Genomic DNA, 57,147 nt, shown 5'->3' on the forward strand with positions numbered 1-57,147 from the left:
CCGACGCACAAGGCGTCGAACCCCCTCAAAGATTGTCCGGCGGCGACCTACTCTCCCACACCCTCCCGAGTGCAGTACCATCGGCGCAGAGAAGCTTAACTTCCGGGTTCGGAATGTAACCGGGTGTTTCCTTCCCGCCATAACCGCCGTAACCCTACGAAACAGCCGCTTGCTGTCTCAGAATCACATAATGGACGCGAGCAACAACTTAGAAAAGTCTGCTTTGTGGTCAAGTCCTCGGCCTATTAGTACCGGTCAGCTCCACACGTTACCGCGCTTCCACCTCCGGCCTATCAACCCGGTCGTCTACCGGGAGCCTTACCCCCTCACAGGGTGGGAGACCTCATCTCAAGGCAAGCTTCCCGCTTAGATGCTTTCAGCGGTTATCCCTCCCGAACGTAGCCAACCAGCCGTGCACCTGGCGGTACAACTGGCACACCAGAGGTTCGTCCGTCCCGGTCCTCTCGTACTAGGGACAGCCCCTTTCAAGTCTCCTGCGCGCGCAGCGGATAGGGACCGAACTGTCTCGCGACGTTCTAAACCCAGCTCGCGTACCGCTTTAATGGGCGAACAGCCCAACCCTTGGGACCTACTCCAGCCCCAGGATGCGACGAGCCGACATCGAGGTGCCAAACCATCCCGTCGATATGGACTCTTGGGGAAGATCAGCCTGTTATCCCCGGGGTACCTTTTAGCCGTTGAGCGACACCGCTTCCACACGCCGATGCCGGATCACTAGTCCCAGCTTTCGCTCCTGCTCGACCCGTCAGTCTCACAGTCAAGCTCCCTTGTGCACTTACACTCAACACCTGATTGCCAACCAGGCTGAGGGAACCTTTGGGCGCCTCCGTTACCCTTTGGGAGGCAACCGCCCCAGTTAAACTACCCACCAGACACTGTCCCCGATCCGGATCACGGACCAGAGTTAGACATCCAAAACGACCAGAGTGGTATTTCACCAATGACTCCACCCGAACTAGCGTCCGAGCTTCCCAGTCTCCCACCTATCCTACACAAGCCGTTCCAAACACCAATGTCAAGCTGTAGTGAAGGTCCCGGGGTCTTTCCGTCCTGCTGCGCGAAACGAGCATCTTTACTCGTACTGCAATTTCACCGGGTCTGCGGTTGAGACAGCGGGGAAGTCGTTACGCCATTCGTGCAGGTCGGAACTTACCCGACAAGGAATTTCGCTACCTTAGGATGGTTATAGTTACCACCGCCGTTTACCGGCGCTTAAGTTCTCACCTTCGCCAGCCGAAGCTGACTAAGCGGTCCCCTTAACGTTCCGGCACCGGGCAGGCGTCAGTCCGTATACATCGTCTTACGACTTCGCACGGACCTGTGTTTTTAGTAAACAGTCGCTTCCCCCTGGCCACTGCGACCCCCACCAGCTCCGAGTGCAAAACCCATCACCAGCAGAGGTCCCCCTTCTCCCGAAGTTACGGGGGCAATTTGCCGAGTTCCTTAACCACAGTTCACCCGATCGCCTTAGTATTCTCTACCTGACCACCTGAGTCGGTTTAGGGTACGGGCCGCCACAACACTCGCTAGAGGCTTTTCTCGGCAGCATAGGATCATCCACTTCACCACAATCGGCTCGGCATCACATCTCAGGATATATGCGAGGCGGATTTGCCTACCTCACTCCCTACATGCTTACCCCAGGACAACCATCGCCTGGGCTGGACTACCTTCCTGCGTCACCCCATCGCTTACCTACTACCCGATCGGATCGAGCGTTCACTCTGACCCCAAGCCCGAAGGCCCGAGCGAGCTAAGGACTCTTAGCATCACGAGGTTCGATATGGGCGCGTTGAAGCGGGTACGGGAATATCAACCCGTTGTCCATCGACTACGCCTGTCGGCCTCGCCTTAGGTCCCGACTTACCCTGGGCGGATTAGCCTGCCCCAGGAACCCTTGGTCATCCGGCGCGAGGGTTTCTCACCCTCGATTCGCTACTCATGCCTGCATTCTCACTCGCACAGCCTCCACAACTAGATCACTCTGCTGCTTCACCGGCTGCACGACGCTCCCCTACCCACCAACAACACTTGGCTGTCAGTGCCACGACTTCGGCGGTGTACTTGAGCCCCGCTACATTGTCGGCGCAGAATCACTTGACCAGTGAGCTATTACGCACTCTTTCAAGGGTGGCTGCTTCTAAGCCAACCTCCTGGTTGTCTCTGCGACTCCACATCCTTTCCCACTTAGCACACGCTTAGGGGCCTTAGTCGGTGATCTGGGCTGTTTCCCTCTCGACTACGAACCTTATCGCCCGCAGTCTCACTGCCACGCTCTCACTTACCGGCATTCGGAGTTTGGCTGACGTCAGTAACCTTGTCGGGCCCATCGGCCATCCAGTGCTCTACCTCCGGCAAGAAACACGCGACGCTGCACCTAAATGCATTTCGGGGAGAACCAGCTATCACGGAGTTTGATTGGCCTTTCACCCCTACACACAGATCATCCCCCAGGTTTTCAACCCTGGTGGGTTCGGTCCTCCACCCAGTCTTACCTGAGCTTCAACCTGCCCATGCGTAGATCACTCCGCTTCGGGTCTACAGCATGCGACTCAACGCCCTATTCAGACTCGCTTTCGCTACGGCTCCCCCACACGGGTTAACCTCGCCACACACCATAACTCGCAGGCTCATTCTTCAAAAGGCACGCAGTCACATCACACAGAAGCAAGCTTCTGTAAGCTCCTACGGCTTGTAGGCACACGGTTTCAGGTACTATTTCACGACCCCTCACCGGGGCACTTTTCACCTTTCCCTCACGGTACTCGTGCACTATCGGTCACCAGGGAGTATTTAGGCTTACCAGGTGGTCCTGGCAGATTCACACAGGATTTCTCGAGCCCCGTGCTACTTGGGATCCCCTCAAGGAGTCCATCCGATTTCGTCTACCCGGCTCTCACGGTCTACGGCGCCCCTTCCCAGAGGCTTCAACTATCAGAAGGATTTATCACTCCTCGAAGCAGCGGCAGCCACTCCAAGAGGGTCCCACGACCCCGGACATGCAACGCCTGCCGGCTATCACACACGCCCGGTTTAGCCTCATCCGCTTTCGCTCACCACTACTCACGGAATCACTCTTGTTTTCTCTTCCTACGGGTACTGAGATGTTTCACTTCCCCGCGTTACCACCAACCGCCCTATACATTCAGGCGGAGGCAACACCACATGACTGGTGCTAGGTTTCCCCATTCGGACATCCCCGGATCAACGTCTGGTTGGCGACTCCCCGAGGCTTAACGCAGCCTCCCACGTCCTTCATCGGCTCCTGATGCCAAGGCATCCACCGTGTGCCCTAAAAAACTTGGCCACAAAGATGCTCGCGTCCACTATGCAAATCTCAAACAACAAACAGCAACCGCATCCAAGCCCGGGAAACCCCGAACCCTTCAGCGGCCCTGTACTCCAGAAGAACCGAACAACATGCCCGTTTCCTCAGGACCCAACAGTGTGTCCAACCAGCCCCAGCTCCCTCACGGCCGTTCCCACTCCCTCCGAGGAGGGAGGTACTAACCCGCAGACAACCGAGCCTGGTTGAGTAGCCAGTGCTCCACTAGTGAGCTGTCACCCCACCACACACTCGGTGGTGACGGGTGAAGATGCTCCTTAGAAAGGAGGTGATCCAGCCGCACCTTCCGGTACGGCTACCTTGTTACGACTTCGTCCCAATCGCCAGCCCCACCTTCGACCGCTCCCCCCACAAGTGGTTGGGCCACGGGCTTCGGGTGTTGCCGACTTTCGTGACGTGACGGGCGGTGTGTACAAGGCCCGGGAACGTATTCACCGCAGCATTGCTGATCTGCGATTACTAGCGACTCCGACTTCATGGGGTCGAGTTGCAGACCCCAATCCGAACTGAGACCGGCTTTTAGGGATTCGCTCCACCTCACGGTATCGCAACCCTCTGTACCGGCCATTGTAGCATGTTTGCAGCCCAAGACATAAGGGGCATGATGACTTGACGTCATCCCCACCTTCCTCCGAGTTGACCCCGGCAGTCCCCCATGAGTCCCCACCACCCCGAAGGGCGTGCTGGCAACATGGAGCAAGGGTTGCGCTCGTTGCGGGACTTAACCCAACATCTCACGACACGAGCTGACGACAGCCATGCACCACCTGTCACCCAGTCCGAAGAGGCGCCTGTCTCCAGGCGTTTCCGGGTGATGTCAAACCTTGGTAAGGTTCTTCGCGTTGCGTCGAATTAAGCAACATGCTCCGCCGCTTGTGCGGGCCCCCGTCAATTCCTTTGAGTTTTAGCCTTGCGGCCGTACTCCCCAGGCGGGGCGCTTAATGCGTTAGCTCCGGCACGGAGATCGTGGAAGATCCCCACACCTAGCGCCCAACGTTTACAGCGTGGACTACCAGGGTATCTAATCCTGTTCGCTCCCCACGCTTTCGCTCCTCAGCGTCAGGTAAGGCCCAGCAAGCCGCCTTCGCCACCGGTGTTCCTCCTGATATCTGCGCATTTCACCGCTACACCAGGAATTCCACTTGCCCCTACCTACCTCTAGCCGGCCCGTATCCACCGCAGACCCGCAGTTAAGCTGCGGGCTTTCACGGCAGACGCGACCAGCCACCTACGAGCTCTTTACGCCCAATAATTCCGGACAACGCTTGCGCCCTACGTATTACCGCGGCTGCTGGCACGTAGTTAGCCGGCGCTTCTTCTGCAGGTACACGTCAACTTCGTCCCTGCTGAAAGAGGTTTACAACCCGAAGGCCGTCATCCCCCACGCGGCGTCGCTGCGTCAGGCTTCCGCCCATTGCGCAATATTCCCCACTGCTGCCTCCCGTAGGAGTCTGGGCCGTGTCTCAGTCCCAGTGTGGCCGGTCGCCCTCTCAGGCCGGCTACCCGTCGTCGCCTTGGTAGGCCACTACCCCACCAACAAGCTGATAGGCCGCGAGCCCATCCCCAACCGAAAAAACTTTCCACCACCACCCGATGCCGGGGGCGGTCGTATCCGGTATTAGACCCAGTTTCCCGGGCTTATCCCAGAGTCAGGGGCAGGTTGCTCACGTGTTACTCACCCGTTCGCCGCTCGAGTACCCCGAAGGGCCTTTCCGCTCGACTTGCATGTGTTAAGCACGCCGCCAGCGTTCGTCCTGAGCCAGGATCAAACTCTCCAAACAATGTCTCTTCGTCTGGATTGTGAATCCAAGCAATTTCCGTCAATCATGACGGGGATATGCATGTAAATCATGCACTGGCTTTTAACACACTGTTGAGTTCTCAAGAAACGGACGCGATCATCCCCGCCAAGATCTTGGCTCAGACCCTAGCGCGGAGGCGCACATTTCATTTCCTTCATCTTACCAGATCCGGACGATCCTTGTCAAACCGCCCGATCCGGTAGATTCCGGACTTGCCTCTCTCCGAGGCAACCCTGCTAACTTACTCCAACTTTCGGCGCTTGTCCAACCGAGCGGCTGGAAACGCCCGAAAGCCGGGAGTTGATCAGAAGGGGTGGCAGGGCAACCGCCCTACGTTCAAACTCTAGCAGCCCCGACGGCGTCGAAGGTCCATCTTCGGTAACGAATGGACCTTCCCCGCGTTCGTATGGTTCAAACCCCGAGCCCGGCAAGCTGTGCCTCGAGGCGCGCGATGTCCGCGGCGGCCTGCTCGGCACGGCTCCTGACCTTGGCGACCACGTCTTCCGGCGCCTTGGCCATGAACTGCTCGTTGCCCAGCTTGGCGGCCACCTGCGCGGCCTCCTTGCGGGCGGCCGCCAGGTCCTTCTCCAGGCGCTTGCGCTCGGCCACGACGTCGATGGCGCCCGCGGTGTCGATCTCCACGGTCACCCCGCCCACCGTGAAGCTCGCCGTGGCGCTGAACGACTCCGCCGGCTCCGTGAGCCGCAGCAGCGCCCGGATCGCGCTCTCCTGGCCGGCCAGCACGGTGTCCGACAGCCCGAGCCGGGCGGCCACCTTCTGGCCCGGCTTGAGCCCCTGGTCCGAGCGGAACCTGCGGACCTCCGTCACCAGCTCCTGCAGTGCCCCGATCTCCGCCTCGGCCGAGGCGTCGGTGTAGCGGGTGTCGACCTCCGGCCACGGGGCCGTCACGATCGACTCGCCGCCCGTGACGGCCCGCCAGAGCTCCTCGGTCACGAACGGCACGAGCGGATGCATCAGCCGCAGCAACGCGTCGAGCACGTGGCCGAGCACCAGCCGGGTGTGTTCGAGCCCCTCACCGAGCTGGATCTTGGCCAGCTCCAGGTACCAGTCGCAGACCTCGTCCCACGCGAAGTGGTAGAGCAGGTCGGACGCCTTGGCGAACTCGTAGTCCTCGAAGGCCGCGTCGGCGGCCGCCACCACGGACTGCAGGCGCGACAGGATCCACCGGTCGGCCGCCGTCAGCTCGGCCCCTTCCAGCGATCCCACGGCCGCGCCGTTCATCAGGGCGAACCTGGTGGCGTTCCAGATCTTGTTGCAGAAGTTACGGGACCCGGCCGCCCATTCCTCGCTCACCGCGACGTCGGCGCCGGGGTTGGCGCCGCGCAGCAGGGTGAAGCGGGTGGCGTCGGCGCCGAAGCGTTCGATCCAGTCGAGCGGGTCGACCACGTTGCCGAACGACTTGGACATCTTCTTGCCGTACTGGTCGCGGACCATGCCGTGCAGCGCGACCACGCGGAACGGCGGCTCGCCGTCCATGGCGTAGAGCCCGAACATCATCATCCTGGCCACCCAGAAGAACAGGATGTCGTATCCGGTGACCAGCACGGAAGTCGGGTAGAAGCGCTGCAGCTCGGGCGTCGTGTCCGGCCAGCCGAGCGTCGAGAACGGCCACAGCGCCGAGGAGAACCACGTGTCCAGAACGTCGGAGTCCTGCGTGTAGCCGGCGGGCGGCTCCTCGTCGGGGCCCACGCACACGACCTCGCCGTCCGGCCCGTACCAGACCGGGATGCGGTGCCCCCACCACAGCTGCCGGGAGATGCACCAGTCGTGCATGTCGTCGACCCAGTCGAAGTAGCGCTTGGCCAGCTCCGGCGGGTGGATGCGGGTGCGGCCGTCGCGGACGGCGTCGCCCGCCTCCTTGGCCAGCGGCCCGACGTTGACGAACCACTGCAGCGACAGCCTGGGCTCGACCACGGTCTTGCAGCGCGAGCAGTGGCCGACCGAGTGGAGGTAGGGGCGCTTCTCGGCGACGATGCGGCCCTCGGCGCGCAGCGCGGCCACGACGGCGGGCCTGGCCTCGAAGCGGTCGAGCCCCTGGAAGGGCCCGTGCGCGGTGATGACGCCGCGCTCGTCCATGACGGTGATCGACGGCAGGGAATGACGCCGTCCGATCTCGAAGTCGTTGGGGTCGTGGGCGGGGGTCACCTTGACCGCGCCGGTGCCGAAGGCAGGGTCGACGTGCTCGTCGGCGACCACGGGGATCATGCGCCCGGTGAGCGGCAGCTCCACCATCGTGCCGACCAGGTGCGCGTACCGCTCGTCAGAGGGGTGGACGGCCACGGCGGTGTCGCCGAGCATCGTCTCGGCGCGCGTGGTGGCCACCACGATCTCGTCGGAGTAGCGGATCGAGACCAGCTCGCCCTCGTCCTCGCTGTGCTCCACCTCGATGTCGGACAGCGCGGTCAGGCAGCGCGGGCACCAGTTGATGATCCGCTCGGCGCGGTAGATCAGCCCGTCGTCGAACAGCTTCTTGAAGATCGTCTGCACGGCCCGCGAGAGCCCGGTGTCCATCGTGAACCGCTCGCGCGTCCAGTCGACGCCGTCGCCCAGCTTGCGCATCTGGCCGAGGATCCGGCCGCCGGACTCCTCCTTCCACTCCCAGACCCGCTCGACGAACGCCTCGCGGCCGAGGTCGTGGCGCGACTTGCCCTGCTTGGCCAGCTCGCGCTCGACGACGTTCTGGGTGGCGATGCCGGCGTGGTCCATGCCCGGCAGCCAGAGGGTCTCGCGCCCCTGCATGCGGGCGCGCCGCGTCAGCGCGTCCTGGATGGAGTGGTCGAGCGCGTGGCCGATGTGCAGGACGCCCGTCACGTTGGGCGGGGGCAGGACGATGCTGTACGGCACGCGCGAGCTGCCCGGGTCGGCGGTGAAGTACCCCTGGGATACCCAGCGCTCGTAGCTCCGGGTCTCGACGTCGGCCGGGGTGTACTGGGTGGGCAGCTCTGGCGTTGTCACGGTGACCAATTCTAGGGAGGTGGGAAAGCAAAACGCCCCAGGGATCGACTCCGCCGGGGCGCTTGCCGTGGGTTTATGGGATCAGGCCGACTTTTCCCGCGGCGTGCGCTGCTGCTTGGCGGCAAGCTGGTCGCGGGGTACGAGCGTCGGGATGGCGTGTTCGAGCACGGACTCGCGGGTGATGACGACGCGGGCCACGTCTTGGCGCGACGGCACCTCGTACATCACCGACTGGAGCACTTCCTCCAGGATCGCGCGCAGCCCGCGGGCGCCGGTGCCGCGCAGGATGGCCTGGTCGGCGATGGCCTCGAGGGCGCCGTCGGTGAACTCCAGCTCCACCCCGTCGAGCTCGAGCAGCTTGCGGTACTGCTTGACCAGCGCGTTGCGCGGCTCGGTGAGGATCTGGATGAGCGCCTCGCGGTCGAGGTTGTGGACCGAGGTGATGACCGGCAGACGCCCGACGAACTCGGGGATCATGCCGAACTTCAGCAGGTCCTCGGGCATCACGTCGCCGAAGATGTCGGCCGTGTCGACTTCTTCCTTCGATCGGATGATCGCGTTGAAGCCGATGCCCTTCTTGCCGATGCGCGATTCGATGATCTTTTCCAGACCGGCGAACGCGCCGCCACAGATGAACAGCACGTTGGTGGTGTCGATCTGGATGAACTCCTGGTGCGGGTGCTTGCGGCCGCCCTGCGGGGGCACGCTCGCCGTGGTGCCCTCCAGGATCTTCAGCAGCGCCTGCTGCACGCCCTCACCGGAGACGTCGCGCGTGATCGACGGGTTTTCGCTCTTACGAGCGATCTTGTCGACCTCGTCGATGTAGATGATGCCGGTCTCGGCCTTCTTGACGTCGTAGTCGGCGGCCTGGATGAGCTTGAGGAGGATGTTCTCCACATCCTCGCCGACGTATCCCGCCTCGGTCAGCGCGGTGGCGTCGGCGATGGCGAACGGCACGTTGAGCATCTTCGCCAGGGTCTGCGCCAGCAGCGTCTTGCCCGAACCGGTCGGCCCGAGCAGCAGGATGTTGCTCTTGGCCAGCTCGAGGCCGTCGTCTCTGCCCCGGTCTCCCGACTGCACCCGCTTGTAGTGGTTGTAGACCGCCACCGAGAGGGCCTTCTTCGCCTTGTCCTGACCGATGACGTAGGCGTCGAGGAACTCGTAGATCTCCCTCGGCTTGGGCAGGTTGTCCCACTTGAGCTCGGAGGACTCCGAGAGCTCCTCCTCGATGATCTCGTTGCAGAGATCGATGCACTCATCACAGATGTAGACGCCTGGACCGGCAATGAGCTTCTTGACTTGCTTCTGACTCTTTCCACAGAAAGAGCACTTCAGCAGGTCTCCCCCGTCGCCGATGCGTGCCACCCCAGATACTCCTTTGCGTGGGACCGCCCTGCTCCTGCGAGAGCAGTGTCTCCGGACATCCTCCGGACTTGGCCGAACCGCTCAGGTTTCGACGTTACCGTCTTCTGGGCCCTCAGTGAGCCCCCTAGCGGCGAGTCGCACCGGAACGTGCCCTATTGGGCAGCGCTCCGGTGCGTCACGTCTCGTCTAGGAAGCCACGGCCTGAGCGCGCTTCTTCCTGGACGGGATGATGTCATCGATCAGACCATACGCCTTTGCCTCGTCCGCGTTGAGAATTTTGTCGCGTTCGATGTCCTTGCGGACTTGGGCGGTGGTCTTCCCGGAGTGCCTTGCCACGATGTCCTCGAGGAGGTTTCGCATGCGAAGGATCTCGCGGGCCTGGATCTCGATGTCACTGCCCTGGCCGCCACCCTCGGTGGACGGCTGGTGGATCAGCACCCGGGCGTTGGGCAGCGCGAAACGCTTGCCCGGGGTGCCGCCGGCCAGCAGCACGGCCGCGGCCGAGGCTGCCTGGCCCAGGCAGACGGTCTGGATCTCCGGCCGGACGAACTGCATCGTGTCGTAGATCGCCGTCATGGCGGTGAAGGAGCCACCCGGCGAGTTGATGTAGATGCTGATGTCACGGTCGGGGTCGAGCGATTCCAGCGTCAGCAGCTGGGCCATCACGTCGTTGGCCGACGCGTCGTCGATCTGCACTCCGAGGAAGATGATGCGGTCCTCGAAGAGCTTGTTGTACGGGTTCATCTCCTTCACGCCATATGACGTGCGCTCGACGAAGGAGGGGAGAACGTAGCGGCTCTGGATGTTCACTTCTCTGCTCCCCCTTAGGAGACCGGGCCCTGTGAGGGCACCTGCCGCGCGCTGCGGACCACGTGGTCGATGAAGCCGTAGTCCTTGGCTTCCTCGGCCGTGAACCAGCGGTCGCGGTCGGAATCGGCCTCGATCTGCTCCAGCGGCTGCCCGGTGTGGTGGGCGATCCGCTCGGCCAGCGTCTTCTTCACATAGAGCATCTGCTCGGCCTGGATGGCGATGTCGGCCGCGGTGCCGCCGATGCCTCCGGACGGCTGGTGCATCATGACCCGGGCGTGGGGCAGGCCATATCGCTTGCCCTTGGTGCCCGCGGTGAGCAGGAACTGCCCCATCGAGGCGGCCATGCCCATCACAACCGTGGAAACGTCGTTCGGTACGTATTCCATCATGTCGTAGATGGCCATGCCAGCGCTCACCGAGCCACCCGGCGAGTTGATGTAGAGCGTGATGTCACGGTCGGGATCGTCGGCCGCGAGCAGCAGGAGTTCGGCGCAGATGCGGTTGGCGATCTCGTCGTTGACCTCCTGCCCGAGCACGATGATGCGCTCCCGCAGCAGGCGCTGGTAAAGCTGGTCCTCAAGCCGGAAGGACGAGCCGTTCTCACGGCCTCGCGACTCAGGCTGATAGAAGGTCGGCGGGCTGGTCACAGCGTCACCTTCCGATGCGTCGTAATCGATTGGCTTTGCTTGTGACCTTAACGCGCGTCGCGCACAGCTCATGCCCGGTCCCCGTACTGTTCGCTGACGGCGCAGGTTCATCGCGCCCTCCCGCGGCGTGGCTCCCTGAGCTGCCGCGCGCGGCCTGCTGGGCGCTGGTCCGGCACCCTGAGCCCCGGCGGCGCCCTTCGGGTGCCCAGGAGCCTTCTGAGGGCCTTACACGGCCTGCATGCCTTTCTCCGGAAAGGCCGAAGCCCCCGGACCGGACGGTTCGGGGGCCTCGGAAAGAGCGGAACGGCGGTCAGGCCTCGGACTTCTCGCCGGCGGGCGCGTCCTCGGCGGCGGCCTCTTCCTCCACGACCTCCTGGCCGTTGATCTCGGCGTAGATCGCCTTGAGGTCCACCTCGTTGCCGTCGGTGTCGACGACCTTGGCGGCGTCGCCGAGCACCGACTTGGCCTTGTCACGCACGATCTCGACCATGGCCAGCGTGAGCTGGTCGTTGTCGGCGAGGTGCTTGGCCAGCTCGTTGGGCTGCACGCCCATCTCCATGGCGCGGCGCACGACGAAGTTGGTCAGCTCCTGCTCGGAGACGCCCAGCTCCTCGGCCTTGACGATCTTGTCGAGCACGAAGCCGACCTTGATCGCGCGGGCGGAGTTGGTCTCGAACTCGGCGAAGCGCTCCTCCTCCGTCGTCTGGTAGAGACGGAAGAAGGCGTCGCGGCTCAGGCCGCTCTCGGCCACCTGGTGGTCGAGGTTGTGCTTGCGGGCGTCGACCTCGGCCTTGAGCGCGCTGTCCGGCAGCGGGATGTCGATCTGCTCCAGCAGCGTGTCGAGCGCCTTCTCGCGGGCCTGCACGACCTGGTCGATCAGCTTGTTGCGGCGCGCCTGCTCGCGGATGCTGGCCTTGAGCTCGTCGAGCGTGTCGAACTCGCTGGCGAGCTGGGCGAACTCGTCGTCGAGCTCGGGCAGGACCTTCTCCTTGACCGACTTGACGTTGATGATCACGTCGGCTTCCTCGCCGGCGTTCTCGCCGCCGACCAGCTCGGTCTTGAAGCTCTTCTCCTCGCCCGCGGACATGCCCTCGAGCGCGGCGTCGAGGCCCTGGAGCACGGAGCCGGCGCCGACCTCGTAGGAGACCTCGCTGGCCTGCTGCTCCTCGATGTTCTTGCCGTCGATCTCGGCACGCAGGTCCATGACGACGAAGTCGCCGTTGGCGGCCGCGCGCTCGACGCCGGTCAGCGTCGCGAAACGCTGGCGCAGGGCGTCGAGCTGGGCGTCGACGTCCTCGTCGGAGATCTCGGCGGAGTCGACCGTGACCTCGAGCCCGTGGTAGTCGGGAACCTCGAAGTTGGGCCGGATGTCGACCTCGGCGGTGAACTCGATCTGCTCACCGTCTTCGATCTTCGTGACCTCGATGTCGGGCTGGGCGACCGGGAACACGTCGACCTCGTCGACGGCCTGGCCGTACAGCTTGGGCACCGCGTCGTTGAGGGTCTCCTCCAGCACTACCGCCCGGCCGAAGCGCTGCTCGATGATGCGGGCCGGAACCTTGCCAGGCCGGAACCCGGGGACGCGCACCTGCTGCGCGACCTTCTTGTACGCCGCATCCATGCTCGGGCGCAGCTCCTCGAACGGCACCTCGACAGTGAGCTTGACCCGGGTCGGGCTGAGCTCCTCGACAGCGGTCTTCACGGAATGGTCTCCTTGATCAAGCTACGAGTGATCGCGGGCGCGTCCATCGGTCACGGCACACGCGCCGCGCCCACATGAGCGGTGTTGGGCATGCTCCGCCGCGGCGGGATCCAACGCCGATGGCCAGTCTAGGGCAGATGCGTACCCAACAACGACGTCCGCGCCGTCACAAGTCGCCCGCGATCATCCGTAACCGTCCGTCAGAACTCGTCCGCGATCGTCCGCAACAGCTCGACCGTCTCGTCCGGAGTGGTGCTCACGGCGCAGAGCCGCTCCATCACCTCGGTGTATCGGTCCACGTCTTCACGTTTGTCGAGGTAAAGCGCGCTGGCCAGCTGCTCGACGTACACGACGTCGGGCAGATCGGTGTCGGGGAAGCGCAGGACGCTGAACGCCCCGCCTTCCGCGCTGTGCCCGCCGAAGCTGAACGGCATGATCTGAATCGTGATTTTGGGCTGGCGCATCAGGTCGATGAGGTGCTCGATCTGGGCCCGCATCACCTCGACGCCGCCTATGGGGCGCCGTAGGGCGGCCTCGTCGATCACGGCCCAGAACACTGGCCCGTCCGGCCTGTCGAACATCCGCTGGCGCTCCAGCCGGAGATCCACTCTTCTGGAGATCTCCTCGGCCCCGATTCCCGCCGATCCGGCGGTCACGACGGCCCTTGCGTACTCCTTGGTCTGCAGCAGTCCTGGCACGAACTGGACTTCGTAGGTCCTGATCCTGGCGGCGGCCTCTTCGAGGCCGACGTACGCCTGGAACCACGTGGGCAGGACATCGTTGAACCGGTGCCACCAACCAGGCTCGTTGGCGGTGGCGACCAGGTCGAGTACGGCGGAGCGGGCCTGCTTGTCGACGACCCCGTAGAGGGTCAGCAGGTCCGCCACGTCCCGCTCTTTGAACCCCACCCGGCCCAGCTCCATGCGGCTGATCTTGGATTCGGAGCCACGGATGAGGTGGCCCGCCTCCTCACGGGTGACGTTCTTCGCTTCCCTGAGCTTGCGCAGCTGGGAGCCCAGGAGGATGCGCAGCGCCGTCGGTCCGGAACCCGGCTGGTTCTGCGTCACTTTGCCTCCTATCAAGGTCCGCACACACAGTGACACCACATTGCCGGGTATGACAAGGTCTCAACCTCGTGTCCGATTAGCAGAGTTATGCCCCAAAACGCCGCTTGCTGCTGCACAATGCAAGTGCACGTGCATTTGGGTCTTGCAGGTGCAGCGATCGTGACCCATGATGGCTTAGTGCATATTGGGCCAAACATGCACTAAGTCGGGCTGAACGGGGAGGTATCGGCAGCATGGTGGAGGATCCTCTGGCCACTGCCGATGCGTTGCAAATCACCCGGGAAGTGGGCTTCGACCACCTCCTCATGGGCGGCAAGCCGTACACGACCTCGTGCCCGTTGCCCTTTCAGGCCGACTCCGTGAAGACGGCCAGGGACGTGACCCGCTCGACCCTCAAGGGCTGGGGCCTGCACGAACTCAGCGACGACGCCGCGCTGGTGGTGTCGGAGCTGGTGACCAACGCGGTGCGGTACGCGATGTACGCGGCCGGTCGGCGGGAGATCGAGCTCTTGCTGATGCGCGTACAGCCGCACGTGCTGCTGGCGGTGGCCGACCCCAGCGACGAGGTGCCGTGCCCCAAGGAGCCGGACTTCATCTCGGAGAACGGGCGCGGACTCTACATCGTCGAGACCTACAGCCAGTGCTGGGGCTGGGACCCTCTGGCCCGGGGCGGCAAGGCCGTGTGGGCGTTGTTCCGCACCGAGCCCTGATCGGTCCCGTTACTCGCCGGTCGCCCCGTCGATGCGCTCGCGCAGCAGGTCCGCGTGACCGTTGTGCCGCGCGTACTCCTCGATCATGTGGATGAGGATCCAGCGATGGGTGCATTCCTGCCCCCTGTGGTCGCCGACGGCGTCCAGCGGCCTGGCGTCCGAGATGGCGCGGGCGCGCTCGATCTCCTCCTCCCACGTGGCGAAGGCCTCTTTGACGGAGGCGGTGTCCACCTCCTTGAAGTCGGCGTCGTTGTCGCGGTCCTTGTCCCAGAGCTTGGGGAGGTCCTCGCCGTTGAGCACGCGGCGGAACCAGGAGCGTTCGACGTGCGCCATGTGCCGGACCAGGCCGAGCAGGGACAGGGACGAGGGTGCGGCGGAGCGCAGACGCAGCTGATCGTCCGACAGGCCCGCGCACTTGACGGCGAGGGTGCCGCGGTGCCATTCGAGCCAGTTGTTCAGCGTGGTCCGCTCATCGCCCGTGCGAGGGGGCGGGATCCGGGTGTCAGTCATGAGGTCCGACCTTATCCGGCCTTATCGGGCTCAGTACATCGAGATGTGGACGTGGTCGTAGTGGTTCTCGGTGATGCTGCCGCGGTCCGACATGGCCCGCCAGCCCGAGCCCATGTTGATGCGCTGCTTCCAGATCACGTACTTGACGCCGAGCTTGCCCTTGTTCTTGAGCGCCCAGTCGGCGATGCGGTCGCCCAGGGCGTTGTTGATGGCCGCGGGCATCGTGCCGCCGGTGCTCATCATGAAGTCACAGGCCCGCCCCAGCGGGTGCTCGCCGTCGGAGCCCGAGCGGAAGCAGCCCACCGTGTACGGCAGCTTGAAGTTCTTGGCCAGCTCCGTCTTCATCAGCCGGGTGCGGGCCGTGATGTTGTCCGAGCCCGTGGGCAGCTCGGGCGCCCAGCTCCCGTCGGACTTGCGGCCGGGGCCGAGCGGCACGAGGTCCTGGAGCTTCTTCTTGATGTCGTCGATGATGTCCTCGGCCTCGGCGCGCTGCTCGGTCACCGCCTTGGCGTCCACGCCGATCCGGGTGGCCAGCGCGGCGGCCTCGTCGGAGGCCCTCTTCTTGTCGTCGCGGGCCTTGGCCACCCCCTGGACCAGGGCCTGCTGCTCGGCCGTCAGCTGCTCGAGCAGGGCGGCGGCGCCGCCGTTGCGGGCCATCAGGATGGAGGGCAGCGACGGGTCGTGGCTCTGGTAGCGCATCCTGGCGAGGTCGCCGATCCGCCGCTCGGCGGTGTCCAGCGTCTTCTCCGCGGCCGCCAGCCGCTCCTTGGCCGCCTTGGCGGCCTCCTGCGCCTTGGCCAGCTCGACGCGCTTGAGGTTGTACTTCTCGATGAGCTTGTCGATCTTGCTGTTGAGCTGCTTGAGCTGGGCGCGGAGCTCGGCCTCCGACGGCTTGGGGGCCGCCGAGGCCGCGGTCGCCGGCAGGAGGGCGACGGCGGCGGCGGTGACGAGGCCGATGGCAAGAGTCGCGGGGGACGGAGCCGCCACGTGGATGTTCCTCTCCCTCTGCCGGCCGGGTTAGCTGACGGGTTCGGGCTGGGAGCTGCGTGCCCTACCACCGAAGTGGATTCACCCCAGGTGCTCATGGGTCCCCGGCTCCCGGGCGACTCGCCCGGGATTAGGCGTGTGCCCGCTGTTACGGCCGGCACAAAAGGGATATTAGTGGTAGATCACGAGTCACGCGACCCCCATTAGAAATCTAATAGTGATCTACTTGTGATCGAAGCATCCGCGCGGCCTCCTCCGGCAGCACGTCGTTCACGAAGGCCCCCATCGCGGACTCCGACCCGGCGAGATACTTGAGCTTGCCCGGCGCCCGCCTGATGCTGAACAGCTCCAGGTGCAGGTAGCCCAGCTCGCGGTCCTGCCGCACGGGCGCCTGGTGCCAGGCCGAGATGTACGGCATCACCACGCCGAACAGGCCGTCGAAGGCCCGCAGCACCGAGGTGTAGAGGGGCGCGAACGCCGACCGCTCCTCCTCCGTCAGCGCGGCCAGATCGGGCACCTGCCGGTGCGGGTAGATGTGCACCTCGTACGGCCACCGCGCCGCGGCGGGCACGAACGCCGTCCACAACTCGTTGGCGGCCACCACGCGCGTCCCCGCGGCCCGCTCGGCGGCCAGCACGTCGGCGAACAGGTTGCCCTTGGAGTAGCGCCCGGCGGCGGCGAGCTGGAGCTTGGTCCTGGGCGTGACGTACGGGTAGGCGTAGATCTGGCCGTGCGGGTGGGCCAGCGTGATCCCGATCTCCTCGCCCCGGTTCTCGAAGCAGAACACCTGCTCCACGCCCTCGATCCCGGACAGTTCGGCCGTCCGGTCGGCCCACGCCTCCATGACCAGCTCCACCTGGTCGTTGGAGAGCCGGGAGAACGACGAGGAGTGCTCAGAGGTGAAGCAGACCACCTCACACCGCCCCACTCCCGGCCGGACCTCACTCAGGCCCCCCACATCCGCATAAGTCGCGAAATTTCCGGAGAAGGAGGGGAATCGGTTCTCGAACACCACCACGTCATAGTCGTACGCCGGGATCTCCGACGAGCGCGTGTCCGACGACGGGCACAGCGGGCACTCGTTCGCCGAGCCCGTCGGCTGGAACGTACGCGTCTGCCGGTGCCCCGCCACCGCGATCCACTCCTCGGTCAGCGGGTCGTAACGCAGCTCGGAGGCCACCGGCCTGGGGTCGAGCACCCGCCGGTCGATCGCGCTCCGGTCGGCGTCGTCGCGCCGATCGAAGTAGATCAGCTCACGGCCGTCGGCCAGGTGGGTGATGGTGCGCTTCACGAGCCCTCCGCGATGATCAGTTCTCCGGCCCGTTCGGCCAGCTCCATGCGTGCGTCCTCAGGCAGCCCCGCGTCGCTGATGACCACGTCGGCCTCGGTCAGCTCGGCGATGGTGCTGATGCCGACCGTGTTCCACTTCGTGTGGTCGGCGGGGATGACCAGCCGGCCGGCGGCCGTCACCAGCTCCCTGTCGGTCTCCGACTCCAGCAGGTTGGGGGTGGTGAACCCGGCCCGCACGCTCATCCCGTGCACGCCGAGGAACAGCGTGTCCACGTGCAGGCGGCGGATCGCGGCCACGGCCACCGGGCCCACCAGCGCGTCGGACGGCGTGCGCACGCCGCCGGTCAGCACGACCGTGCGATCGGCACGCGGGTTGCGGTGGAAGACCTCGGCGACGGGGATCGAATTGGTGATCACGGTCAGCTCGGGGACGGCGATCAGGTGGCGGGCCAGCGCCCACGTGGTGGTGCCCGCCGAGAGCGCCACGGCCGTGCCCGGCCGGACGAGACCGGCCGCGCGGCGCGCGATGGCCTCCTTCTCCTGCTGCTGGCGGGCCGACTTGGCGGTGAAGCCGGGCTCCTCGGTGGAGCCGGGGCCGAGGGCGGTGGCGCCGCCGTGCACCTTCTCCAGCAGCCCGCGCTCGGCCAGCACCTCGAGGTCCCGGCGGATGGTCATGTCGGATACGCCCAGCTCGCGGACCAGGTCCGCGACCCGGACGCCACCGTTGCTGCGCACGCGTTCGAGGATCGTCTGCTGACGCTGCTGTGCGAGCACGCCCGCTCCTTCCAACAGATTCCACCAAATTATGACACGGAATTGTTGGGGAATGTTAGTTCGCGTGCTGCGCTTGCGCTGGTCAGCACGGGCGGGGAGGCTCGTGGCATAGCCGAGCATTGGCCCGATCACCGGAGGCGAGCTTATGGCCAGGCGCTCACGCAAGGGCAAGGCACGCAAGAAGAAGAAGGCGAACCACGGCAAGCGCCCCACGGCGCGCTGACCGGGTGGCCGCCTCTCGCGGCGGCCACCCCGCCGTCATCCCGGCAGCTCGGTCAGGGCCTGCTCGATGCGGTCCTGCGGCAGCGTGTAGTCCTCCAGGTGCCCGGCCAGGTAGCGGTCGTACGCGCCCAGGTCGAAGTGGCCGTGGCCGCAGAGCGCGGTCAGGATCACTTTCTCCTCGCCGCTCTCCTTGCACCGCAGCGCCTCGGCGATCGTCTCCGCGAGCGCGTGCGTGGGCTCCGGGGCGGGCACGATGCCCTCGGTCCTGGCGAAGCGGACACCGGCCTCGAAACACTCGCTCTGGGCGCGGGTGACCGCCTCGAACAGGCCCAGCTCGTACATGTGCGACAGCAGCGGCGACATGCCGTGGTAGCGCAGGCCGCCCGCGTGGATCGGGTCGGGGACGAACGCGTGCCCCAGCGTGTGCATCTTGAGCAGCGGCGTGAGGCCCGCGGTGTCGCCGAAGTCGTAGGCGTACACGCCGCGCGTGAACGACGGGCAGGCGGCCGGCTCGACCGCCCTGAACACCGTCTCGATCCGCCCGGCCAGCTTCTCGCGCAGGAACGGGAAGGTGAGGCCGGCGAAGTTCGAGCCGCCGCCGGTGCAGCCGATGACCAGGTCCGGCATCTCGGGCAGCTGTTCCAGCGCCTCCTCGCCGATCACGGTCTGGTGCAGGAGCACGTGGTTGAGGACCGAGCCGAGCGCGTACCGGGCGTCGGGCGTGGCGGCGGCCACCTCGACGGCCTCGCTGATCGCGATGCCCAGGCTGCCGGGCGAGTCCGGGTCGTCCGCCAGCACCTTGCTGCCCGAGCCGGTGACGGGTGACGGGCTGGCGTGGACGACGGCGCCGTACACCTGCATGAGAGAGCGCCGGTACGGCTTCTGGTCGTACGAGGCGCGCACCATCCAGACCTGGCACTCGAGGTCGAACTGGGAGCAGGCGAACGCCAGGGCCGACCCCCACTGCCCGGCGCCCGTCTCGGTGGTCAGCAGCCGCACCCCTTCGCGGGCGTTGTAGTACGCCTGGGGCACGGCCGTGTTCGCCTTGTGCGACCCGGCGGGCGAGACCCCCTCGTACTTGTAGTAGATCCTGGCCGGCGTGCCGAGGGCCTTCTCGAGCCGGCGCGCCCGGATCAGCGGCGTCGGCCGCCAGAGCCGGTAGACGTCGAGCACCTCTTGCGGGATTGGGACGAACCGCTCACCGCTCACCTCCTGGCCGATCAGCTCCATCGGGAAGAGCGGAGCCAGGTCGTCGGGCCCCACGGGCTCGCGCGTGGCCGGGTGCAGCGGCGGCGGAGGCGGGGCGGGAAGGTCGGGAACGATGTTGTACCAGTGGCTGGGGATCATCGCCCCAGTCTGCGCCGCTCACGCGCCGCGTTCCAGCATCACGCGTCGCGCGTCATGACGGCGAGTCGGCGGGGATGATCGGCCCTGACCACGACATCGGCCTCCTGCTGGGGGCGCGCCTCACGCTCGTACCGCTCGTACGCGGGCAGCCGCCACCGCTCGTCCTCGGGGGTCCCGCGCTCCAGCGCGCCCGCCGACAGCCACACGTGCACGCTCACCTCGAACGCCAGCCCCCGTCCCAGCAGCAGCGTCCCGTCCACGATCAGCACCCCGCCCGGGGGCAGCTCCTCGTACCTCGCCCGGTACGCCCGATCGACGCGGCTGTCCCAGAGCCGCGGCAGCACCCGCCCCGAGCCGCCCTCGTCCAAGGGCTCCAGCACTTCCCTCCGGAGCGCCTTGGCGTCGAGCCAGTCCTCGTAGAAGGCGTCCGGATCGGTCCTGCCGTGCTCCAGCCTCAGGGACGCGGGCCGCAGGAAGTCGTCCGCCGACACGCGCAGCACGGGCCGCCCGCGCAGCCGGAGCGGGGCGACGAGCTCGTCGGCCAGCGTCCCTGGACGCGCCGCCGGAGCCCCGTCCACGGCCATCCGCACCCACCCCGGCCGTCCGGCGGCCAGCTCGGCCAGCTCCTCGACGAGGCCGTCACGGGAGATCGCTCGCGCGCGCATGCCTACGATCGCAGGCCCGCCACGAACCGGTCCATCTCCGCGGTCACGTCCCTGAGGATCTCGACCGATCGGACCGGGTCCTCGAAGGTCTCCAGGCCGTGATCGGCGCCGGGGATCTCCAGGTACGGGTGGCCCAGCCCACGCGCGACCTCCCCGTCCCAGAGCCGGTCGGCGCTCCCGCCCACCAGCAGCGTGGGCGCCCCGGTGCGGCGCAGCGCCTCGACCACGACCTCATGCCCGAGCAGCGGGGTGAGCCAGATCGCGGGCAGCCCCCGCTCGGCGGCCAGCGGCGCGGCGAACGTGCCGAGCGACTTGCCGACCAGGAGCAGGCGCTCGGCCCGCTCGCCGTCGACGGCCTGCCGGATCTGCTCCATGACCCAGCCGGCCAGCTCCCCCGCGTCCTGGGTGGCCGGTGACTGCCACCAGACCTCCCGCACGGACCAGCCGTGCCGCCTGAGAACCGCGCCGGCGAAGTGGAGGAGGGGACGGGCCGGCACGTAACCCCTTCCGGGAAGCAGCACGGCCACCCGATCAGGATCGCCGTCGTGCCGCGTCGCAGCTCCGAAGATCCTTTCTGGCACCATCCCCCAAGGATAGGCACAGACGCGAAAACCGGACCGGACACAACTTCCTGAAAGAAGCCGAAAGGCCAGGTCGCTTTCCTCGCTGACCTGGCCTTTCGCCACCTGGAGCGGACGACGGGAATCGAACCCGCGTAGCTAGTTTGGAAGACTAGGGCTCTACCATTGAGCTACGTCCGCGCGAACCGGTCGAACTCTGGTCTAGACTTCATCCGGTCGTTAGGGCGTAAGCGTACCGGAGTCCCGGAGCGCATGCGCAATCGGCGAGGCGGGGCGTGGCGCAGCTTGGCAGCGCGCTTGCTTTGGGAGCAAGAAGTCGCAGGTTCAAATCCTGTCGCCCCGACCAGGACGAAGGCCACTTCCATCACGGAGGTGGCCTTCGGCGTTTCAGGCCGGTCAGGGCATGCGGGCGATCAGCGATTTGGGGGCGATCTGGCGGTAGGCGTCTGCGACGATCTCCGCGACCTCCGCCCAGTCCACCTCCACGTCCAGGTAGACCCCCAGCCACCCCCGGTGCCCCACGTACGGCGGGCGGAAGAAGCGCTCCGGGTCCTCGGCCACCAGCTCCGCCTGGGCCCCCGGAGGCGCGGCGCACCAGAAGGCGAGCCGGTCGTCGTGATGGTGGTCGGCGAACATCACGAACGTCTTCTTCCCCCGGACGAACCAGGTCGGCTCCCCGTGGCTGGGCCGTTCGGTGACCTCCGGCAGCGCGAGGCAGAGGGCGCGCAGCCGCTCCAGGGCGTCCACGGCGGGGGCGTCAGCCGGTCAGCGTGAGCGGGTTGACCAGGTCGGCGTAGACCAGCAGGCCGGCCATGATCATCATGGCGAACGCGATCACGTACGTCAGCGGCAGCACCTTGGCGATGTCCACGTAGGCCGGCTCCGGCCGCCGCATGATCTTCGCGTACGCCCGCTTGATGCCCTCCCACAGCCCGCCGGCGATGTGGCCGCCGTCGAGCGGCAGCAGCGGGATGAGGTTGAACATGCCGATCGCCAGGTTGAACCCGGCCAGCAGGTTGACGAAGATGGCGATCTTGTTCGTGCTGGACAGGTCGGAGGCGAGGATCTCGCCGCCCAAGCGGCCCGCGCCGACCACGCCCACCGGGCCCTCGGGGTCGCGGGCCTCGCCCGAGAAGGCCGCGTGCCAGACGCCGACCATCTTCTGCGGCAGGTTGACGATCGAGCCCGCCACCCGGCCCATCAGCTCGCCCATGTAGCCGGGGACCTGGCCGATGCTCTGCTGCTGCATGACCTCCGTGGGCCGCACGCCGAGGTAGCCGACGTTCTTGTCGATCTTCTTCGGGTCCTGCAGGTTGGGCCGGTCCTGGGCGATGAGCGTGACGTTGAGGGTCATCGGCTTGCCGTCGCGGATGATGCCGAGCGCGGCCGGGCCGGCGCCGTGGGAGCGGATCAGGCGGGTGGCGTCATCCCAGGAGGCGATCTTCTGGCCGTCGAAGGAGACGATGCGGTCGCCGGCCTTCATGCCCGCCTGGGCGGCCGGGCTGGGCTTGTCGGTGGGCTTGCACGTGGTGCGGTGCTCCGAGATCGGGATCACGCACGTTTCGGTCGCGGGCGACACGATCGGGGCCAAGGTGGGCAGGCCTATGCCGACCAGCAGGATGCTGAAGAAGACGAACGCGAGCACGAAGTTCATCGCCGGGCCGCCGGACATGATGATGACCTTCTGCCACCACTTCTTCCGGTAGAAGACCCGGTCCTCGTCGCCGGGGCGCACCTCCTCCTGCGCGGCCTCGCGCGCGGAGTCGATGAGGCCCTGGAACGGCCCGGTCGAGGTGCTCCTGAGCTTGGTCGGGTCGTCACCGGGGCGCGGCGGCAGCATGCCGATCATGCGGATGTAGCCGCCGAAGGGGATCCACTTGAGGCCGTACTCGGTCTCGCCCTTCCGCCGCGACCAGGCCGTCGAGCCGAAGCCGACCATGTACTGGGTCACCTTGACGCCGAAGATCTTGGCAGGCACGAGATGCCCGATCTCGTGCAACGCGATGGAGAACATCAGCCCGAGGAGAAAGAGGATGATCCCCACGATGTAGAGCCAGTTCATCTATGCGCGCTCCGTAGCCGACGACAGGGGTGGACGAACCGTCCGACAGCCCCAGAGTAGTCGAACAACCCCCGCTCCACGGCTTGCGCGCCATTTAGAGAGCATTGACAGTGCGCTACCAAACAATCACTCTGGGTGACGATGAAGGGGGACGTCTTGATTCAGATCCTGATAGCCGAGCACCTGCCCTTGGTCCGCCGCGGACTGCTCGCCACCCTGGAGGCCGAGCCCGATCTGCGCGTCGTCGCCGCGGTCGGCTGTCCCGAGGAGGCGGTGCGGGCGGCGCTGGCGCACGGGCCCGACGTGGCGGTCGTCGACCTCGACCTGCCGGGGCTGCCGGTGGCCGCCCGGCTCGCCGAGCTGGCGCCGCGCTGCGGGGTGCTGATGCTGTCGGCCCGCCCCGACCCCGGGCAGGTGCGCAAGGCGCTGGCCGGGCCCGCCCTGGGGCTCATGAGCCTGTGCGTGGGGCCGGAGCGCCTGGCCGAGGGGGTGCGCCAGGTCGCGGAGGGCCACCGGGCCATCGAGGCGGAGCTGGCCGTGGCCGCGCTCCGATGCGCGACGAACCCGCTGACCCGGCGGGAGCTCGACGTGCTGCGGATCGCCGCGGGCGGCGCGCGTTCCACGGAGATCGCCGATCAGCTCTTCCTGTCGGTGGGCACTGTGCGTAACCATCTGTCGCGGATCATGTGCAAGACGGGCGCCCGCAACCGTCTCGACGCCGTACGCATCGCGAGCGACTCCGGGTGGATCTGAGACGGGTCCGGTGGAGCCGCGCCGCTCCCCCGGGCCCGAACCCCTAGAGGCTCTCAGCACGGCCAGGACGCTGCCAGTGAGCACCGTCACGACCGCCCCGTGTGAAACGTCACGGATCTAGGGCCGCCAGATCAGCACCAGCGCGCAGTCGTCGTTATGGCCCGAGGACATGGCGTTGACCAGGGCCTTGGCGCCGTCGCGGAATCCGGACGGCAGCAGCCGCTCCGCCTCCCCGAGCAGCCGGTCGAGCCCGGCGTCGATGTCGCGGCCCGGCTGCTCGATCAGCCCGTCGGTGTAGAGCAGCAGCGCGTCACCCTTGCGCAGGGTGCCGCTGTCGGGCTCGCAGTGCAGGTCGGGGACGACGCCGAGCACCACGCCCTTGGCCGTGGCCACCTGCCAGTTGCCGGTGCCCGCGTCGAACTTCACCACCGGCGGATGTCCGGCCGAGGTGATCGTGTAGTCGCCGGTGTCGAGGTCGAGGCGTACGTGCACCGCGGTCACGAAGCCCTCGTCGCCCCGCTGCCGGTGCAGGTAGGTGTTGCACGCGGGCAGGAAGTCCTCGACCGAGCCGAGCAGCCCGCCGAACGTGCCCGACAGCAGCAGCGCCCTGGTGCCCGCGTCGACCCCCTTGCCCGACACGTCGACCAGCGCGATCTCGACGGAGTTGCCGTCGCGCATGGAGACCAGGAAGTCACCGCCGAACGAGGACCCGCCCGCCTGCTTGAGCACGACCTTGCCGCCCCAGTCTTTCGGCAGCGCGGGCAGCTCGCCCTGGCTCTTGAGCCGGTCGCGCAACTCCAGCAGCATCGCGTCGCCGCGCAACCCCTGGACGCCCAGCTTGCCCCTGGTGCGCGCCATGAGCACGGCCAGCACCGTGGTGAACCCGATCGTCACCATGAGCCCCAGCCCGACGCCGCCCACGCCCAGGGTGATCGCGATGTAGCCGAGCGCGACCCCGACCCCCACCAGCAGCTTGACCAGGCTGCGCAGCCGGAGCTGGAGGCCACCGAGCAGAGTGATCAGGATGAGCAGCGACGGCGAGAAGAATTCGGTCGACACCTTCGCCGCCAGGACGCCGATGACGAGCGCGAGCGTGGTCAGCGCGACGAGGAGGTTGCGCTCGCGGGCCAGCGGGCCGCGCCGGAAGAACCGCACGGCAGCCACCAGGAACGGCACCCGCACCAAGACCGCGCGGACCCGTGGCGGGATCAGCGGCGCCGGACGGGTACTCATGATGCGCCTGACTGTATCGGTCTGACCCGTGTTTGGGCAGCCCACTTGACCAAGGCCTTGATCATTAAGCACGTATATTGGGTGGCCGTCCCCCTTTGCCCGCTCCTACCGTGGACAGATGACGTATCCGATCCGTCCGATTGACGAGTCCGAGTGGCCGGTCTACTTCCCTGTCCTCGAAGAAGCGTTCGGCTGGACTCCGCACCCCCAGCAACGGGAACGGTTCAAGGCGGAGACCGAGTTCGATCGCACGCTGGCGGCCTTTGACGGCGACGTCATCGTGGGCACCACCGCCGTCCTGAGCCTCACCATGACCGTCCCGGGCGGCCGGCTACCCGTCGCGGGCGTGACGAGCGTCAGCGTGCTCCCCTCGCACCGCCGCCGCGGCATCCTGTCCGCGCTGATGCGCAGGCAGCTCGCCGACATCCGCGAGCGCGGCGAGAGCGTGGCCGCGCTCTACGCCTCCGAGACGGTCATCTACGGCCGGTACGGGTACGGCAGGGCCTCGCACGAGCTGTCGTTCCACATCAACAAGGCCGGCTCGGCGTTCGTCAAGAACGCCCCCGCGGACCCCTCGCTCAGGATCAGGGTGGCCACGCCCGCCGACGTCCGCCCCGACCTGGAGCGGGTGTTCGCCTCCGTCGCGACCCGGCGCCCGGGCCGCTATGACCGTCAGCCGCACGCCTGGGACGCGGTGCTGGCCGACGAGGAGTTCGACCAGCGCGGCAACGGGCCGCTGCGCTCGGTGCTCGCCGAGGACGACGGCGGCGTGCGCGGCTACGCGCTGTTCCGGATCAAGGGGGGCTGGGAGGCCAACGGCCTCCCCGCGGGGGAGCTGAAGCTGCAGGAGCTGGAGGCGACCGATCCGGCGGCCTACGCCCTGCTCTGGCGCAACGTCCTCGACCGCGACCTCGTCGCCAAGATCGAGGCGGGCAGCAGGCCGGTGGACGACCCGCTGATCGCGCTGATCGCCGACCAGCGCCAGCTCCGCGCCGGCTGGGCGGACGACCTGTGGGTACGCGTGGTCGAGGTCGACAAGGCGCTGGCCGCGCGCGCCTACTCGGCGCCGGTGGACGTGGTGATCGAGGTCGAGGACGACGTGTGCCCGTGGAACGCCGGACGCTGGCGGCTGACCGCCGACCCGACGGGCGCGGAGTGCAAGCAGGTCGAGGACGAGCCGGACGTGACGCTGCCGGTGGCCGCGCTCGGCTCGGCGTACCTGGGCGACGGCCTGCTCGTGGAGTCGCTGGAGGCCGGCCTGCTGCGCGAGCACTCGAGCGGCTCGGTACGGGCGCTGGCCACCGCGATGTCGTGGAACCCGAAACCGTGGTGCGGCCTCGTCTTCTGACGAGGTTGGCGTAAGGTCGAACGCATGGCATTGCAGAGCCTGCAGATCACCGCGACCATCGCCATGCGTGCCCGCGACGTGTCGAAACCGTCGAAGGAGCAGCAAGAGGCCGCCGACCGGCGGCCTCTTCGCGACGAGATGCCCAGGCGCGACGCCAAGCGGAAGAGCTAAGGCATAGGGCCAGGGCTAGGGCTAGGGCAGGGAGGGCAGCTGGCCGATCGTCTCGTACGTGGTCAGCTGCGCGATGCGCCTGCTGTGGCGCTCGCTGCCGGTGAACGCCGTGGCCAGGAAGACCTCCACGAACCTGGTGGCGTCCTCGGTGGAGTGCATGCGCGCGCCGATGCTGACCACGTTGGCGTTGTTGTGCTCGCGGGCCAGGCCGGCCGTCTCCTCACTCCAGGCCAGGGCGGCGCGGATGCCGCGCACCTTGTTGGCGGCGATCTGCTCGCCGTTGCCCGAGCCTCCGATGACCACCCCCAGGCTGCCGGGGTCGCCCGCGACGCCCTCGGCCGCGCGCAGCACGAACGCGGGATAGTCGTCCTCGGCGTCGTAGACGAAGGGACCGCAGTCGGTGACCTCGTGACCGTGGTCTTTCAGCCAGGACACGAGGTGGTTCTTGAGCTCATAGCCGGCATGGTCGGCACCGATGTAGACACGCACCCGCCCAGTCTTCCACAGCCCCCGCGGATGAGCCTCGCTGGCTAGAGTAAGGACCTCTACCGTTGTCCAGTCCTTACGAAAGTAGATGCCCATGCGTGAGATCCGCGTCATCGGCGACCCGGTGCTGCGCACTCCCGCCGATCCCGTGACGGATTTCGACCGCGAGCTGCGCCGGCTGATCGACGAGATGTTCCAGGCCATGTACGCGGTCAACGGCGTGGGCCTGGCCGGCCCGCAGATCGGCGTGTCGCGCCGGCTGTTCGTGTACGACATCGCCGGGCGCAAGGGTCACGTGCTCAACCCGGTGCTGACCGTCGACGACCCGGAGGAGGTGACGGACGAGGAGGGCTGCCTGTCCGTGCCCGACCGGCAGACGCGGCTGCCGATCTACGCCCCGGTGGCGCGCGCCGCGGGCGTGACCGTCGAGGGCATCGACCGGCTCCAGCGTCCGGTACGGATCAAGGCCCGCGGATCGCTCGCGCGCTGCTTCCAGCACGAGACCGAGCACCTCGACGGCAAGCTGTACGTCGACCGCCTGCCCAGAAACGAGGCGCGCAAGATCATGCTCAGAGCGTAGGTTGAGCGCATGAGCATACTTTCTGGGAAAGGTGCGTTGGTCACAGGAGGATCCAGAGGAATCGGCAAGGCCATCGTGGAGCGGCTGACCGCCGACGGGGCAGAGGTCGTCTTCTGCTACGAGCGTTCGGCCGAGGCCGCGGAGCAGGTCGCCAAGGAGACGGGCGCGCACGCCGTGCAGGCCGATCTGGGCAGCAGGGAGGATCTGGCGCGGCTGTTCGGCGAGGCCGAGTCGCGGCTGCCCGGGCTCGACATCCTGGTCAACAACGCCGCCGTCGTGCTCGGGCAGAAGGCCATGGCGGAGATCACGGACGAGGAGTACGACCGGGTGTTCGCGGTCAACACCCGGTCGGTCTATCTGGCCATGCAGTGGGCCGCGCGGGTGATGCGCGACGGCGGGCGCATCATCACCATCTCCACGCTCAACACCAAGGTGCCCGCTCCCGCCCTGACGCTCTACTGCGGCAGCAAGGGGGCCGTCGAGCAGTTCGCCAAGGTGGCGGCTCGGGAGCTGGGCGGGCGCGGGATCACCGTCAACGTGGTCTCGTCCGGCGCCACCGACACGGACATGCTGCGGGGGGCCAACCCGCCGGAGGCGCTGCAGCAGACGGCGGCGATGACGGCGCTGCAACGGCTCGGGCAGCCCGACGACATCGCCTCGGTGGTCGCCTTCCTGGCGGGGCCCGACTCGCGCTGGATCACCGGCCAGAACCTGCTCGCCGCAGGCGGCCTGCTCGTCTGACCCACCCCTGACCCGGCGCCGCCCTCCCCACAACCCGGGGGCGGCGCCCCTCACGGATCCCCCACCCCGACCGCACCTCACCGCCCCTCACCACCTCCCGCCGGACGCCCGCCGAACGACACGGCGCGGGACGGGCCACGTTGCAGGCCAGGCGGGCGGTGGCACAGGGGGGCACGGAGCCGGGCGGGCACAGCACGATGAGCGCGGTGGGAGCGCGGGCGCGGCGCGGGCGCGGTAGGTGGCGGGGCCGGGCGCGCGGCGGGCAAGGCGCGGGCACGGTGCGGTGCGAGGGTGTTACAGCTGCATGGCCTTGGTTTCGAGGTATTCCTCCAGGCCGTGCTCCCCCAGCTCCCGCCCCACCCCCGACTGCTTGTACCCCCCGAAGGGCGCCAGTGGGTTGAAGCGGCCGCCGTTGATGGCCACCTGCCCCGTGCGCAGCCGCCGGGCGACGGCGATCGCGTGGTCCTCGGTGGCCGCCCAGACCGCTCCGGCCAGCCCGTACTTCGTGTCGTTGGCGATCGCGACGGCCTGGTCCTCGCTCGTGTACGGGATCAGCGACAGCACCGGCCCGAAGATCTCCTCCTGCTCGATCGTCATCCCCGGCTCCACCGCCGCGAACACGGTGGGCTCCACGTAGTAGCCCCGCTCGTGGGGCGGCTCGGTGCCGCCGGCCACCAGCCGGGCGCCCTCCTCCTGGCCCCGGTTGATGTAGCGGACCACGCGGTCGCGCTGGGTGGCGGAGACCAGGGGGCCGATCCTGGTGGACTCGTCGAAGGGGTCGCCGACGGTGTAGCCGCGCGCCGCCTCGACGGCCAGGCGGACGGCCTCGTCGTACTGGTCGCGGTGGACGATCATCCGGGTCCACGCCGAGCAGGTCTGGCCGGCGTTGACGAAGCAGTTGGCGACGCCGACCTTGACGGCCAGCGCCAGGTCGGCGTCGGGGAGGATGATGTTCGCCGACTTGCCCCCGAGCTCGAGCGCGACCCGCTTGACGGACTCGGCGGCGAGCGCGGCCACCCTGCGCCCGGCGGCGGTCGAGCCGGTGAAGGAGACCATGTCGACCTCGGGGTGGGCGGCCATGGCCTCGCCGACGACCGGGCCGCGCCCGCTGACCAGGTTGAAAACGCCCGGCGGCAGGCCCACCTCGGCGAAGATCTCCGCCAGCGCGTACGCCGCCAGCGGCGCCACCTCGCTCGGCTTGAGCACCACGGTGCAGCCGGCGGCCAGCGCGGGGGCCACCTTGCAGACGATCTGGTGCAGCGGGTAGTTCCACGGCGTGATCGCGGCGACCACCCCGATGGGCTCCTTGACCACCATCGAGTTGCCGACGCGTGACTCGCGGGGGTGGGTCTCGGCCAGCTGGGCGTAGGAGGACAGCACGGTCGCCGGCATGAGCGTCTGCACCTTGCGCGCGAAGCCCAGCGGCGCCCCCATGTCGGTGGCGATCGTCTTGGCGATCTCCTCGGAGCGCTGCTTCAGCAGCTCGGCGGCGTCACCGAGCAGCTTGCCGCGCTCCGAGGCGGCCGTCTCCGACCAGCCGGGGAAGGCCTTTCGAGCCGCGCCGGCGGCCGACTCGACGTCGTCGGGAGATCCCGCGGGCACGCGATCGATGATCTCTTCCGTGGCCGGGTTGACGACGTCGATGGACTCGTCCGACGCAGAAGCGGTCCAGGAGCCGCCGATGTACAGCTGACGCATGGCACCATCCTGTCAGGAGCTCAGGTGGCGGTGACGAGGCTTGCCCTGATGCGGGATAAGTCTTCTCCACCGCAAGCAGCGTTCTTCCGTCAGCGTACGATGATTGCCCCTTGAAGAATGAGAGGGTTAGTCGAATTCGGGGCGCTTGGTCCGGCTGCGCTTAAGCTCGAAGAAATCCTCGAAGGACGTGACGGCGAGCACGCCGTCCCAGAGCCGGCCCGCGTCCTCACCCTTGATGATCTTGGTAATTACCGGCCCGAAGAAGGCGTTCGCGCCGACCCGGATGACCGGAGTGCCGACCTCCTGGCCGACGAGGTCGATGCCCTCGTTGTGGGAGGTGCGGATGGCCTCGTCCCATTCGTCGGAGTCGATGGCGTCGATGAGCTCCTTCTCGAGCCCCGCGCCCTCGAGCGCGCCCGCGATGACCTCGCGCAGGCGCTCCGGATCCCTGCCCAGGCCCTGGTTGTGCAGGCGGGTGCCGAGCTCGGTGTAGAGCGGGCCGAGGATCTGCTCGCCGTGCTTGGCGGCCGCGGCGGCGACCACCCGGACGGTGCCCCTGGCCCGCTCGGTCGACTTGCGGTACTCATCCGGGATGTCTTTGTCCGCGTTGAGGACGTAGAGGGACATGATGCGCCAGCGCGGCTCGATGGGACGGACCTTCTCGACTTCGAGAAGCCATCGTGACGTGACCCATGCGAAGGGACAGGCAGGATCGAACCACAGATCCACGGGAATCTTTTCGCTCATGTGGACCCGTAACCTGAGGTGGATCGGGTCCTATTCCCAGCGTGGCACGATACGGACAAAGTTCGGTGAAGTGGTGAAAAGGAGCGCAACTTGGCAGGCAATCTGACCCGGGACGAGGCTCGCGAGCGCGCCCGGTTGCTGAAGGTCGAGTCGTACGAGGTCGCACTCGACCTGACCGAGGGGGAGGAGCGCTTCGAGAGCGTCACGACGGTCCGTTTCGGCAGCGCCCGGCCGGGCGCGTCCACCTTCATCGACCTGCACGGCGCCCATGTGCGCAAGGTGACGCTCAACGGCGAGGACCTCGACGTGTCCGCCTACGACGAGGAGAAGGGCCGCTTCCCCCTCCCGTCGCTGGCCGAGTCCAACGAGCTGCGCGTGGACGCCGACTGCAGCTACATGCGCACCGGCGAGGGCCTCCACCGCTTCGTCGACCCGGTGGACAAGAAGGTCTACCTGCACAGCCAGTTCGAGACGGCCGATGCGCACCGCATGTACGCCTGTTTCGACCAGCCCGACCTCAAGGCCACCTTCCAGCTCACCGTGCTGGCCCCGGCCGACTGGGAGGTCGTCTCCAACGCGGCCGCCTCGGCGGTCGAGGAGCTGCCGGAGCAGGGCGGCAGGCACGGGGCGGTGGCACCGGCCAGGCGGTGGGAGTTCCCGCCCACGGCGGTCATGTCGACGTACATCACCGCGCTGGTGGCGGGGCCGTACCACAAGGTGACCTCGGAGCACGACGGCATCCCGCTGGGGATCTACTGCCGGGCCTCGCTGGCCGAGCACCTCGACGCCGACAAGATCCTCGAGGTCACCCGGCAGGGCTTCGACTTCTTCCACAAGGTGTTCGGGGTGCGCTACCCGTTCGGGAAGTACGACCAGTGCTTCGTGCCGGAGTTCAACGCCGGCGCCATGGAGAACGCGGGCTGCGTGACGTTCCTGGAGGACTACGTCTTCCGCTCCCGGGTCACCGACGCGGTGGTCGAGCGGCGCGCCGAGACGATCCTGCACGAGATGGCGCACATGTGGTTCGGCGACCTGGTCACCATGCGCTGGTGGGACGACCTGTGGCTGAACGAGTCGTTCGCCACCTACATGTCCGTCCTGGCCCAGGCCGAGGCCACCAGGTGGGGCAAGGGCGCGTGGACCACGTTCGCGAACGTCGAGAAGGCCTGGGCCTACCGCCAGGACCAGCTCCCCTCGACCCACCCCATCGCCGCGGACATCCCGGACATGCAGGCGGTCGAGGTCAACTTCGACGGCATCACGTACGCCAAGGGCGCCTCGGTGCTCAAGCAGCTCGTGGCCTACGTCGGCCTGGACAACTTCCTGGCCGGCGTGCGCGACTACTTCGCCGAGCACGCCTGGGGCAACACCGAGCTGAAGGACCTGCTCAACGCCCTGGAGCGGACCTCAGGCCGCGACCTGTCGTCCTGGTCGAAGGAGTGGCTGGAGACGTCCTGGGTCAACACGCTGCGGCCCTCGTTCGAGGTGTCCGATGGGCGCTTCACCAGCTTCGAGGTGCTGCAGGAGGCGCCCGCGGAGCACCCGACGCTGCGTTCGCACCGGGTCGCGGTCGGCCTGTACTCGCTGGTGGACGGCGAGCTGAAGCGGACCAAGCGGGTCGAGCTGGACGTGGTCGGCCCCCGTACGAGCGTGGCCCAGCTCGTCGGCGAGGAGCAGCCGGACCTGGTGCTGCTCAACGACGACGACCTCACCTACGCCAAGATCCGCCTCGACGACCGCTCGATGCGGACGCTGGTCGACGGCGGCATCGCGGCGTTCACCGAGTCGCTGCCGCGCGCCCTGTGCTGGTCGGCGGCCTGGGACATGACCCGTGACGGCGAGATGGCCACGCGCGACTACGTCAGGCTGGTCGTCTCGGGCGCCGGCACGCTCAAGGACATCACGGTCCTGCAGGCGGTGCTGCGCCAGGCGCGCATGGCCGTCCAGCAGTACGCCGACCCGGCCTGGCGGGCCGAGGGCCTGGCGCTGCTGGCCGCGGAGCTGCGCAAGCAGCTCGGCCAGGCCGCGGCGGGCTCCGACCACCAGCTCGCGTTCCTGCAGGCGTTCGCGCCGGTGGCCACCTCCGGCGCCGACCTCGACCTGCTGCAGCGCATCCTCGACGGCTCCGAGGTGCCCGAGGGCCTGAGCGTGGACGCCGACCTGCGCTGGTCGCTCGTGCACGCGCTGGTCACCGGCGGCCGGCTGGGCGAGGCCGACATCGACGCCGAGCTCGAGCGGGACCCTACGGCCACGGGTGAGCGGTCGGCGGCGCAGTGCCGGGCCGCGATCCCGACGGCCGAGGCCAAGGCCGCCGCCTGGGAGCGGGTCGTGGGCGGCAAGCTGGCCAACCACATCGCGCGTACGACGATCTCCGGGTTCCAGGACCCGCACCACCCCGAGCTGCTGGCGCCGTACCGGGAGAAGTACTTCGCCGAGGTGGGGCGGATCTACCGGGAGTGGACGTTCGACCAGGCGTCGACGTTCGCGGTGGGGTGCTTCCCCGCGCTGCTCATCGAGCCGGAGACCGTCCGGGCCGCGCAGGACTACCTGGAGGCCGAGCAGCCGCCGCAGGCGCTGCGGCGGCTGATCCTGGAGGGCGCCGACGGCGTCAGCCGGGCGCTGCGCAACCGGGAGAAGGACGCCGCGTCCGCCTGACGCGCCGTTTCGACAGAGGACCCCTGCCTCCGGCGGGGGTCCTCTCGCGTTTCCGGGGGTTGACAGGCACGCGAGCGAGGGGGATATTTCGGGACTAACTTTACTCCCGAAGAAAGTCCCTCATCGCATGGTAAGCACCGATCGCGGAGACCTCACCCGGACGGCGATCCTCGCCCTGCTGGGCACCGTCGGGCCGCTCAGCCGCAGCGAGATCGCGCGCCGGCTCGACCTCAGCCCGGCCACCGTCACGCAGCTCACGCGGGAGCTCATGGGGCACGGGATGCTCGAGGAGCTCGACCTGAAGCCGTCGCGCGGCGGGCGGCCCGCCGTGCGGCTGGGGCTGGTCGGGAGCGCGGGGCGGGCGCTGGGCGTCAAGGTGACGGCCGACCATCTGGTGCTCGTCGACGTGCGGCTCGACGGGGAGGTGCTGGGCTCGTGGGAGCGGCCCTTTGACCCGTCCGCGCCCGACGCGCTCGACGCGCTGGCGGGGGCGATCTCGTCCGTGGTGGCGGAGAGCTCGGCCGACGAGCGGACGCCGCCGCTGCTCGGGATCGGGGTCGGGGTGCCGGGCAGCGTGGATGACCAGGCGGCCGGGACGGTGAACGCCCCCACGCTCGGGTGGCGGGCCATGGCGGTGGGCGACTGGCTGCGGCGGCGGCTCGAACTGCCGGTGCTGGTGGAGAACGACGTGAACGCGCTGGCGGCGGCCGAGCGGCTGTACGGGCGGGGGCGTACGCACCGGGACTTCCTCGTGGTGACGATCGGGCGCGGCGTGGGCGCGGCGATCGTGGCGGACGGGCGGGTGTACCGGGGGGCGCGCGGCGGCGCGGGCGAGTTCGGCCACCTGCCGGTGGACCCGGGCGGGCCGGTGTGCGGATGCGGGGCCCGGGGCTGCCTCGAGGCGTACGTCGGCGCCGCCGGCCTGCTCGCCTCGGCCCGGGCCAGGAACGTCCACCTCGACCTGCCGGCGCTCGGCCGGGCCGCCGCCGGGGGCGACGCGGGAGCGCGGGAGGTGTTCGCCGAGGCCGGGGCCATCCTGGGGCGGGCCACCGCCGGGCTCATCAACGTCGTCGACCCCGAGGTCGTGGTGGTGCTCGGCGAGGGGACGGCCGACTGGCCGCTCTGGCGGGCGAGCTTCGACGCGGCGCTCAGGGCGCAGCTCTACCCGGGCCGGCGCGACATCTCCGTCGAGGTGGAGAGCTGGGACGACACGAGCTGGGCCCAGGGCGCGGCGGCCCTGGTGCTGGCCACCCCGTTCGACGCGGCGGGGGCGGCGGGCGAGCAGGGCCGCCTGGTGCGGGCCCGCCTGATCGGGGCGACCCCGTGACCTCCACCCCCGCCCCGCCCAGGAAGGGCTGGCGGTACGGGGTCACCGTCGCCGTGTTCCTGCTCCCCAGCCTCGTCCCCCTGACGCTCTACACGCTCGTCCCGATGCTCGGCTCGTTCTGGACCAGCCTGCACGAATGGGACCTCATCACCGACATGCGCTGGGTCGGCCTGGACAACTACGCCGAGCTGATCGGCGACCCCGAGACCCGCGCGGCCTTCCTGCACACGCTCTCCTTCATCGCCGGCTACCTGCCGCTCGTCTATGCCGGCGGGCTGGGCCTGGCCGTGCTGCTGAACCGGGCGATGCGGGGCCGGAGCCTGCTGCGCGGCATCTACTTCCTGCCGGTGATCACGAGCTGGGTGGTCGTCGCGCTGATGTGGAAGTGGCTGCTCAACCCCGCCAGCGGCATCGTCAACTGGGCGCTCGGCCTGCTCGGGATCAGCGGTCCCGGCTGGTGGACCGACCCGGGCTGGGCGATGCCGTCGATCATCCTGGCCTCGGCGTGGAAGGACCTGGGCTTCGTGATGATCATCCTGCTGGCCGGGCTGCAGGCGATCCCCCGCGAGTACCAGGAGGCCGCCATGGTGGACGGCGCGTCGGCCTGGCGCAGGTTCCGGCACATCACGCTGCCGCTGCTGTCGCCCTCGACGTTCTTCGTGGTCGTGATCTCGCTGATCAACGGCTTCCAGGTCTTCGACCAGGTCAAGATCATGACCGGCGGAGGGCCCGGGGGCGCGACGCAGGTGGTGGTGTCGCAGATCTACGACCTCACCTTCCGGTACGGCAGGGCGGGCGCGGCCTCGGCGCTGTCCTGGCTGTTGTTCGCCGTGGTGCTGCTGGTGACCGTCGTGCAGATCCGGGGCCAGAGGCGGTGGGTGACCTATGGGTAGCCGAGGATGGATCCGCAGCGAAGCGAGGACATCCATCCGAGTCCGCCGAGCGGAGCTCGGCCAGATAGCACGCTACGTGCTGGTGGGCCTGGGTGCGCTGGCGATGTTGTTCCCGTTCGCCTGGGCGGTGATCACCTCCATCACGCCCGGGGACGCGGTGCTGGCCGTGCCGCCCGACTTCACGCCCGAGGGCGCGAGCCTCGACGCGTACGGCAAGCTGCTGGAGACGTTGCCGTTCTGGCGGATCGTGCTCAACAGCGCCTGGATCGGCGCCGCCTCCACCGCGCTGCAGCTCGTCACGAGCGCGATGGCGGCCTACGCGTTCGCGCGGCTGCCGTTCCCGGGCAGGGGCGCGCTGTTCGCGGTCTATCTCACGACGCTGATGATGCCGCTGCCGGTGCTGGTCGTGCCGCTGTTCATCGAGATGCGCACGTTCAACCTGGTCGACACGTACTTCGCGCTGCTCGCGCCGACGATCGCCTCGGCGTTCGGGGTGTTCCTGCTGCGGCAGGCGGTCAACCAGGTGCCCCGGGAGTTCGACGAGGCGGCGGTGCTGGACGGCGCCGGACATTTCAGGATCTTTCTGTACGTGGTGCTGCCGCTGATCCGCCCGGCGCTCGCCACGTTCGCGATCTTCGGCTTCATGGCCAGCTGGAACAGCTACCTCTGGCCGCTGATCATCATCAAGTCGCCCGAGTTCATGACCCTCCCCCTGGGCCTGGCCACGCTGCACGGCCAGTTCACCACCGAGTGGGACGTGGTCATGGCGGGCTCGGTGATCAGCGTCGTACCGATCCTCGTCCTCTACGTCTTCGCGCAGAAGCACGTCATCGCCAGCGTCGCGCAGAGCGGGCTCAAGTAAAGGAATCCCCCCATGTCCAGACATTTCCTCATCGTCGCGGCGGCCACGGCGCTGCTCGCCTCCGCCTGCTCCCAGGGCTCGGCCACGAAGGCCACGACCGGCGCGGACGGCAGGGTGACCCTGCGGTACTTCACCTTCTCGGCGGCCCCCGACCACGTCAAAGACCTGGACAAGATCGAGAAGGCCTTCGAGAAGGAGAACCCGAAAGTGGACGTGGTCGTCGAGACCGCGCCCTTCGACCAGTACTTCACCAAGCTCCAGACCAGCATCGCGGGCGGCACCGCCCCGGACGCCTTCGAGCTCAACTACGAGAACTTCGTCACCTACGCCGGCGCCGGCTCCCTGCTCGACCTCGGCGGCGTGGCGGGCGACGGCGACACCTCCGTGTACGCCCAGGAGTCACTCAACGCGTTCAAGCGCGACGGCAAGCAGTACGCGCTGCCCGCGTCGTTCTCGACGGTCGTGCTCTTCTACAACAAGGACCTGTTCGAGCAGGCCGGGGTCGCCCCGCCGACGGCGGACTGGACGTGGGCCGACGAGCAGGCCGCGGCCGCGAAGCTGACGGACCGGAAGAAGGGCGTGTACGGCGACTTCCAGCCGGTGCAGTTCTTCGAGTTCTACAAGACGCTCAAGCAGGCGGGCGGCGAGTTCCTGTCGGCCGACGGGAAGAAGGCGGTCTTCGACAGCCCGCAGGGCGTCAAGGCCGCGCAGTGGCTGGTCTCCAAGGTGGGCAGGACCATGCCGACCGAGGCGGAGATCGGCGGCACCGCCGACTACGACACGAACCTCTTCAAGTCCGGCAAGCTCGCCATGTGGCACAACGGCATCTGGCAGTTCGCGGGGCTGAAGGACGTGCCGTTCGAGTGGGACGTGGTCGTCGAGCCCGGTGACGCCGCCAAGGCCAGCGCGGTCTTCCACAACGCGGTGGCCGCCTCCGCCACCACGAAGCACGCCAAGGAGGCGTGGGCGTGGGCCCGCTTCCTGTCCTCGTCGGACACCGCGGCCACCACGCGCGTCGAGTCCTCCTGGGAGCTGCCGCCGGTCGCCGACCAGCAGGTGCTCGCCGGCTACCTCAAGGACCCGAAGCCGGCCAACCGGCAGGCCGTGTTCGACTCGCTCAAGTCCATCGCGCTGCCGCCGGTCATCAAGCGGCAGCAGGAGATGCAGGACGCGGTGACCAAGCAGCTCGGCGAGGCCGCGGCCGGGCGCAAGCCGGTGGCGGACGCGCTCAAGGCCGCCGCCGCCGACGTGAACGCCCTGCTCGGCTGATCATTAGGAGAGTTCTCGTTGTCCCTCGTCGCGCACAGCCTCGACGTGATCAAGAGGTTGCAGTCCCCCACCGGGGCCTATCCGGCCTCGCCCACCTTCTCCGCCTACCGCGGCTACTCGTGGCTGCGGGACGGGGCGTTCATCGCCGAGGGGGTGAGCAGGCACGGCGACGTGGCCGGGGCGGACGCCTTCCACGCCTGGTGCGCCCGCACGGTCGGCGACCGGGCGGGCCAGGTGGACTCGCTGGTCTCGCGGGCCGCCCGGGGCGAGGCCGTACCGGTCGCGGAGATGTTGCCGACCCGCTTCACCCTCGACGGGGTGGACGGGGACGACGACTGGTGGGACTTCCAGCTCGACGGGTACGGGACGTGGCTCTGGGCGCTGCGCGAGCACTCCGCGCGGCACGGCAGGGCGGTCCCCGAGGTCGAGAAGGGGGTCAGGGCGACCGTCCGGTACCTGACGGCGTTCTGGCACCTGCCCTGCTACGACTGGTGGGAGGAGCACGTCGAGCACCGGCACGTGGCCACGCTCGGCGCGATCCACGCGGGCCTGCGGGCCGCCGCCGGGCTCGGCGTGCTGAGCGCGGCCGAGGAGGCGTCGGCCGCCGAGGCGGTCGCGGGCATCGCGGCGCTGGTGGAGCGCGAGGGCCTCACCGGGGACGGGTCCGGCCCGCCGCGGCTGCGCAAGTGGCTCGGCGGCGACGCCGTGGACGCCAGCCTGCTCGCGTGCGTGGAGCCGTTCGGCCTCTACCCGGCCGCGCACCCGGTCGGGGCGGCCACGGTCGCCGAGGTGGAGCGCGTGCTCGCCAGGGACGGCGGGGTGCATCGCTACCTCGCCGACACCTTCTACGGCGGGGGCCGGTGGGTGCTGCTGACCGGCTTCCTCGGCTGGAACCACGCCAGGGCGTCACGCCCCGCCGAGGCCCGGCGCTGCCTGGACTGGATGGCCGCCCAGGCCACCCCCGACGGTGACCTGCCCGAGCAGGTGTCCGACCTGCTGCTGGCGCCCGGGCGGCGGCAGGAGTGGCTCGACCGCTGGGGGCCCGTGGCCACGCCGCTGCTGTGGTCGCACGGCATGTACCTGATCCTCGCCGACGAGTTGGGAGTGCACGCATGATCCGGCATCGGCCGCACGGCTCCGGGCACCCGTACGCCGAGACCGAGGACCAGCGCGTCCCGGCCAGACCCCTGGACGGGGAGCCGGTGGAGCTGCGGGTGCGGGCCTCGGCGAACGTGGCCGCCGTGGTGTGCGAGTGGGCCGCCGACGGCGGGCCGCCGATCGAGCTCCCCCTGACCAGGCGCGACGCCGGTGCCCGGGCCGGTGCGGGCGCCGACGGCGGCCATCTCGCCGCCGCCCAGGCCAGGGCCGCGCGGGCCGCCGCCGGGTCGTGGGCCGTGCGGACGCCGGCGCTGCGGGCCGGGCACCGCTACGCCTACCGCTTCCGCGCCACGACCGCCGACGGCGTGACCCGTAACGGCAGGTGGTTCGAGGTGTCGGCGGCGAGCTGGTCGGACGGCGGCGGGAAGCTCGACGTCACCGGGGCCGACCGGGTCGTGCCGGGGAGCGTGCGGTGGCTGTCGGACGGCGACGGGCCGCTGCGGGTGCGCTTCGAGCTGGCGCTGGGGCCGGAGGAGCACGTCGTGGGGTTCGGCGAGCGGTTCGACGCCGTGGACCAGCGCGGGCGCGAGCTCGACGCGGTCGTCTTCGAGCAGTACAAGGCGCAGGGGCGGCACGGCCGCACCTACCTGCCGATGCCGTTCGCCATGGTCGTGGGCTCTGCCGACTCCGATGGGCCCGCGAGCTGGGGCTGGCACGTGCGAACCTCGCGGCGCACCTGGTACGACGTGGGCGCCTCGACGCCCGGCCGGGTGCGGGTGGAGGCCGAGGTGGGCCGGGACGGCGAGCTGGGCGTGCGCTTCCACGACGGCGGCGCGCCCGCCGACGTGCTGCGCGGCTTCCTCGACGACGTCGGGCGGCCCACGGAGCTGCCGCCGTGGGTGTTCCGGCTGTGGGCCAGCGGCAACGAGTGGAACACGCAGGAGCGGGTGCTGGCCGAGATGGACCGGCACCGCGAGCACGGCATCCCCGTCGGCGCGGTGGTCATCGAGGCGTGGAGCGACGAGAGCACGTTCACGGCGTTCAGAGGGGCCGAGTACGAGCCCTCCGAGGAGCCGCACCGCCTGGCCGACTACACCTTCCCGCCCGACGGGCCGTGGCCCGACCCCAAGGGCATGGTGGACGAGCTGCACCGCCGGGACATCAAGGTGCTGCTCTGGCAGATCCCGCTGCAGAAGACGCGCCCCCACCCCCGGCACCAGGCCGCCGTGGACGCCCGGCAGCTCGTCGAGCGCGGGTACGGCGTGCGCGAGCCCGACGGCCGCCCCTACCGCAACCGGGGCTGGTGGTTCCCGCTCGCGCTCATGCCCGACCTGTCCTCCCAGGAGGTGCGCGACTGGTGGACGGCCAAGCGCCGCTACCTGGTCGAGGAGGTGGGCGTCGACGGCTTCAAGACGGACGGTGGCGAGCACGCCTGGGGCCACGACCTGCGCTACGCCGACGGGAGCGACGGCGCGGCGGGCAACGGGCTGTTCCCCGTCCACTACGCCCGCGCCTTCGGCGACCTGCTGCGGTCGTGCGGCAAGGCGCCGGTGACGTTCAGCCGGGCGGGGTTCGCCGGGTCACAGCCGCACGGCGCGTTCTGGGCCGGGGACGAGGACTCCACGTGGGAGGCGTTCAGGTCGTCGATCAGGGCCGGGATCACGGCCTCCGCCTGCGGGATCGTCTACTGGGGCTGGGACCTGGCCGGCTTCTCCGGCGAGGTGCCGCAGGCCGAGCTGTACCTGCGGGCGGCGGGGGCCGCGGCGTTCATGCCGATCATGCAGTACCACTCGGAGTTCAACCACCACCGCACGCCCCTCAGGGATCGCACGCCGTGGAACGTCGCCGCCCGGACCGGGGACGAGCGGGTGGTCCCGGTGTTCCGGCGGCTGGCCGAGCTGCGCGAGCGGCTGGTGCCGTACCTGGTGGAGCAGGCCCGTACGGCGGTCGGCGGCGGGGCGCCGCTCATGCGCGGCCTGTTCTTCGACCACCCGCGCGACCCGCGGGTCTGGCGGTATCCCCTGCAGTACAAGCTCGGGGACGCGCTCCTCGTGGCCCCCGTGACCGAACCCGGCATTACGGAAATTTCGGTCTACCTTCCGGACGGCGACTGGATCGACGTCTGGACCGGGCGTGACCTGGCGGGCGGCCAGGAGGTCACGCTGCCCGCCGCCCTCGATCATCCGCCCGTCACCTGCGCGAAGGAGCACTGGACACGCCTCGCCGGAGTGTTCACCGACTTGCCGATAGCACACCAGAGGCGATGTTAGCCTCGGTACCGTGCTAGGGGCCGGGACCACTCTCAATGATCGCTACGTGCTCGCCGGCCGCCTCGGCGGCGGTGGCATGGGCGAGGTGTGGCGTGCCGACGACACGGTTCTCGGGCGCGCGGTGGCGGTCAAGGTGCTCATGCCCGCGTTGTCGGAGAGCCCGGCGTTCATCCAGCGCTTCCAGAACGAGGCCCGAGCCATGGCCACGCTCACGCACCCCGGCGTGGTCGACGTCTACGACTACGGCATCTGCGAGGTCGAGGACCGCCAGGTCAGCTTCCTGGTGATGGAGTACGTGCGCGGCGAGTCGCTCGACCGCGTCCTGCGGCGCGGCCCGCTCGGCGCCGAGGCCACCATGCGGCTGATCGCGGAGGTCGGCGACGCGCTGGCCGCCGCGCACGCGCAGGGCATCGTCCACCGCGACGTCAAGCCGGCCAACCTCATGATCAGGACCGACGGCGGCGTGGTGCTCACCGACTTCGGCATCGCCCACTCGGCCTCGGCCGGCCATCTGACGGCCACGGGCACGATGCTCTGCTCGGCCGGCTACTGCGCTCCCGAGCTGGCCACGGGCAGCGACGTGACGCCGTCGGTCGACGTCTACGCCCTGGGCGTGGTGGCGTACGAGTGCCTGGCGGGAGAGCTCCCGTTCCAGGGCGACACCCCCGTACAGATCATCTTCAAGCACCTCAACGCGCCCATCCCGCGGCTGCCCGACGACGTGCCTCCCGGGCCGCGCCAGGTGGTGGCGCGGGCGCTGGAGAAGGCGCCCGACCGGCGCTGGCCGTCGGCCGCCGTGATGGCGGAGGCCGCGCGCACGGCGATGGACGCCCCGCACCGGCCGCTCGTGCCGCGCCGCCGCCACCGCACGCTGCGCGCGGTGCTCACCGCGACCACCGCGGTGGTCGTCTCGGGGGTGGTGGCGGGGTCGGTCTGGCTGCGCCCGGCCGACCCGACGACCTCCGTCGAGGAGGTCTCGCCCACCGTGGACGCCACCTCGATCACCGCCGCCCCGCCCTCGCCGAGCTCCAGGAAGCCGTCCACGCCCCCGGCCAGGCGCGCGCCGACCCCCAAGCCCACGGCGAGCGGCGGCGTGACGCACGCGCCGAGCCCCAGCGCCTCGGTCTCCGCCACCCCGACCGTGACGCCCACCCCCACGCCGACCACGTCGGAGCCCGAGCCCACGGCGGAGCCCACCACGGCCGGTCCGGAGGAGCCCCCGACCGCCGATCCCACGATCAGCCACTCCTCCGGCGAGATCCAGTGCATCCGCTCGCCGTGCCCGGGATGACGGCCTTTTTCCGTGTCCTCAGCCGCTCGCCGATCGTGAGAGAGTCATCGGGTGGACTCGACTCGTGACCTGCTCGTCGCCCTGGCCCGCCGCTATGCCTTCGCCGATCTCGGCGCGCTCGCGCCGGCCGCGGAGATCGCCGAGGTCTGCGAGTTCGGTCAGCGGCTGCTCTCGCTCGACGCCGAGGACTTCGCGGCCGAGGCCAAGGGCGTCCCGGCCGACCTGCGGCGGCGGGCGCGGGCCTGTCACATGCCGCAGACGCCGCGCGAGCAGCCGCGCGGGGCGCTGGAGTCGCTGCGGCCCGCCTACGGCCTGCTGCTCGAGGTGATCGCCGTACGGTGGCACCGGCGCGAGCTGAGCCCGATGATCGCCGCGGTCCACATCGCCAGCGAATACCTGCCGCTGCTGGCTTTCGAGCCCGAGCTCGGCCATGCCGGCGACCCGGCCCGCTGGCCCGCGGGGCTGAGCGCGGCGGGGAGCCGTTTCGGCGTGATCGGCGACCGGGAGTGCGACCACACCAAGTCCGAGCAGTCCGCCACCAACCGGACGCTGCGGGTGTCGCTGGAGCCGGGCGAGGGCTGGCGCGCGTACTTCGACCGGCAGCACAGCCAGGTCGCCGGCGCGCTGGCCGTCTGCGTCGCCACCTGCCGCAACCCGTGCACGGCCATGGACTGGATCGCGCCCGAGCCGCGCGCCGACCTCCACGTCCGGGCCCGCACGGCGCTCACCTTCGCCGACACCCCCCTCGTCCGGCTGAGGCACGCGGCCCCCGTGGGGCACGGGTTCGGGGTGCCGTCGCCGGAAGAGGTGCTCGACGCCTGGGAGCGCAGCCGCGCCGCCCTCGACAAGAACCCCGTCGGGGCCGCGGCCATGAAGGACGACGGGTTCCCGCTGCCGGGGCTGCCCTCGCTGTTCTCGGCCGTCGCGGCCGCGCCCATCGAGCCCGCGACGCTGCTGAGCGGGGTCAGCGAGCACGTCGTCGGCCTGCTCCGGCGCCTCTAGCGGCGGGCGGTGGCCTGCTCCCCCAGGGCGCCGATGCCGTAGAGGAGGCCGCCCACCAGGTCGCCCACGCTGAACGCCGTCGCCATCGACATCGCCGTGAGCCGGCAGGAGCCGTCCGTCAGCCGCCTGCGGGCGTTCTGCCCCGTCACGATCTCCAGCGCCCGGCCCTTCAGGTCGACGAGGAGCACCACGGCGTCGTCGGCCTCCTCGCCCAGGGCCGCGTGCAGGCGTTCGGCGAAGTGGCGGCGCGAGCCCACCGGCTCCCCCAGGAACACCCCGAACCGCAGCCCGCTGCGCTGCTCGGCGGTGTGCAGGGCGCGCCTGACGTCGTCGGCCTGTGCGGCGGTCAGTCCTCGCATCGTCACCTCACCATCCCGCGGAAGCCCCGCCGAGGTGTCCGCCGGGCTCGGCCGTCTCCGCGGCGGCCACCCAGTCGTGCTCAGGGACCTCCGCCCAGCGCGCCCGGTCGGCCAGCACCAGGTCCGAGGTGCTCACGCCGCGCTCGCTCCTGGACGGGCCGCCCAGCCACACCGGGCCGGACTCCACCCGGCGCTGCGCGCTGCGCCCCGGCAGCATGACCAGCAGGCTGATCAGGATGAACAGCCCGAACGACACCCCGATGAGAAAGAGCAGAATCTCGCCTGCGCTGTGCACACCATGAACGTAATCCCGATGCGGGCGGGGGGCCAGACCCCACCCGGGAGTGTCCACCAGGTAAGATCTTTTTTGAGACGACATCTCTAGAGAAGAACGTAGAACATACCCCGAAAACATGCGTGGAACACGATGAGCTGGGCCATAAAACTATGGACAGGGCAACACTAGGAATCGTTCCGATCTCCGAGCTACGGTGAGTTACGTGGACTCCGACATCCAGCGAGAAGACGGTCACAATGCGTCACCAATCTGGGTGAGCGACCGGCCAGAGAGCGAGCAGACCGCCGCCGCGAAGCCTTCGGCGCCCACCTCCACGTACGCGCCCGTCGAACGTGCGTCCGTGCGTAGCCTGCTGCAACAACCGCAGTTCCGCCGCCTGCGCAACCGCGTGCTGGTGGGGATCGCCGTCGCGGTGGTGGTGGGCTTCCTCGTGAGCGACTGGCGGCTGGGCGTGACCGCGGGTGTGATCGCGGCCGTCGCCGAGGCGGTCTACCGTTCGCGATCCCATTCGTCCGTGCCCGCCTGGCGGCGCACGTCCGTGGCGGAGCGCCGTACCGAGGCGCAGCTGCGCAAGCTCGAACGCAGCGGCTACCGCACGCTCCACGCCAGGGCGATCCCCAACAGCGAGGCCCAGATCGACCACCTCGTGGTCGGCCCGACCGGCGTGTACGCGGTCGACTCCGAGAAATGGGACAAGCGGCTCCCGGTGCGCGTGCAGATGGGCAAGAAGCTCTTCCACGGCCCCTTCGACAAGAAGGCCCGCCTCACCGAGGCGAAGTGGGAGGCGTCGCAGGCCAGCGAGCTGATCACCCAGTCGTTCGGCCGCGAGGTCTCGGTCGTGCCCTCGCTCGCCATCTACGGCCCGCCCGTGCCCTGGAAGATCATGACCATCCGCGGCGTGGACGTCTACCAGGGCGACCGCGCCCGCAAGTGGATCACCAAGCGGGAGCGGGCCCTGACCGACGGCGAGATCGACCGGATCTTCGACATCGCCGCCCAGGTCCTGCCGGCCCGCTACGGCGAAGACTAGGCCCCGGCCCGGGCATACCCGTTCGATATGGCGGGGTCCGGGCCGACGGTCATTCCCCAGCCCCGCCGGGCTCGTCCCCGCGGGGCTTCGCCGCGTCCGCGGCCAGGCGCGCGCCGAAGTCGTCGAGGGCGGCGGCCACCTCCGCGCTCGGCGGGAGCGTCTGCGGCAGGCGCGAGTACACCGCGGTGCCGAACCCGGCGACGCGGATGATGTGGTCGATGAGCGCCTCCCTGTCGCGCGGCCACGGGAACGACGGCTGGGCGATCAGCAGCGAGACGCAGCCGTGCACGGCCGACCACATGCCCAGCGCGAGCTCCTCGGGATCGCCTTCGAGCACGCGCGTCTCCACGCAGGCCGAGACCGCGCCGACCATGTGGCGGAAGCACTCGGCGGCGGCCGGCGGCACGCCCGGCCCGGCCGTGGCCCGCATCATCAGCACCCGGTACTGCACCGGATGATCCAGGGCGAAGCGGGCGTAGGCGCGCCCGCACCTGCCCAGGGCGAGGAACGGGTCGCCGCCCAGGTTCTCGCTGAACATCCGGCCGAGCTCGCCCCAGACCCGCAGGCAGACCGCCTCGACCAGCGCCTCCTTGTCGGCGAAGTGCAGGTAGACGGAGGGCGTGGAGACGCCGGCCCGCAAGGCGACCGCGCGTAGCGTGAGCGCGTCCTCGCTGCCGGACTCGGCCAGCAGGTCCTCGGCCGCGCGCAGGATCTCCTCGCGCAGCAGCGCTCCCTCTCCGCGCCGGGCGCGTACGCGTCTGGTGGTCATGGGTCTCAGGTTGACGCCGTCAGGTTAACGATGTCAATCTGAGGCCCTGGGGAAGGGATTTACTGAAAAATGGGGACTTTTAGCGAAGCGACCGCCTTGACCGATCGCGGCGAGGGCGAGTTCGGGGCCGTGCTGGACGCCCAGTGGAGCGTCGGCAACCGGCTGCACGGCGGCTACCTGCTGGCCGTGCTCGCCAGGGCCGCCTGCGAGAGCCCGGCGGGCGCGGGCCACCCGCACGTGACGGCCGTCAGCGGCACCTTCATCGAGCCGCCCGAGCCCGGCGAGGCCGTGGCCCGGGTGGAGACGCTGCGGGTCGGCAGGAGCGTGGCCCAGGTCAGGGCCGCGCTGGTGCAGGAGGGCCGCATCCGCGTCGAGTCGCACATCACGCTCGGCCTGCTGGACGACACCGGCCCCTGGTGGTCCGCGCAGGAGCCGGTCGAGCTGCCGCCCGAGCAGGACTGCTTCCTGGCCCCCACCAATCCTCCCGGCACGGACCTCACGGTGCCGCTGATGGCCGTGGTCGAGGAGCGCATCGTCCCCGAGCACCTGTCCTTCGCCTTCGGCGCCCCCACCCGGGCCGGCGTCATCGCGAGCTGGCAGCGGCTGGCGGACGGCTCCGACTGGGACCCGCTGAGCCTGCTGGTGGCGCTCGACCCGGTGCCGCCGGTGTCGTTCGACCTGGGCCTGTCCGGGTGGGTGCCGACGATCCAGCTGTCGGCGTACATCCGCAGGCTGCCCGCTCCCGGGCCGATCAGGGTGCGGCTGGCGGCCACGGACGTCGGCGGCGACCGGATGGACGAGGTGGCCCACGTCTGGGACGACAAGGGCCGCCTGGTGGCCCAGGCGACCCAGCTCGCCGCCGTACGGCTGCCGTCCTAGCGGTAGATCTCCGGGACCGAGGCGCACCACGGGAAGATCTCGCTGCGGCCGGCACGGGTGACGTCGCCGCACAGGCCGACCTGGGTCGGCCGCTCGGCCCCCTTGGCGTGCAGGATCAGCACGGCCTTGTCCAGGGGGTACTGCCGGGGCGAGCCCGCGCCGAAGTCGAGCGCCCCCGTGGCGCCCTCGATGGCGTGCCCGCTCTGGTCGGGCGTGTAGAGCGTGCCGAGCTGGCGCCAGACGGTGTACGAGTTCACCGGCACGCGGTGCCGCTCCTTGCCGAGCCGCCGGATGGCGGTGATCATCGTCTCCGTCGCGTCGTAGGCCAGGGCGGCGTGCCCGTCCAGCGTCCGCCCCGGCCCCGGCTCCTGGCACTCGAAGGGGAACGTGGCGAACAGGGCCGCGTAGAAGTCGTGCCGCTGCGGCTCGCCGCACTTGTTCGGGGCGGCGGCGAACGACTCGTAGTAGTAGCCCACGCCGCTGACGGCCGATCTGACGCGCACGTCCGCGGCGTACCTGGTGACGTCGTCGCCGCCGAGGATGGTCGGCGGCGCGCCCGCGCACTTGTCGGCCACCCCCTTCACGAACTCGGCGAAGTCGGGGATCCCGCGCCCGGCGAAGTACACCAGCCCGTCGAACCCGCACGCCGACACCCCCGCGTCCCTGGGCTCGCCCACGTAGGCGTCGTCGCTGCGGTCGTCGGGGCCGGGCTTGCCCCCGCCGACGGGCGTGAACCTGAGCCCCTCCACCGCGAACCCGCGCTCCTCCAGCCGGGCGACGACCCGGGCCCTGAGGTTGGAGGCGTAGTAGTCGGTCACGTCGTGCGAGTAGTAGACCCGGGCCCGCCGCTTGACCTCGCCCTTCTTGACGAGCGAGTCGGCGAAGGCGGCCGCCATCCACGCCTGGCGGGAGTTCTGCGGGGCGACCTGGAAGTAGAACGGCGACTCGTTCACCAGGCGGTCCGCCGACAGCGTCGAGGCCACCATGGGCAGCCCGGCCTTGCCCAGCTCCTGGATGGCCGCGACGGTCTCCTGGCGGCTCTGGTCCAGGCCCACCACGCCCACGATGGGCGCCTCCTCGTCCCGGTAGCGCAGCAGCAGCCGGGCGATGCTCGAGCCGTGCTGCATCCTGCCGCCCGCGTTCGCCAGGAGGATGCGGACCAGCGGCTCGCTGGCGCCGGCGGAGTTGTTCTGGCGCTTCTGCGCGATGGCCACGCCCGCCAGGCCCTCGCGGGCGGCGGCCAGCGTGTCCCGGTCCGCGGAGGTGAGCGCCGCGAGGTAGGCGATCGTCACGTACGGCCGGTCGCTGCCCTCGTGCAGCTTCGCGGCCCGCTCGTTCTCCTGCTGGAGCACGGCCTGGACCTGCCGCATCTCGGCGTTGCCCGGCGAGAACAGGTAGTCGGGCTCGGCCACGCCCACGCACTCGGTGCCGGCCAGCTGCCTGCCGCTCTCCGTCCACGGCGTCCACAGGCCGGTCGCGCAGGCGTTGCGGTGCCAGGCGGCGGTCTGGCCCGCGTACGCGCCGACCATGCCCGCCAGGGCCATCCAGAACAGCGCGATGGCCGTCCGGGACGACCACCACGGGGCCAGGCGGGCGGGCGGCACCCAGGTGGGGTCGTCGACGTCGTACCTGGTGAGGTCGGCGGGCACGGGCGGGGCCGAGATGGTGAGCGGCGTGTCCAGGACCCGCCGCCACGTGTCGCGGTCCTCGGCCGTGACCAGCTCGCGGCGCCAGCGGATGAGCCGCCACAGCGGCTCCTCGTCGTCCTCCAGGAGCACGGCGTCCGGCGTGTAGGAGACCACCACGACCGGATCGAACCTGCCGAGGTCCGCGCGCCGCTCCTCGAGGAGCTTGACGAGCGCCTCGCCGTGCTCGTTGAGCAGCAGGAGCGGGTAGAAGACGTGGCCCGCGCCCCGCACGTGCAGCGGGGAGCGCCGGTACTGCGCGCTCAGGTCGTCCATGAGCGCGCGCAGCAGCAGCCGGGCGACGCCCGGCTCGTCGGCCGGGTCCAGGCCGGCCAGCAGGGCGGCGACGCCGGGCGCCTTGGGGTCGTCGTCCGACAGCGCGCGCCGCAGCCACCGGAACCGCCCGCCGAGCCCGGGCACGCGCCCGCTGAGCCGCAGGTCGTGCAGGAAGCCGGGTAACAGCTTGAGCAGCAGGTTGAGCGGGAAGGGCACGTGGTCGGCGCCCCTGCCCGCCGTGTCGACGCCCCATCCCCAGTTGCGGTCGGACTCGCGCAGCACGCGGCGGGCCTGGTCCTCCTTGCCGTGCGACTCGGCCAGCCGCTCGACGATCTGGGCGGTCAACTGGTAGCGGGGGAAGCGCAGCCTCGTGCCGCGCAGGGCGGACACGACCCGGGAGAGGATCTCCGGCACCCCCTCGCCCGGCTGGATGTCGGGACGGGCACGCGGGATCCCGCGCGAGATGACGGGCGTGGCCTGCCTGTCCCGCGGCGCCAGGATCTCCGGCCAGTCCCCGGCCTCGCTCAGCTGGACCAGCGGGATGCCCATCCGGTCGACGTGCTCTTTCTTGTCCGCTCCCCCTCGCCACCTGGCCAGCAGGGGCTGCCTGGCGACGTGCGGCGAGTCCTGTACCCCCTCACCCCTGGCCGGTCTGCGGCACAGGCGGTCTATCGTGTGGATGAAGTTGCCGACCCTGGCGGGGTCGTCGAGCATGACTGCCCCGTTGCTCATCTGATCTCTGTAACACGAGTTCGGGCGCGGACGGCTGCTTTTTCGGGCTCGATCCGGTAACCAACCGTCCGATGTGTGGACAGGTGTCTCAGTTGCCGGGCAGTGGCCGTAACATGTGAAGACTCGCTAGCGATGGGAGATGCCCAATGCCCGCCCTCAGGTCACGTACAGTCACCCACGGCAGGAACATGGCCGGTGCCCGGGCCCTGCTCCGGGCGACCGGCGTAGCCGGGAGCGACTTCGGCAAGCCGATCATCGCGGTGGCCAACAGCTACACCCAGTTCGTGCCGGGCCACGTGCATCTCAAGGACGTCGGCGACGTGGTGTCGGCCGCGATCCGGGAGGCCGGGGCGATCCCGCGGGAGTTCAACACGATCGCCGTGGACGACGGCATCGCGATGGGCCACGGCGGCATGCTCTACTCGCTCCCGTCGCGCGAGCTGATCGCCGACTCCGTCGAGTACATGGTCAACGCGCACTGCGCGGACGCGCTGATCTGCGTCTCCAACTGTGACAAGATCACGCCGGGCATGCTGCTGGCCGCGTTCAGGCTGAACATTCCGACGATCTTCGTCTCCGGCGGGCCCATGGAGGCCGGCAAGATCCCCGGCAAGAAGCTCGACCTCATCGACCCGATGATCGCCTCCGCCGACGACTCCGTCTCCGACGCCGCGCTGCTGGAGATGGAGGAGAGCGCCTGCCCGACCTGCGGCTCGTGCTCCGGCATGTTCACCGCCAACTCCATGAACTGCCTGGCCGAGGCCATCGGCCTCGCGCTGCCCGGCAACGGCACGATCCTGGCCACGCACAAGGCCCGCAAGAAGCTGTTCGAGGACGCGGGCCGCCAGCTCGTGGAGATCACCCGCCGCTACTACGAGGACGACGACGCCTCGGTGCTGCCGCGCGCGATCGCCACCCGCGACGCGTTCGAGAACGCCATGACGCTCGACGTCGCGATGGGCGGCTCGACCAACACGATCCTGCACATCCTGGCCGCCGCCCGCGAGGCCGGCGTCGACTTCGGGCTCAAGGAGATCAACGAGATCTCGCTGCGGGTGCCGTGCGTCTGCAAGGTCGCCCCGGCCACGAACAAGTACCACATCGAGGACGTCCACCGCGCCGGCGGCATCCCCGGCATCCTGGGCGAGCTCGACCGGGCCGGGCTGCTGCACCGCGACGTGCCCACCGTGAACGGCGGCACGCTGGCCGACATGCTGGCCGCCTGGGACGCCAAGTCGCCGACGGTGCTGCCCGAGGCCGTCGAGCTCTGGCACGCGGCCCCCGGCAACGTGCGCACGGTCAAGGCCTACTCGCAGGACAACCGCTGGGACGACCTCGACCTCGACCGCGCGGCCGGGTGCATCCGCGACCTGGAGCACGCCTACACCGCGGACGGCGGCCTGGCCGTCCTCTACGGCAACATCTCGCGCGACGGCGCGGTGGTGAAGACGGCCGGCGTGGACGAGTCGATCTGGAAGTTCAGCGGGCCCGCGGTGGTGTTCGAGTCGCAGGACGACGCGGTCGAGGGCATCCTCGGCGGGCGCGTCAAGGAGGGCGACGTGGTGGTCATCCGCTACGAGGGCCCCAAGGGCGGTCCCGGCATGCAGGAGATGCTCTACCCGACGTCCTTCCTCAAGGGCAAGGGGCTCGGCAAGGCCTGCGCGCTGGTCACCGACGGCCGCTTCTCCGGCGGCACCTCCGGCCTGTCCATCGGCCACGCCTCCCCCGAGGCCGCCGAGGGCGGCGCGATCGCGCTGGTCGAGGACGGCGACATCATCGACATCGACATCCCCAACCGGTCGATGGAGCTGCGGGTGCCCGAGGCCGAGCTGGCCGCGCGGCGCGAGCGGCTCCTGGCCGACCTGGGCGGATACCGGCCGCGCGACCGCAACCGGCCGGTGAGCGCGGCGCTGCAGGCGTACGCGGCGATGACCACGTCCGCGTCCACGGGCGCCTCGCGCGACCTGTCCCAGCTGTCGCGGTGACGCAGTAACAAGGGCCTGTGCGGCAGGTGACAAGGACCTTGCCTGCCGCACAGGTTTTCGAAAAATGTCGGTCGTCGTCTCTAATATTGGGGTATGACGACAGTCGTGAAGCACGATACTCGCCCGCTGACGACCGCCGAGATCGCCGCCCTCGCACTCTCCCTCGCTCACCTCGGAGCGGGCCCGCAGGCCGTCACCGCACGGCGTGGCCTGCAGCACGCACTCGAGCACCTGGAGCTCGACGACGACGTCATCGCCACGACGCTCACGACCCTGACCGAGCCGCTGCCTGTCGAGGTAGCCTCCAGAGCCAGGCTCATGGCCGACGCCATCACCAGCCGTCTCATGATCCGCCTCCACTACCGCGACGCCTCCGGCAGCATCACCTCGCGCGACGTCGAGCCGGTGACGTGCCTGGTCCACCGCGAATACTGGTATCTGGTCGGCGTGTGCAGGATGCGCCGGGCGATCAGGGCGTTCCGCTTCGACCGGATCATCGCGGTCGAGCCCACGCTCACGCCGTCCCGTCCGCACCTGGCCGACCGGTTCCTCCCGTTCCAGCGCCGCAAGCGCCCCCGGGCCGCCTAGGAAACTGACCGGCGTTTGACCTTTCGCGCCCCCGGCCTTTGGGGTGGCGGCTGGCAGGCTCCCGCACATGCGCGTTCGGGGGATCTCGCTCGTCGGTGCCCTGCTGGCCGTGGCCGGCTGTGCAAACCCGTCAACCGTCGTCCCGCCTCAGGCCGCCGCCATCGGGCGGCCGGGCGGGGTGGTCGTCGAGAGCGTGCTGCCAGTTGCCGCGCGGCACGCTCTCGACCGCACGCTGGACCGCTACCTGCGCCAGCGCCCCGGGCGCGCGGCGCTGGCCGTCTACGACCGCACCACGGGCGCCAGATACTCCTACCGCGAGCGCACGCCGTTCGTGCTGGCCAGCGTGGCGAAGGTGGACATCCTGCTGGCGTTCCTGCTGGGCAAGCAGGGCGAGCTGAGCGCGTACGAGCGCACGCTCACCTCCAAGATGATCCGCGAGAGCGACAACGACTGCGCGCACGAGCTCTACCTGACGATCGGCGGCCAGAAGGGGCTCACCAGGGTCCTGCGCCGGCTCGGCGTCGAGCACACGTGGCCGGGGCCCGGGCTGTACTGGGGGACGACCCGCAGTCGGCCGTCCGACCAGGTCAAGGTGCTGGAGTGGCTCACGGACCCCGAGGGGCCGCTGCCGGCCTCCGACCGGCGCTACGCGCTGAAGCTCATGTCGTCCGTGGAGCCGTCGCAGGCGTGGGGGGTCAGCGCGGCCGGGGGCGACGTGGCGCTCAAGAACGGCTGGCTGCCCGTGGACGCGCACGACGGGCTGTGGACGATCAACAGCGTGGGGCGGCTCGGCGTGGACGGGCACGACCTGCTCATCGCGGTGCTGTCGGAGCGCAGCCCGACCATGGAGACGGGGATCGCCACGGTCGAGCGGCTGGCCGAGCTGGCGGTGGACGAGCTGACGCGTTCGCGGGCGACCTTCACCGCCGCCCAGGTGTTCTAGGCCCTCTCCGGCCGTTGTGGGCCGTTCTAGGAGCAGCACCCTCCGCCGCAGCAGCCGCCGCCGCTCGCCCGGGGAGCGGCGGCGCCGCCCGTCATCGACACCGTGGACAGCAGCTTCACCGTGTCGTCGTGGCCGTCGGGGCAGGTGGCCGGGTCGTCGGAGGCCGACATGGGACGGGAGACCTCGAACGTGGAGCCGCAGGCGCGGCAGCGGAAGTCGTAACGCGGCATGGCCTAAGCGTAGCTGCACACTCCGCTAGCTGCGATGGCCCGCTGAACGCGGGCCCTCGTAAGTCATGTGCTCGTAGTCGGACACGGGCACGTAGCCGATCGACTGGTAGACGGCGTTGCTCGTCGGGTTGCCCAGGTCGGTGAAGAGCACCACCTGGTCGCAGCGCTCGGCCAGGCCGACCTGGCTGGCGTACGCGGTGACCGCGGCGCCGTAGCCGTTCCTGCGGCACGAGGGCGGCGTGTAGACGGGCCCGATGCGGCAGACCCCGCCGACCGCCGGGGAGAGCGCGGCCAGCGAGACCGGCGCCCCGCCCGCCTCCCACACGAACAGCTCGCGGGCCGCCAGCCGGCGCGCGACCGACTCGGCCGCGTCGTCGCCCATGCCCATCCGCACCTCTTCGGCGAACGCCTGGTACCAGCTGACCAGCAGCGGGAAGTCGGCGGGGGCGGCGAGCCTGCCGTGCCCGGGCGTGCCGGGGACGGCGAGCGTCCCCAGGCGGTAGAGCCGCTCGGGCACCAGCCGCCCGGGCTCCCCCAGCAGCCGCTTGACCTCGGAGGTCAGCTCCACCCTGCCGACGACCTCGGCGGGGGCGCCGAGGGCGGCCAGGAGCGGCGCGACGGCCTCCAGGGGCATGTCGGCGAGCCCGAGCGGGTGCGGCGGGGTGTGGAAGACCGCGCCCCGAACCTCGCCGTCGACCGTCCACCAGCCGAACCGGGGACCCTTCGCGGGCATGCCGGCGCGCAGGTTGGCGAGGACGGTCAGCGCGACCGTGTTGCGCACCGGGTCGCCGAGCAGGAACGGCTCGGCGACCGCGGCGTACTCCTCAACGTCTGAGGTGAAGGTCCACATGCCTGCTCATGGTGTCAGGCGGTGGCCACCCCTTACAAAGCGATATCTCAGGCCGCGGCCTCGAGGTAAGGCGCCCATTGGGGGTCACCGATCAGCGACGCGCCGATGAGCCTCCAGTGTGCGCCCCGTGGCACCGCCGGGCTGACGCGCAGCGTCCACCCCAGCTCCTCCAGGTACTTGTCGGCCTTCCTGTGGTTGCAGGTGGTGCAGGAGGCGACACAGTTCTCCCAGGTGTGGGTGCCCCCCCGGGACCGCGGGATGACGTGGTCGATGGTCTCGGCCCGCTGCCCGCAGTAGGCGCAGCGGTAGTCGTCGCGCCTCATGAGGGCGGCCCTGGTCAGCGGGATACGGGACCGGTAGGGGATGCGGACATATCTTCTCAGCCTGATCACCGAAGGGACGTCGAGCGTGTGGCTGGCGGAGCGCAGCACGGCGCCCCTGCCGTCGCGGTGGACGACGTCGGCCTTCTCCCGCAGCACCAGCACGACGGCCCGGTGCAGGGAAAGGGTGGTCAGCGGCTCGTAGGTGGCATTCAGCAGCAGGACCTGGCGCATCATGGAGCCTCTCCCTGCTGCGCGCGTATCAAAGGGGACATGCCGCGGCATGTCCCGACTGTCGGCCCCTCCTGGGGCACTTGTGCTTCCGTCACGTGGACCTCCGCCGGACGGCCCAGCGGATGGTCACCACGGCACCGTCCTGTCACCAAGTCTGGCGTTTGCACCGCGGTCCCCGCCACCCCAAAAATCCTCCAACCGGAATGGACGAGAGGGACACACGTTACGTTTTATGCCCGCTTCACCAGCGCTTTACGCATGTCCTTTGGCAGTAGGGTTCCCAGCATGAAGCTGGAGCCGTACCCGACCGCACGCCGCGAGAACACCGTCGACACCCTGCACGGCACGCCCGTGCCAGATCCTTATCGATGGCTGGAGGATCCCGACAGTCCCGAGACGAAGGGGTGGCTGCTGGAGCAGGCCGAGCTGTTCAGCAGGAGCAGCGGGCCACAGCGGTTCAAGAGCCGCATCGCCGAGCTGCTCAGGTCCGGCTCGGTCGGCGCTCCGGCCTGGCGCGGTGGCCGCCACTTCTTCAGCCGCCGTACGCCCGACCAGGAGCACGCCGTCTACTACGTCGTCGAGCCCGACGGGACCGAGCGGGCGCTGATCGACCCGATGGCGATCGACCCCTCGGGGTTGACCACGCTCGACGCCGTGCAGCCCGACAAGGAGGGGCGGCTGCTGGCGTACCAGATCTCCATGGGCGGCAACGAGGAGTCGATCCTCTACGTCATGGACGTCACCACGGGCGAGCGGGTCGAGGGGCCGATCGACCGCTGCCGCTACTCTCCCATCGCGTGGCTGCCCGGCGGGGAGGCGTACTACTACGTCCGCAGGCTGCCCAGCACCGAGGTCCCGGAGAACGAGACGCAGTTCCACCGCCGCGTCTACCTGCACCGCGTCGGCACCTCCACCGAGGACGACGTGATGATCTTCGGCCAGGGGCTGAAGATGACCAACTACTACGGCGTCTCGGTCTCGCGTGACGGCCGCTGGCTGCAGGTCTCGGCGCACGAGGGCACCGCCCCGCGCAACGACCTCTGGGTGGCCGACCTGACCGCGTCCCCGGCCGACCGGCCGGAGCTGCGGGTCGTGCAGGAGGGCGTGGACGCGCAGGCGGGGCTGGTCTTCGGCCGCGACGGCAGGCTCTACGTCCACACCGACCGCGACGCGCCCAGGGCGCGGGTGTGCGTCACCGACCCGGCCGAGCCGGGCTTCGAGACCTGGCGCGACCTCATCCCCGAGGACCCCGAGGCGGTGCTGAACGACTTCGCGATCCTCGACGACCTGGAGCGCCCGGTCATGCTGGTGGGCTGGACCCGCCACGCGATCAGCGAGATCACCGTCCACGACCTGGAGACCGGCGAGCGCGTCGGCGAGGTGCCCACGCCGGGGCTCGGCTCCGTCGGCAGCCTCTCCGAGCGTCCCGAGGGCGGCCACGAGGCGTGGTTCGGCTACACCGACAACACCAGGCCGCCCTCCGTGCAGCGCTACGACGCCAGGACCGGCGAGACCACGCTCTGGGCCGCCTCCCCGGGCGCGGTCGAGGTGCCCCCGGTGCGCACCTCGCAGGTCGTCTACCGGTCCAAGGACGGCACCGACGTCCGCATGCTGATCATCTCTCCCGCCGACGACACGCCGGGGCCCCGCCCCACCATCCTGTACGGCTACGGCGGCTTCGGCCTGTCGATGACCCCCGGCTACTCCGCGTCGATCCTGACCTGGGTCGAGGCCGGCGGGGTCTACGCCATCGCCAACCTGCGCGGCGGCGGCGAGGAGGGCGAGGAGTGGCACCGCGCGGGCATGCTCGGCAACAAGCAGAACGTGTTCGACGACTTCCACGCCGCGGCCGAGCACCTCATCGCCACCGGGGTGACCACGCCCGAGCAGCTCGGCATCTCCGGCGGCTCCAACGGCGGCCTGCTGGTGGGCGCCGCACTGACGCAGCGGCCCGAGCTGTACGCGGCCGTGGTCTGCTCGGCGCCGCTGCTCGACATGGTCAGGTACGAGCAGTTCGGGCTCGGCGCCACCTGGAACGTCGAGTACGGCACCGTCGAGGACCCCGAGCAGTTCGGCTGGCTGCTGGCCTACTCGCCCTACCACCACGTCCAGGAGTCGGTGAACTACCCCGCGACGCTCTTCACCGTCTTCCAGTCCGACACGCGGGTGCACCCGCTGCACGCGTGGAAGATGTGCGCGGCGCTGCAGCACGCCTCGACCGGCGAGCGCCCGGTGCTGCTGCGCAACGAGACCGAGGTGGGGCACGGCGCCCGCTCGGTGAGCAGGTCGGTCGACCTGTCGGCCGACACGCTGACCTTCCTCGCCCGGCACACCGGCCTGTAGCCTCGATGGCATGAGCGCGCTGGGGCCGGCCATGGTCGAGGCCGCCCCCAGCGCCGCCCTGCGGCCCTACGTGACGCGGCTGTGCGCCTACCGCGAGCACTATGACGCGCCGGTGGTGCGGTCCGAGACGGCCATGCCGGGGGCGGTGCTCGTCCTGGCGTTCGGCGCGCCGATGGAGGCGGGCGGGCGGCAGGTCACGGCCTTCTCGGGCGGGCTCGGCGACCGCTTCACCGTCACGCGCACCACAGGGCCGTGCGAGGGCGTGGAGGTGGTGCTGACGCCGTTCGGGGCCAGGAGGCTGTACGGGGTGCCGATGCG

The 57,147-nt window shown here is 69.4% G+C and carries 49 protein-coding genes, 2 tRNA genes, 3 rRNA genes and 1 riboswitch (1 of these 55 only partly in view); of the genes, 24 read left to right on the forward strand and 30 right to left on the reverse strand.

The window, feature by feature from the left end; genetic code table 11:
• Positions 1-34 precede the first annotated feature (34 nt).
• The 9 genes from rrf to HD596_RS00045 all read right to left on the reverse strand — a co-directional run bounded on the left by rrf (position 35) and on the right by HD596_RS00045 (position 13,736).
• Positions 35-151: ribosomal RNA gene (rrf, locus tag HD596_RS00005) — 5S ribosomal RNA — on the reverse strand.
• A gap of 74 nt (positions 152-225) precedes the next feature.
• Positions 226-3,328, reverse strand: a 23S ribosomal RNA gene (locus HD596_RS00010).
• Positions 3,329-3,628: 300 nt separating this feature from the next.
• Positions 3,629-5,148 (reverse strand): 16S ribosomal RNA (locus HD596_RS00015).
• Together the 16S, 23S and 5S rRNA genes form the textbook arrangement of a ribosomal RNA operon.
• Before the next feature lie 432 nt (positions 5,149-5,580).
• Positions 5,581-8,154, reverse strand: coding sequence for a valine--tRNA ligase (locus HD596_RS00020; protein WP_185067260.1), 2,574 nt, complete (start codon positions 8,152-8,154; stop codon positions 5,581-5,583).
• A 72-nt stretch (positions 8,155-8,226) separates the two neighbouring features.
• Complete coding sequence (gene clpX / locus HD596_RS00025; protein WP_185067261.1) at positions 8,227-9,510, reverse strand: ATP-dependent Clp protease ATP-binding subunit ClpX; 1,284 nt, start codon at positions 9,508-9,510, stop codon at positions 8,227-8,229.
• Positions 9,511-9,696: 186 nt separating this feature from the next.
• Positions 9,697-10,320, reverse strand: coding sequence for an ATP-dependent Clp protease proteolytic subunit (locus HD596_RS00030; protein WP_185067262.1), 624 nt, complete (start codon positions 10,318-10,320; stop codon positions 9,697-9,699).
• A 14-nt stretch (positions 10,321-10,334) separates the two neighbouring features.
• Positions 10,335-10,967, reverse strand: coding sequence for a ClpP family protease (locus tag HD596_RS00035; protein WP_185078200.1), 633 nt, complete (start codon positions 10,965-10,967; stop codon positions 10,335-10,337).
• 310 nt (positions 10,968-11,277) lie between these two features.
• The gene (gene tig / locus HD596_RS00040) at positions 11,278-12,669 is read right to left on the reverse strand and encodes a trigger factor (protein ID WP_185067263.1); all 1,392 of its coding nucleotides are present in this window, start codon (positions 12,667-12,669) and stop codon (positions 11,278-11,280) included.
• A gap of 200 nt (positions 12,670-12,869) precedes the next feature.
• Positions 12,870-13,736 (reverse strand): Sco1979 family transcriptional regulator, encoded by an 867-nt coding sequence (locus HD596_RS00045; protein ID WP_185067264.1) that lies wholly within the window; start codon positions 13,734-13,736, stop codon positions 12,870-12,872.
• A 233-nt stretch (positions 13,737-13,969) separates the two neighbouring features.
• Between HD596_RS00045 and HD596_RS00050 the strand changes: the two genes are divergently transcribed.
• Positions 13,970-14,446, forward strand: coding sequence for an ATP-binding protein (locus tag HD596_RS00050; RefSeq protein ID WP_185067265.1), 477 nt, complete (start codon positions 13,970-13,972; stop codon positions 14,444-14,446).
• Positions 14,447-14,455: 9 nt separating this feature from the next.
• Here HD596_RS00050 and HD596_RS00055 read toward each other — a convergent pair whose 3' ends face one another.
• The 4 genes from HD596_RS00055 to HD596_RS00070 form a co-directional block, all read right to left on the reverse strand.
• Complete coding sequence (locus tag HD596_RS00055; RefSeq protein ID WP_185067266.1) at positions 14,456-14,956, reverse strand: DinB family protein; 501 nt, start codon at positions 14,954-14,956, stop codon at positions 14,456-14,458.
• A 30-nt stretch (positions 14,957-14,986) separates the two neighbouring features.
• Positions 14,987-15,943: a coiled-coil domain-containing protein gene (locus HD596_RS00060; protein WP_185067267.1), complete on the reverse strand. Its 957-nt coding sequence runs from the start codon at positions 15,941-15,943 to the stop codon at positions 14,987-14,989.
• 5 nt (positions 15,944-15,948) lie between these two features.
• Positions 15,949-16,090: riboswitch (cyclic di-AMP (ydaO/yuaA leader) on the reverse strand.
• 64 nt (positions 16,091-16,154) lie between these two features.
• Entirely contained in the window at positions 16,155-17,234 is a 1,080-nt protein-coding gene (gene galT / locus HD596_RS00065) for a galactose-1-phosphate uridylyltransferase (RefSeq protein ID WP_185067268.1), read from the reverse strand.
• A complete protein-coding gene (locus HD596_RS00070) occupies positions 17,231-18,007 on the reverse strand; it encodes a DeoR/GlpR family DNA-binding transcription regulator (RefSeq protein ID WP_185067269.1) in 777 nt (258 codons plus the stop codon). Before HD596_RS00070 ends, galT begins: the two co-directional genes overlap by 4 nt.
• Positions 18,008-18,152: 145 nt before the next feature.
• On the opposite strand from HD596_RS00070, the gene HD596_RS65490 reads away from it, so the two are divergent.
• Complete coding sequence (locus tag HD596_RS65490; protein ID WP_376776135.1) at positions 18,153-18,230, forward strand: 50S ribosomal protein bL37; 78 nt, start codon at positions 18,153-18,155, stop codon at positions 18,228-18,230.
• A gap of 35 nt (positions 18,231-18,265) precedes the next feature.
• On the opposite strand, the gene HD596_RS00075 is transcribed toward HD596_RS65490, so the two are convergent.
• The 4 genes from HD596_RS00075 to HD596_RS00090 form a co-directional block, all read right to left on the reverse strand.
• Positions 18,266-19,576: a TrpB-like pyridoxal phosphate-dependent enzyme gene (locus tag HD596_RS00075; protein ID WP_185067270.1), complete on the reverse strand. Its 1,311-nt coding sequence runs from the start codon at positions 19,574-19,576 to the stop codon at positions 18,266-18,268.
• A 38-nt stretch (positions 19,577-19,614) separates the two neighbouring features.
• The gene (locus HD596_RS00080; protein ID WP_185067271.1) at positions 19,615-20,241 is read right to left on the reverse strand and encodes a nucleoside/nucleotide kinase family protein; all 627 of its coding nucleotides are present in this window, start codon (positions 20,239-20,241) and stop codon (positions 19,615-19,617) included.
• Between the two features lie 2 nt (positions 20,242-20,243).
• The gene (locus HD596_RS00085; protein WP_185067272.1) at positions 20,244-20,825 is read right to left on the reverse strand and encodes an alpha/beta fold hydrolase; all 582 of its coding nucleotides are present in this window, start codon (positions 20,823-20,825) and stop codon (positions 20,244-20,246) included.
• A gap of 103 nt (positions 20,826-20,928) precedes the next feature.
• Positions 20,929-21,002 (reverse strand) — tRNA-Gly (locus HD596_RS00090).
• An 89-nt stretch (positions 21,003-21,091) separates the two neighbouring features.
• On the opposite strand from HD596_RS00090, the gene HD596_RS00095 reads away from it, so the two are divergent.
• Positions 21,092-21,168 (forward strand) — tRNA-Pro (locus tag HD596_RS00095).
• Positions 21,169-21,218: 50 nt separating this feature from the next.
• Here the strand turns inward: HD596_RS00095 and HD596_RS00100 are convergent.
• Together HD596_RS00100 and HD596_RS00105 are read right to left on the reverse strand one after the other, a co-directional pair.
• On the reverse strand, positions 21,219-21,569 hold the full coding sequence (locus HD596_RS00100) for an MmcQ/YjbR family DNA-binding protein (RefSeq protein ID WP_185067273.1): 351 nt from the start codon (positions 21,567-21,569) through the stop codon (positions 21,219-21,221).
• Between the two features lie 10 nt (positions 21,570-21,579).
• Positions 21,580-22,884 carry a M50 family metallopeptidase gene (locus tag HD596_RS00105; RefSeq protein ID WP_185067274.1) on the reverse strand — a complete coding sequence of 435 codons (1,305 nt, stop codon included), beginning with the start codon at positions 22,882-22,884 and terminating at the stop codon, positions 21,580-21,582.
• A gap of 156 nt (positions 22,885-23,040) precedes the next feature.
• Between HD596_RS00105 and HD596_RS00110 the strand changes: the two genes are divergently transcribed.
• Positions 23,041-23,637, forward strand: coding sequence for a response regulator transcription factor (locus HD596_RS00110; RefSeq protein WP_185067275.1), 597 nt, complete (start codon positions 23,041-23,043; stop codon positions 23,635-23,637).
• Positions 23,638-23,754: 117 nt separating this feature from the next.
• Here the strand turns inward: HD596_RS00110 and HD596_RS00115 are convergent, their stop codons facing one another.
• Positions 23,755-24,870: a PP2C family protein-serine/threonine phosphatase gene (locus tag HD596_RS00115; RefSeq protein WP_185067276.1), complete on the reverse strand. Its 1,116-nt coding sequence runs from the start codon at positions 24,868-24,870 to the stop codon at positions 23,755-23,757.
• Between the two features lie 118 nt (positions 24,871-24,988).
• On the opposite strand from HD596_RS00115, the gene HD596_RS00120 reads away from it, so the two are divergent.
• The gene (locus HD596_RS00120; RefSeq protein WP_185067277.1) at positions 24,989-26,218 is read left to right on the forward strand and encodes a GNAT family N-acetyltransferase; all 1,230 of its coding nucleotides are present in this window, start codon (positions 24,989-24,991) and stop codon (positions 26,216-26,218) included.
• A gap of 24 nt (positions 26,219-26,242) precedes the next feature.
• Complete coding sequence (locus HD596_RS00125) at positions 26,243-26,389, forward strand: hypothetical protein (RefSeq protein WP_185067278.1); 147 nt, start codon at positions 26,243-26,245, stop codon at positions 26,387-26,389.
• Positions 26,390-26,410: 21 nt separating this feature from the next.
• On the opposite strand, the gene HD596_RS00130 is transcribed toward HD596_RS00125, so the two are convergent.
• Positions 26,411-26,878, reverse strand: coding sequence for a ribose-5-phosphate isomerase (locus tag HD596_RS00130; RefSeq protein WP_185067279.1), 468 nt, complete (start codon positions 26,876-26,878; stop codon positions 26,411-26,413).
• A gap of 91 nt (positions 26,879-26,969) precedes the next feature.
• Between HD596_RS00130 and def the strand changes: the two genes are divergently transcribed.
• Both def and HD596_RS00140 read left to right on the forward strand, forming a co-directional pair.
• Positions 26,970-27,455 carry a peptide deformylase gene (gene def, locus HD596_RS00135; RefSeq protein ID WP_192786922.1) on the forward strand — a complete coding sequence of 162 codons (486 nt, stop codon included), beginning with the start codon at positions 26,970-26,972 and terminating at the stop codon, positions 27,453-27,455.
• Positions 27,456-27,491: 36 nt separating this feature from the next.
• The gene (locus tag HD596_RS00140; protein ID WP_246554031.1) at positions 27,492-28,196 is read left to right on the forward strand and encodes an SDR family oxidoreductase; all 705 of its coding nucleotides are present in this window, start codon (positions 27,492-27,494) and stop codon (positions 28,194-28,196) included.
• 294 nt (positions 28,197-28,490) lie between these two features.
• On the opposite strand, the gene HD596_RS00145 is transcribed toward HD596_RS00140, so the two are convergent.
• The gene (locus HD596_RS00145) at positions 28,491-29,894 is read right to left on the reverse strand and encodes an aldehyde dehydrogenase family protein (RefSeq protein WP_185067282.1); all 1,404 of its coding nucleotides are present in this window, start codon (positions 29,892-29,894) and stop codon (positions 28,491-28,493) included.
• Between the two features lie 126 nt (positions 29,895-30,020).
• Positions 30,021-30,641 carry a mycothiol-dependent nitroreductase Rv2466c family protein gene (locus HD596_RS00150; RefSeq protein ID WP_185067283.1) on the reverse strand — a complete coding sequence of 207 codons (621 nt, stop codon included), beginning with the start codon at positions 30,639-30,641 and terminating at the stop codon, positions 30,021-30,023.
• Between the two features lie 90 nt (positions 30,642-30,731).
• Here HD596_RS00150 and pepN point away from each other — a divergent pair, with 90 nt between their 5' ends.
• From pepN to HD596_RS00195, 9 genes are all read left to right on the forward strand, one after another.
• Entirely contained in the window at positions 30,732-33,296 is a 2,565-nt protein-coding gene (gene pepN, locus HD596_RS00155) for an aminopeptidase N (protein ID WP_185067284.1), read from the forward strand.
• 127 nt (positions 33,297-33,423) lie between these two features.
• The gene (locus tag HD596_RS00160) at positions 33,424-34,623 is read left to right on the forward strand and encodes an ROK family transcriptional regulator (protein WP_185067285.1); all 1,200 of its coding nucleotides are present in this window, start codon (positions 33,424-33,426) and stop codon (positions 34,621-34,623) included.
• Entirely contained in the window at positions 34,620-35,516 is an 897-nt protein-coding gene (locus HD596_RS00165) for a carbohydrate ABC transporter permease (protein WP_221519110.1), read from the forward strand. The genes HD596_RS00160 and HD596_RS00165 overlap by 4 nt, the downstream gene beginning before the upstream one ends.
• A gap of 76 nt (positions 35,517-35,592) precedes the next feature.
• Positions 35,593-36,378, forward strand: a complete 786-nt coding sequence (locus HD596_RS00170) for a carbohydrate ABC transporter permease (protein ID WP_221519111.1) — start codon at positions 35,593-35,595, stop codon at positions 36,376-36,378.
• Between the two features lie 12 nt (positions 36,379-36,390).
• The gene (locus tag HD596_RS00175) at positions 36,391-37,647 is read left to right on the forward strand and encodes an ABC transporter substrate-binding protein (RefSeq protein WP_185067287.1); all 1,257 of its coding nucleotides are present in this window, start codon (positions 36,391-36,393) and stop codon (positions 37,645-37,647) included.
• A gap of 18 nt (positions 37,648-37,665) precedes the next feature.
• The gene (locus HD596_RS00180; RefSeq protein ID WP_185067288.1) at positions 37,666-38,763 is read left to right on the forward strand and encodes a glycoside hydrolase family 15 protein; all 1,098 of its coding nucleotides are present in this window, start codon (positions 37,666-37,668) and stop codon (positions 38,761-38,763) included.
• Entirely contained in the window at positions 38,760-41,015 is a 2,256-nt protein-coding gene (locus HD596_RS00185; protein ID WP_185067289.1) for a glycoside hydrolase family 31 protein, read from the forward strand. The genes HD596_RS00180 and HD596_RS00185 overlap by 4 nt, the downstream gene beginning before the upstream one ends.
• Before the next feature lie 10 nt (positions 41,016-41,025).
• Positions 41,026-42,306, forward strand: coding sequence for a serine/threonine-protein kinase (locus HD596_RS00190; RefSeq protein ID WP_185067290.1), 1,281 nt, complete (start codon positions 41,026-41,028; stop codon positions 42,304-42,306).
• 51 nt (positions 42,307-42,357) lie between these two features.
• The gene (locus HD596_RS00195; protein WP_185067291.1) at positions 42,358-43,308 is read left to right on the forward strand and encodes a hypothetical protein; all 951 of its coding nucleotides are present in this window, start codon (positions 42,358-42,360) and stop codon (positions 43,306-43,308) included.
• Here HD596_RS00195 and HD596_RS00200 read toward each other — a convergent pair.
• Positions 43,305-43,667 (reverse strand): TPM domain-containing protein, encoded by a 363-nt coding sequence (locus HD596_RS00200; RefSeq protein WP_185067292.1) that lies wholly within the window; start codon positions 43,665-43,667, stop codon positions 43,305-43,307. The genes HD596_RS00195 and HD596_RS00200 overlap by 4 nt on opposite strands.
• Before the next feature lie 7 nt (positions 43,668-43,674).
• Positions 43,675-43,962, reverse strand: a complete 288-nt coding sequence (locus HD596_RS00205; RefSeq protein WP_185067293.1) for a hypothetical protein — start codon at positions 43,960-43,962, stop codon at positions 43,675-43,677.
• A gap of 343 nt (positions 43,963-44,305) precedes the next feature.
• Here HD596_RS00205 and HD596_RS00210 point away from each other — a divergent pair, with 343 nt between their 5' ends.
• Positions 44,306-44,995: a nuclease-related domain-containing protein gene (locus tag HD596_RS00210; RefSeq protein ID WP_313042048.1), complete on the forward strand. Its 690-nt coding sequence runs from the start codon at positions 44,306-44,308 to the stop codon at positions 44,993-44,995.
• Positions 44,996-45,044: 49 nt separating this feature from the next.
• On the opposite strand, the gene HD596_RS00215 is transcribed toward HD596_RS00210, so the two are convergent.
• The gene (locus HD596_RS00215) at positions 45,045-45,764 is read right to left on the reverse strand and encodes a TetR/AcrR family transcriptional regulator (protein WP_185067295.1); all 720 of its coding nucleotides are present in this window, start codon (positions 45,762-45,764) and stop codon (positions 45,045-45,047) included.
• A gap of 96 nt (positions 45,765-45,860) precedes the next feature.
• Between HD596_RS00215 and HD596_RS00220 the strand changes: the two genes are divergently transcribed.
• Positions 45,861-46,643, forward strand: a complete 783-nt coding sequence (locus tag HD596_RS00220) for a thioesterase family protein (protein ID WP_246554033.1) — start codon at positions 45,861-45,863, stop codon at positions 46,641-46,643.
• Here HD596_RS00220 and HD596_RS00225 read toward each other — a convergent pair.
• Positions 46,640-49,336, reverse strand: coding sequence for an ABC transporter substrate-binding protein (locus tag HD596_RS00225; protein WP_185067297.1), 2,697 nt, complete (start codon positions 49,334-49,336; stop codon positions 46,640-46,642). The two genes, HD596_RS00220 and HD596_RS00225, sit on opposite strands and share 4 nt — an antisense overlap.
• 146 nt (positions 49,337-49,482) lie before the next feature.
• Between HD596_RS00225 and ilvD the strand changes: the two genes are divergently transcribed.
• From ilvD to HD596_RS00240, 3 genes are all read left to right on the forward strand, one after another.
• Positions 49,483-51,321 (forward strand): dihydroxy-acid dehydratase, encoded by a 1,839-nt coding sequence (gene ilvD / locus HD596_RS00230; protein WP_185067298.1) that lies wholly within the window; start codon positions 49,483-49,485, stop codon positions 51,319-51,321.
• A 93-nt stretch (positions 51,322-51,414) separates the two neighbouring features.
• Positions 51,415-51,909, forward strand: coding sequence for a helix-turn-helix transcriptional regulator (locus HD596_RS00235; protein ID WP_185067299.1), 495 nt, complete (start codon positions 51,415-51,417; stop codon positions 51,907-51,909).
• 67 nt (positions 51,910-51,976) lie between these two features.
• Positions 51,977-52,852, forward strand: coding sequence for a serine hydrolase (locus tag HD596_RS00240; RefSeq protein ID WP_185067300.1), 876 nt, complete (start codon positions 51,977-51,979; stop codon positions 52,850-52,852).
• Positions 52,853-52,878: 26 nt separating this feature from the next.
• Here HD596_RS00240 and HD596_RS00245 read toward each other — a convergent pair whose 3' ends face one another.
• The 3 genes from HD596_RS00245 to HD596_RS00255 are packed head-to-tail and all read right to left on the reverse strand — an operon-like array spanning position 52,879 to position 54,486.
• Positions 52,879-53,082 (reverse strand): FmdB family zinc ribbon protein, encoded by a 204-nt coding sequence (locus tag HD596_RS00245; protein ID WP_185067301.1) that lies wholly within the window; start codon positions 53,080-53,082, stop codon positions 52,879-52,881.
• 25 nt (positions 53,083-53,107) lie between these two features.
• The gene (locus HD596_RS00250) at positions 53,108-53,932 is read right to left on the reverse strand and encodes a GNAT family N-acetyltransferase (protein ID WP_185067302.1); all 825 of its coding nucleotides are present in this window, start codon (positions 53,930-53,932) and stop codon (positions 53,108-53,110) included.
• Between the two features lie 47 nt (positions 53,933-53,979).
• Complete coding sequence (locus HD596_RS00255) at positions 53,980-54,486, reverse strand: HNH endonuclease (RefSeq protein ID WP_185078202.1); 507 nt, start codon at positions 54,484-54,486, stop codon at positions 53,980-53,982.
• Between the two features lie 285 nt (positions 54,487-54,771).
• Between HD596_RS00255 and HD596_RS00260 the strand changes: the two genes are divergently transcribed.
• A complete protein-coding gene (locus HD596_RS00260; protein WP_185067303.1) occupies positions 54,772-56,829 on the forward strand; it encodes a prolyl oligopeptidase family serine peptidase in 2,058 nt (685 codons plus the stop codon).
• Between the two features lie 10 nt (positions 56,830-56,839).
• On the forward strand, positions 56,840-57,147 hold the beginning of the coding sequence (locus HD596_RS00265) for a helix-turn-helix domain-containing protein (protein WP_185067304.1). The gene runs 484 nt beyond the window's last position; only the first 308 of its 792 coding nucleotides appear in the window; it begins with the start codon at positions 56,840-56,842; its stop codon lies off the right edge, out of view.

The sequence above is a fragment of the Nonomuraea jabiensis genome, from assembly GCF_014204795.1.
Classification (GTDB): Bacteria; Actinomycetota; Actinomycetes; order Streptosporangiales; family Streptosporangiaceae; genus Nonomuraea; species Nonomuraea jabiensis.

What these genes read in the sequence shown, in the direction of transcription:
- HD596_RS00050 (WP_185067265.1), top strand. Translation starts at nt 13,970, where the DNA reads ATGGTGGAGGATCCTCTGGCCACTGCCGATGCGTTGCAAATCACCCGG.
- HD596_RS00055 (WP_185067266.1), bottom strand. Translation starts at nt 14,956, where the DNA reads ATGACTGACACCCGGATCCCGCCCCCTCGCACGGGCGATGAGCGGACC.
- HD596_RS65490 (WP_376776135.1), top strand. Translation starts at nt 18,153, where the DNA reads ATGGCCAGGCGCTCACGCAAGGGCAAGGCACGCAAGAAGAAGAAGGCG.
- HD596_RS00075 (WP_185067270.1), bottom strand. Translation starts at nt 19,576, where the DNA reads ATGATCCCCAGCCACTGGTACAACATCGTTCCCGACCTTCCCGCCCCG.
- HD596_RS00080 (WP_185067271.1), bottom strand. Translation starts at nt 20,241, where the DNA reads ATGCGCGCGCGAGCGATCTCCCGTGACGGCCTCGTCGAGGAGCTGGCC.
- HD596_RS00085 (WP_185067272.1), bottom strand. Translation starts at nt 20,825, where the DNA reads ATGGTGCCAGAAAGGATCTTCGGAGCTGCGACGCGGCACGACGGCGAT.
- HD596_RS00105 (WP_185067274.1), bottom strand. Translation starts at nt 22,884, where the DNA reads ATGAACTGGCTCTACATCGTGGGGATCATCCTCTTTCTCCTCGGGCTG.
- HD596_RS00115 (WP_185067276.1), bottom strand. Translation starts at nt 24,870, where the DNA reads ATGAGTACCCGTCCGGCGCCGCTGATCCCGCCACGGGTCCGCGCGGTC.
- HD596_RS00120 (WP_185067277.1), top strand. Translation starts at nt 24,989, where the DNA reads ATGACGTATCCGATCCGTCCGATTGACGAGTCCGAGTGGCCGGTCTAC.
- HD596_RS00125 (WP_185067278.1), top strand. Translation starts at nt 26,243, where the DNA reads ATGGCATTGCAGAGCCTGCAGATCACCGCGACCATCGCCATGCGTGCC.
- def (WP_192786922.1), top strand. Translation starts at nt 26,970, where the DNA reads ATGCGTGAGATCCGCGTCATCGGCGACCCGGTGCTGCGCACTCCCGCC.
- HD596_RS00145 (WP_185067282.1), bottom strand. Translation starts at nt 29,894, where the DNA reads ATGCGTCAGCTGTACATCGGCGGCTCCTGGACCGCTTCTGCGTCGGAC.
- HD596_RS00150 (WP_185067283.1), bottom strand. Translation starts at nt 30,641, where the DNA reads ATGAGCGAAAAGATTCCCGTGGATCTGTGGTTCGATCCTGCCTGTCCC.
- HD596_RS00160 (WP_185067285.1), top strand. Translation starts at nt 33,424, where the DNA reads ATGGTAAGCACCGATCGCGGAGACCTCACCCGGACGGCGATCCTCGCC.
- HD596_RS00175 (WP_185067287.1), top strand. Translation starts at nt 36,391, where the DNA reads ATGTCCAGACATTTCCTCATCGTCGCGGCGGCCACGGCGCTGCTCGCC.
- HD596_RS00185 (WP_185067289.1), top strand. Translation starts at nt 38,760, where the DNA reads ATGATCCGGCATCGGCCGCACGGCTCCGGGCACCCGTACGCCGAGACC.
- HD596_RS00200 (WP_185067292.1), bottom strand. Translation starts at nt 43,667, where the DNA reads ATGCGAGGACTGACCGCCGCACAGGCCGACGACGTCAGGCGCGCCCTG.
- HD596_RS00215 (WP_185067295.1), bottom strand. Translation starts at nt 45,764, where the DNA reads ATGACCACCAGACGCGTACGCGCCCGGCGCGGAGAGGGAGCGCTGCTG.
- HD596_RS00225 (WP_185067297.1), bottom strand. Translation starts at nt 49,336, where the DNA reads ATGAGCAACGGGGCAGTCATGCTCGACGACCCCGCCAGGGTCGGCAAC.
- ilvD (WP_185067298.1), top strand. Translation starts at nt 49,483, where the DNA reads ATGCCCGCCCTCAGGTCACGTACAGTCACCCACGGCAGGAACATGGCC.
- HD596_RS00235 (WP_185067299.1), top strand. Translation starts at nt 51,415, where the DNA reads ATGACGACAGTCGTGAAGCACGATACTCGCCCGCTGACGACCGCCGAG.
- HD596_RS00240 (WP_185067300.1), top strand. Translation starts at nt 51,977, where the DNA reads ATGCGCGTTCGGGGGATCTCGCTCGTCGGTGCCCTGCTGGCCGTGGCC.
- HD596_RS00245 (WP_185067301.1), bottom strand. Translation starts at nt 53,082, where the DNA reads ATGCCGCGTTACGACTTCCGCTGCCGCGCCTGCGGCTCCACGTTCGAG.
- HD596_RS00250 (WP_185067302.1), bottom strand. Translation starts at nt 53,932, where the DNA reads ATGTGGACCTTCACCTCAGACGTTGAGGAGTACGCCGCGGTCGCCGAG.
- HD596_RS00255 (WP_185078202.1), bottom strand. Translation starts at nt 54,486, where the DNA reads ATGCGCCAGGTCCTGCTGCTGAATGCCACCTACGAGCCGCTGACCACC.
- HD596_RS00260 (WP_185067303.1), top strand. Translation starts at nt 54,772, where the DNA reads ATGAAGCTGGAGCCGTACCCGACCGCACGCCGCGAGAACACCGTCGAC.